At 35.0% G+C, this 57,671-nt stretch carries 57 protein-coding genes, 1 pseudogene and 1 other annotated feature (2 of these 59 running past the window's edge); of the genes and pseudogenes, 5 read left to right on the forward strand and 53 right to left on the reverse strand.

The genetic code is table 11. The features are described 5' to 3' along the window. From carB to CD29_RS00755, 40 genes and pseudogenes are all read right to left on the reverse strand, one after another. Window positions 1–1,287: the beginning of a carbamoyl-phosphate synthase large subunit gene (gene carB / locus CD29_RS00555; RefSeq protein ID WP_036181725.1), read on the reverse strand. It extends 1,914 nt beyond the left edge of the window; 1,287 of the gene's 3,201 nt are visible here — the first part of the coding sequence; it begins with the start codon at window positions 1,285–1,287; its stop codon lies off the left edge, out of view. After that, complete coding sequence (locus CD29_RS00560; RefSeq protein WP_036181727.1) at window positions 1,280–2,380, reverse strand: carbamoyl phosphate synthase small subunit; 1,101 nt, start codon at window positions 2,378–2,380, stop codon at window positions 1,280–1,282. The genes carB and CD29_RS00560 overlap by 8 nt, the downstream gene beginning before the upstream one ends. Beyond that, on the reverse strand, window positions 2,370–3,653 hold the full coding sequence (locus CD29_RS00565; protein WP_036181729.1) for a dihydroorotase: 1,284 nt from the start codon (window positions 3,651–3,653) through the stop codon (window positions 2,370–2,372). Before CD29_RS00565 ends, CD29_RS00560 begins: the two co-directional genes overlap by 11 nt. After that, entirely contained in the window at window positions 3,653–4,531 is an 879-nt protein-coding gene (locus CD29_RS00570) for an aspartate carbamoyltransferase catalytic subunit (RefSeq protein ID WP_036181730.1), read from the reverse strand. Before CD29_RS00570 ends, CD29_RS00565 begins: the two co-directional genes overlap by 1 nt. A gap of 175 nt (window positions 4,532–4,706) precedes the next feature. Further along, a complete protein-coding gene (locus tag CD29_RS00575; RefSeq protein ID WP_036181732.1) occupies window positions 4,707–6,023 on the reverse strand; it encodes a uracil-xanthine permease family protein in 1,317 nt (438 codons plus the stop codon). A 20-nt stretch (window positions 6,024–6,043) separates the two neighbouring features. Beyond that, complete coding sequence (pyrR, locus tag CD29_RS00580) at window positions 6,044–6,592, reverse strand: bifunctional pyr operon transcriptional regulator/uracil phosphoribosyltransferase PyrR (protein WP_036181735.1); 549 nt, start codon at window positions 6,590–6,592, stop codon at window positions 6,044–6,046. Between the two features lie 324 nt (window positions 6,593–6,916). Continuing rightward, a complete protein-coding gene (locus tag CD29_RS00585) occupies window positions 6,917–7,834 on the reverse strand; it encodes an RluA family pseudouridine synthase (protein ID WP_036181738.1) in 918 nt (305 codons plus the stop codon). Beyond that, entirely contained in the window at window positions 7,834–8,310 is a 477-nt protein-coding gene (gene lspA, locus CD29_RS00590; RefSeq protein WP_036181741.1) for a signal peptidase II, read from the reverse strand. The genes CD29_RS00585 and lspA overlap by 1 nt, the downstream gene beginning before the upstream one ends. Before the next feature lie 323 nt (window positions 8,311–8,633). After that, window positions 8,634–10,085: an IS1182 family transposase gene (locus tag CD29_RS00595; RefSeq protein WP_036181743.1), complete on the reverse strand. Its 1,452-nt coding sequence runs from the start codon at window positions 10,083–10,085 to the stop codon at window positions 8,634–8,636. A gap of 281 nt (window positions 10,086–10,366) precedes the next feature. After that, on the reverse strand, window positions 10,367–13,126 hold the full coding sequence (gene ileS / locus CD29_RS00600) for an isoleucine--tRNA ligase (protein ID WP_036181745.1): 2,760 nt from the start codon (window positions 13,124–13,126) through the stop codon (window positions 10,367–10,369). Window positions 13,127–13,189: 63 nt separating this feature from the next. Continuing rightward, window positions 13,190–13,469: a binding site (T-box leader), on the reverse strand. A gap of 204 nt (window positions 13,470–13,673) precedes the next feature. Beyond that, window positions 13,674–14,180: pseudogene (locus tag CD29_RS00605) on the reverse strand (DivIVA domain-containing protein); the annotation flags it as partial. 95 nt (window positions 14,181–14,275) lie between these two features. Further along, window positions 14,276–15,061 carry a YlmH family RNA-binding protein gene (locus CD29_RS00610; RefSeq protein ID WP_036181748.1) on the reverse strand — a complete coding sequence of 262 codons (786 nt, stop codon included), beginning with the start codon at window positions 15,059–15,061 and terminating at the stop codon, window positions 14,276–14,278. A gap of 151 nt (window positions 15,062–15,212) precedes the next feature. Next, window positions 15,213–15,497 carry a YggT family protein gene (locus CD29_RS00615; protein WP_036181750.1) on the reverse strand — a complete coding sequence of 95 codons (285 nt, stop codon included), beginning with the start codon at window positions 15,495–15,497 and terminating at the stop codon, window positions 15,213–15,215. 21 nt (window positions 15,498–15,518) lie between these two features. Next, window positions 15,519–15,977: a cell division protein SepF gene (locus CD29_RS00620; RefSeq protein WP_036181752.1), complete on the reverse strand. Its 459-nt coding sequence runs from the start codon at window positions 15,975–15,977 to the stop codon at window positions 15,519–15,521. Between the two features lie 16 nt (window positions 15,978–15,993). After that, window positions 15,994–16,662 (reverse strand): YggS family pyridoxal phosphate-dependent enzyme, encoded by a 669-nt coding sequence (locus CD29_RS00625; protein ID WP_036181754.1) that lies wholly within the window; start codon window positions 16,660–16,662, stop codon window positions 15,994–15,996. A gap of 72 nt (window positions 16,663–16,734) precedes the next feature. Then, window positions 16,735–16,974 (reverse strand): PRC-barrel domain-containing protein, encoded by a 240-nt coding sequence (locus CD29_RS00630; RefSeq protein WP_036181757.1) that lies wholly within the window; start codon window positions 16,972–16,974, stop codon window positions 16,735–16,737. Between the two features lie 158 nt (window positions 16,975–17,132). Beyond that, window positions 17,133–17,912: an RNA polymerase sporulation sigma factor SigG gene (sigG, locus tag CD29_RS00635; protein ID WP_081976105.1), complete on the reverse strand. Its 780-nt coding sequence runs from the start codon at window positions 17,910–17,912 to the stop codon at window positions 17,133–17,135. Between the two features lie 232 nt (window positions 17,913–18,144). After that, window positions 18,145–18,852, reverse strand: coding sequence for an RNA polymerase sporulation sigma factor SigE (gene sigE, locus CD29_RS00640; RefSeq protein WP_036181762.1), 708 nt, complete (start codon window positions 18,850–18,852; stop codon window positions 18,145–18,147). A 42-nt stretch (window positions 18,853–18,894) separates the two neighbouring features. Next, window positions 18,895–19,719: a sigma-E processing peptidase SpoIIGA gene (locus CD29_RS00645; RefSeq protein ID WP_036181765.1), complete on the reverse strand. Its 825-nt coding sequence runs from the start codon at window positions 19,717–19,719 to the stop codon at window positions 18,895–18,897. Window positions 19,720–20,040: 321 nt separating this feature from the next. Continuing rightward, entirely contained in the window at window positions 20,041–21,192 is a 1,152-nt protein-coding gene (gene ftsZ, locus CD29_RS00650) for a cell division protein FtsZ (RefSeq protein ID WP_036181769.1), read from the reverse strand. A 41-nt stretch (window positions 21,193–21,233) separates the two neighbouring features. After that, window positions 21,234–22,523: a cell division protein FtsA gene (gene ftsA, locus CD29_RS00655; protein ID WP_036181772.1), complete on the reverse strand. Its 1,290-nt coding sequence runs from the start codon at window positions 22,521–22,523 to the stop codon at window positions 21,234–21,236. A gap of 94 nt (window positions 22,524–22,617) precedes the next feature. Beyond that, window positions 22,618–22,989: a small basic family protein gene (locus CD29_RS00660; RefSeq protein ID WP_036181775.1), complete on the reverse strand. Its 372-nt coding sequence runs from the start codon at window positions 22,987–22,989 to the stop codon at window positions 22,618–22,620. A 70-nt stretch (window positions 22,990–23,059) separates the two neighbouring features. Continuing rightward, window positions 23,060–23,779 (reverse strand): DUF881 domain-containing protein, encoded by a 720-nt coding sequence (locus CD29_RS00665; RefSeq protein WP_036181778.1) that lies wholly within the window; start codon window positions 23,777–23,779, stop codon window positions 23,060–23,062. Between the two features lie 25 nt (window positions 23,780–23,804). After that, a complete protein-coding gene (locus tag CD29_RS00670; RefSeq protein ID WP_235801750.1) occupies window positions 23,805–24,518 on the reverse strand; it encodes a DUF881 domain-containing protein in 714 nt (237 codons plus the stop codon). Further along, window positions 24,511–25,380: a cell division protein FtsQ/DivIB gene (locus CD29_RS00675; protein WP_036181782.1), complete on the reverse strand. Its 870-nt coding sequence runs from the start codon at window positions 25,378–25,380 to the stop codon at window positions 24,511–24,513. The genes CD29_RS00670 and CD29_RS00675 overlap by 8 nt, the downstream gene beginning before the upstream one ends. Window positions 25,381–25,460: 80 nt before the next feature. Then, window positions 25,461–26,549, reverse strand: coding sequence for an FtsW/RodA/SpoVE family cell cycle protein (locus CD29_RS00680; protein ID WP_235801755.1), 1,089 nt, complete (start codon window positions 26,547–26,549; stop codon window positions 25,461–25,463). 25 nt (window positions 26,550–26,574) lie between these two features. Beyond that, window positions 26,575–27,927: a UDP-N-acetylmuramoyl-L-alanine--D-glutamate ligase gene (murD, locus tag CD29_RS00685; RefSeq protein WP_036181788.1), complete on the reverse strand. Its 1,353-nt coding sequence runs from the start codon at window positions 27,925–27,927 to the stop codon at window positions 26,575–26,577. After that, window positions 27,924–28,901, reverse strand: a complete 978-nt coding sequence (gene mraY, locus CD29_RS00690) for a phospho-N-acetylmuramoyl-pentapeptide-transferase (protein WP_036181791.1) — start codon at window positions 28,899–28,901, stop codon at window positions 27,924–27,926. Before mraY ends, murD begins: the two co-directional genes overlap by 4 nt. Window positions 28,902–28,970: 69 nt before the next feature. Beyond that, window positions 28,971–30,956 carry a stage V sporulation protein D gene (locus tag CD29_RS00695; protein ID WP_081976095.1) on the reverse strand — a complete coding sequence of 662 codons (1,986 nt, stop codon included), beginning with the start codon at window positions 30,954–30,956 and terminating at the stop codon, window positions 28,971–28,973. 519 nt (window positions 30,957–31,475) lie between these two features. Beyond that, complete coding sequence (locus CD29_RS00705) at window positions 31,476–33,668, reverse strand: penicillin-binding protein (RefSeq protein WP_036182118.1); 2,193 nt, start codon at window positions 33,666–33,668, stop codon at window positions 31,476–31,478. 38 nt (window positions 33,669–33,706) lie between these two features. Further along, window positions 33,707–34,072: a cell division protein FtsL gene (gene ftsL, locus CD29_RS00710; RefSeq protein WP_036181797.1), complete on the reverse strand. Its 366-nt coding sequence runs from the start codon at window positions 34,070–34,072 to the stop codon at window positions 33,707–33,709. 4 nt (window positions 34,073–34,076) lie between these two features. Next, the gene (gene rsmH / locus CD29_RS00715) at window positions 34,077–35,024 is read right to left on the reverse strand and encodes a 16S rRNA (cytosine(1402)-N(4))-methyltransferase RsmH (RefSeq protein WP_036181800.1); all 948 of its coding nucleotides are present in this window, start codon (window positions 35,022–35,024) and stop codon (window positions 34,077–34,079) included. 30 nt (window positions 35,025–35,054) lie between these two features. Further along, window positions 35,055–35,486, reverse strand: a complete 432-nt coding sequence (gene mraZ / locus CD29_RS00720; RefSeq protein WP_036181803.1) for a division/cell wall cluster transcriptional repressor MraZ — start codon at window positions 35,484–35,486, stop codon at window positions 35,055–35,057. Window positions 35,487–35,663: 177 nt separating this feature from the next. Beyond that, on the reverse strand, window positions 35,664–37,280 hold the full coding sequence (bshC, locus tag CD29_RS00725) for a bacillithiol biosynthesis cysteine-adding enzyme BshC (protein WP_036181806.1): 1,617 nt from the start codon (window positions 37,278–37,280) through the stop codon (window positions 35,664–35,666). A gap of 109 nt (window positions 37,281–37,389) precedes the next feature. Continuing rightward, the gene (locus CD29_RS00730; protein ID WP_036181808.1) at window positions 37,390–37,782 is read right to left on the reverse strand and encodes a DUF3397 family protein; all 393 of its coding nucleotides are present in this window, start codon (window positions 37,780–37,782) and stop codon (window positions 37,390–37,392) included. Beyond that, complete coding sequence (locus CD29_RS00735; RefSeq protein WP_036182120.1) at window positions 37,779–38,681, reverse strand: ketopantoate reductase family protein; 903 nt, start codon at window positions 38,679–38,681, stop codon at window positions 37,779–37,781. The genes CD29_RS00730 and CD29_RS00735 overlap by 4 nt, the downstream gene beginning before the upstream one ends. A gap of 301 nt (window positions 38,682–38,982) precedes the next feature. Beyond that, window positions 38,983–39,366 carry a transcriptional regulator gene (locus CD29_RS00740; RefSeq protein ID WP_036181810.1) on the reverse strand — a complete coding sequence of 128 codons (384 nt, stop codon included), beginning with the start codon at window positions 39,364–39,366 and terminating at the stop codon, window positions 38,983–38,985. Window positions 39,367–39,596: 230 nt separating this feature from the next. Next, a complete protein-coding gene (locus CD29_RS00745; RefSeq protein ID WP_036181811.1) occupies window positions 39,597–40,361 on the reverse strand; it encodes an enoyl-CoA hydratase/isomerase family protein in 765 nt (254 codons plus the stop codon). Window positions 40,362–41,042: 681 nt separating this feature from the next. Further along, the gene (gene rpmF / locus CD29_RS00750) at window positions 41,043–41,216 is read right to left on the reverse strand and encodes a 50S ribosomal protein L32 (RefSeq protein WP_036171914.1); all 174 of its coding nucleotides are present in this window, start codon (window positions 41,214–41,216) and stop codon (window positions 41,043–41,045) included. Between the two features lie 23 nt (window positions 41,217–41,239). Then, complete coding sequence (locus tag CD29_RS00755) at window positions 41,240–41,773, reverse strand: YceD family protein (protein WP_036181812.1); 534 nt, start codon at window positions 41,771–41,773, stop codon at window positions 41,240–41,242. 131 nt (window positions 41,774–41,904) lie between these two features. Between CD29_RS00755 and CD29_RS00760 the strand changes: the two genes are divergently transcribed. After that, entirely contained in the window at window positions 41,905–43,113 is a 1,209-nt protein-coding gene (locus CD29_RS00760) for a nucleotidyltransferase (RefSeq protein ID WP_036181813.1), read from the forward strand. A 4-nt stretch (window positions 43,114–43,117) separates the two neighbouring features. On the opposite strand, the gene CD29_RS00765 is transcribed toward CD29_RS00760, so the two are convergent. Further along, window positions 43,118–44,161: a SepM family pheromone-processing serine protease gene (locus CD29_RS00765; protein WP_235801751.1), complete on the reverse strand. Its 1,044-nt coding sequence runs from the start codon at window positions 44,159–44,161 to the stop codon at window positions 43,118–43,120. Between the two features lie 433 nt (window positions 44,162–44,594). Between CD29_RS00765 and CD29_RS00770 the strand changes: the two genes are divergently transcribed. After that, entirely contained in the window at window positions 44,595–45,398 is an 804-nt protein-coding gene (locus CD29_RS00770) for a hypothetical protein (RefSeq protein ID WP_140422880.1), read from the forward strand. A gap of 60 nt (window positions 45,399–45,458) precedes the next feature. Here the strand turns inward: CD29_RS00770 and coaD are convergent, their stop codons facing one another. The 3 genes from coaD to CD29_RS00785 are packed head-to-tail and all read right to left on the reverse strand — an operon-like array spanning window position 45,459 to window position 47,964. Continuing rightward, window positions 45,459–45,947, reverse strand: coding sequence for a pantetheine-phosphate adenylyltransferase (coaD, locus tag CD29_RS00775; protein ID WP_036181816.1), 489 nt, complete (start codon window positions 45,945–45,947; stop codon window positions 45,459–45,461). A 28-nt stretch (window positions 45,948–45,975) separates the two neighbouring features. After that, window positions 45,976–46,524 carry a 16S rRNA (guanine(966)-N(2))-methyltransferase RsmD gene (gene rsmD / locus CD29_RS00780; protein WP_036181817.1) on the reverse strand — a complete coding sequence of 183 codons (549 nt, stop codon included), beginning with the start codon at window positions 46,522–46,524 and terminating at the stop codon, window positions 45,976–45,978. 18 nt (window positions 46,525–46,542) lie between these two features. Further along, complete coding sequence (locus CD29_RS00785; RefSeq protein WP_036181819.1) at window positions 46,543–47,964, reverse strand: hypothetical protein; 1,422 nt, start codon at window positions 47,962–47,964, stop codon at window positions 46,543–46,545. A 54-nt stretch (window positions 47,965–48,018) separates the two neighbouring features. Between CD29_RS00785 and CD29_RS00790 the strand changes: the two genes are divergently transcribed. Beyond that, window positions 48,019–48,408 (forward strand): DUF7147 family protein, encoded by a 390-nt coding sequence (locus tag CD29_RS00790; RefSeq protein WP_036181820.1) that lies wholly within the window; start codon window positions 48,019–48,021, stop codon window positions 48,406–48,408. A gap of 30 nt (window positions 48,409–48,438) precedes the next feature. On the opposite strand, the gene CD29_RS00795 is transcribed toward CD29_RS00790, so the two are convergent. Beyond that, window positions 48,439–48,711, reverse strand: a complete 273-nt coding sequence (locus tag CD29_RS00795; protein WP_036181822.1) for a YlbG family protein — start codon at window positions 48,709–48,711, stop codon at window positions 48,439–48,441. Between the two features lie 197 nt (window positions 48,712–48,908). Here CD29_RS00795 and CD29_RS00800 point away from each other — a divergent pair, with 197 nt between their 5' ends. After that, on the forward strand, window positions 48,909–49,841 hold the full coding sequence (locus CD29_RS00800) for a glycerophosphodiester phosphodiesterase (RefSeq protein ID WP_036181825.1): 933 nt from the start codon (window positions 48,909–48,911) through the stop codon (window positions 49,839–49,841). Window positions 49,842–49,906: 65 nt separating this feature from the next. Here CD29_RS00800 and CD29_RS00805 read toward each other — a convergent pair whose 3' ends face one another. Together CD29_RS00805 and CD29_RS00810 are read right to left on the reverse strand one after the other, a co-directional pair. After that, window positions 49,907–50,353, reverse strand: coding sequence for a YlbF family regulator (locus CD29_RS00805; protein ID WP_036181829.1), 447 nt, complete (start codon window positions 50,351–50,353; stop codon window positions 49,907–49,909). A 104-nt stretch (window positions 50,354–50,457) separates the two neighbouring features. Next, window positions 50,458–51,930, reverse strand: a complete 1,473-nt coding sequence (locus CD29_RS00810) for a UDP-N-acetylmuramoyl-L-alanyl-D-glutamate--2,6-diaminopimelate ligase (RefSeq protein WP_036181832.1) — start codon at window positions 51,928–51,930, stop codon at window positions 50,458–50,460. A gap of 273 nt (window positions 51,931–52,203) precedes the next feature. On the opposite strand from CD29_RS00810, the gene CD29_RS00815 reads away from it, so the two are divergent. After that, window positions 52,204–52,572, forward strand: coding sequence for a YugN family protein (locus tag CD29_RS00815; protein ID WP_036181835.1), 369 nt, complete (start codon window positions 52,204–52,206; stop codon window positions 52,570–52,572). Window positions 52,573–52,924: 352 nt separating this feature from the next. Here the strand turns inward: CD29_RS00815 and CD29_RS00820 are convergent, their stop codons facing one another. The 6 genes from CD29_RS00820 to coxB all read right to left on the reverse strand — a co-directional run. Next, window positions 52,925–53,389, reverse strand: coding sequence for a DUF420 domain-containing protein (locus CD29_RS00820; RefSeq protein ID WP_036181837.1), 465 nt, complete (start codon window positions 53,387–53,389; stop codon window positions 52,925–52,927). 36 nt (window positions 53,390–53,425) lie between these two features. Next, window positions 53,426–54,355 carry a cytochrome c oxidase assembly factor CtaG gene (gene ctaG, locus CD29_RS00825; protein ID WP_036181839.1) on the reverse strand — a complete coding sequence of 310 codons (930 nt, stop codon included), beginning with the start codon at window positions 54,353–54,355 and terminating at the stop codon, window positions 53,426–53,428. 346 nt (window positions 54,356–54,701) lie between these two features. Beyond that, window positions 54,702–55,043, reverse strand: a complete 342-nt coding sequence (locus CD29_RS00830) for a cytochrome C oxidase subunit IV family protein (protein WP_036181841.1) — start codon at window positions 55,041–55,043, stop codon at window positions 54,702–54,704. Window position 55,044: 1 nt separating this feature from the next. Continuing rightward, window positions 55,045–55,674, reverse strand: coding sequence for a cytochrome c oxidase subunit 3 (locus CD29_RS00835; protein ID WP_036181843.1), 630 nt, complete (start codon window positions 55,672–55,674; stop codon window positions 55,045–55,047). Next, the gene (locus CD29_RS00840) at window positions 55,674–57,566 is read right to left on the reverse strand and encodes a cytochrome c oxidase subunit I (RefSeq protein ID WP_036181845.1); all 1,893 of its coding nucleotides are present in this window, start codon (window positions 57,564–57,566) and stop codon (window positions 55,674–55,676) included. The genes CD29_RS00835 and CD29_RS00840 overlap by 1 nt, the downstream gene beginning before the upstream one ends. Before the next feature lie 62 nt (window positions 57,567–57,628). Next, window positions 57,629–57,671 carry the 3' end of a cytochrome c oxidase subunit II gene (coxB, locus tag CD29_RS00845; RefSeq protein WP_036181847.1) on the reverse strand. 1,058 nt of this gene lie beyond the right edge of the window, so only the last 43 of its 1,101 coding nucleotides appear in the window; its start codon lies off the right edge, out of view; it ends in the stop codon at window positions 57,629–57,631.

A 57,671-nucleotide genomic window follows, 5' to 3' on the forward strand; every position in this document is an offset into this window, starting at 1 on the left:
ATCACCAGCTTTACGTATACGTTTTTCAATCCATAAATCCGAATTTTCTTCTGCATTTTTTAACTCAATATGCACATGGCCAGTTTCAAGGGAACGCACTGCTTTTAAAATGGCTTCTTCAAAATTACGTCCTAATGCCATTACTTCCCCAGTTGCTTTCATTTGTGTTCCTAAATTACGCTTTGCAGATTCGAATTTATCGAATGGGAAGCGAGGTATTTTCGCTACTATGTAGTCAAGTGCAGGCTCAAAGTCCGCGTATGTTGAGCCAGTTACTGGGTTTTTGATTTCATCTAACGAAAGTCCAACAGCGATTTTTGCGGCTAGTTTTGCAATTGGATAACCTGTTGCTTTTGATGCTAATGCTGATGAACGTGATACACGAGGATTTACTTCAATTACATAATAATTAAAGCTATTTGGATCAAGTGCTAACTGCACGTTACATCCACCTTCAATTTTTAAGGCGCGAATAATATCAAGGGAAATATTACGTAACATTTGATATTCACGATCCGATAATGTTTGAGATGGTGCTACTACAATTGAATCACCTGTGTGAATGCCAACTGGGTCAAAGTTTTCCATATTACATACAACAATGGCATTATCCTTTGAGTCTCGCATTACCTCGTACTCAATTTCTTTATATCCAGCAATTGATTTTTCAAGTAAACATTGAGTAACTGGGCTATATTTTAATCCACTCTGAACAATTTCCTCTAATTCCTGATCATTGTGACAAATACCGCCACCTGTTCCGCCAAGTGTAAATGCAGGTCGAACAATTACAGGGTAACCAATCTTCTCTACGAAAGCTTTTGCTTCTGCTAAGTTATGAATAATGTCTGATTCTGGTACTGGAGCACCTAATTCATACATTAACTTACGAAATAAATCACGATCTTCCGCTTTATGAATGGCATCCAACTTTGTTCCTAAAATTTCAATGCCTAGTTCATCTAAAATTCCTGAATTTTGAAGTTCTATTGCCATATTCAATCCCGTTTGACCACCAAGTGTTGGTAAAATTGCATCTGGGCGTTCTTTTCTTAAAATTCTTGATACGAATTCTAAGGAAATTGGTTCTATATAAACTTTGTCTGCAATTTCTGTGTCCGTCATAATTGTTGCAGGGTTAGAGTTGATCAGTATGACACGGTAGCCTTCCTCTTTTAATGAAAGACAAGCCTGAGTTCCCGCGTAGTCGAATTCTGCTGCTTGACCAATGATGATTGGTCCAGACCCAATTACTAAAATTGTTTCGATATCTGTACGTTTAGGCATGTTGTTTCTCCTTCCCTGCATGAACTTCCATTAGTTCAATAAATTCATCAAATAAATGATTCGAATCCTCTGGCCCAGGTGATGCTTCAGGGTGATATTGAACTGTGAAAGCTGGATAAATTTTATGACGTAAACCTTCAATTGTTCCATCGTTTAATGCTATGTGAGTTATTTCTAATTCTGTTCCTTTTATTGAATCTTCATCAATGGCATAGCCATGATTTTGAGAAGTTAGCTCTGTACGGCCAGTACGTAAATCTTTTACAGGATGGTTTGCACCTCGGTGTCCAAATGGTAATTTGAAACTTTTCGCACCACTAGCTAATGCAAATAACTGGTGACCTAGACAAATACCGAAAATTGGCACTTTTCCGATTAAATTGCGAATCGTCTCAATTGCTTCTGTCACATCTTGAGGGTCTCCGGGTCCATTGGATAGCATAATGCCATCTGGATACCATGCTAATATTTGATCTACAGGTGTGTTGTATGGAACGACTAACACGTCACAATTACGTTTATTTAATTCTCGTAAAATACCATGTTTCATCCCAAAGTCTATTAAAACAACACGTTTTCCGCGTCCTGGACTTGGATAGGCTGCTTTAGGTGACACTTCACGAACATGATTTGTTAGATGTGGAGTATTTTGTAACTGAACTACAACTTCATCAATATTAATTTCTGCGTTAGCTTCTGTTAATATTGCACGAACAGCACCTTTTGATCGAATAATACGAGTTAGCTTTCTTGTATCAATCCCTTCAATTCCAGGTATGTCCATTGATATTAAATACTCATTTAAACCCATATCCGAGCGGAAATTGGAAGGTTGTTTCGCTAGTTCACGCACAACCATTCCACGAATTGAAGGATTTATCGATTCGAAATCATCACGATTAATACCATAATTTCCGATTAACGGATATGTGAAAGTAACAATTTGTCCATAAAATGAAGGATCTGATAATGTTTCTTGATATCCTGTCATACCTGTTGTGAAAACAACTTCACCTTGGGAAGCTCTATCACTTCCAAACGCAATCCCTTTAAATACTGTACCGTCTTCTAAGACTAACATTCTACTTTTCATTAATGACCTCCTCGTATACGACGTTGCCTCCACAAATAGTCATAATTGGCCAACCTTTTGCTTTCCACCCGTTAAACGGTGTGTTACGACCTTTTGATTCAAACTTTTCAATTTCGATCGTTTGCTCTTTATTTAAGTCAATGATTGTTAAATCTGCTGATCCACCTACTTCAATTTTTCCATATGGTAAGTCAAAAATTTCAGCAGGTTTAACTGACATCCAATCAACCAATTGTTTTAAAGTCCATTTTTTAGTGATAACGAAATTTGTATATAGTAATGGGAATGCTGTTTCAAATCCTACAATTCCAAATGGTGCTCCTACCATTCCACAACATTTTTCTTCTTCTGTGTGTGGTGCATGGTCTGTTGCGATACAATCAATTGTTCCGTCAAGTAATGCTTGATGTAATGAATCTAAATCAGATTTACCACGTAATGGTGGATTCATTTTCCAGTTCGCATCATCTGAAGGGATATCCATTTCTTCAAGTAGTAAATGATGTGGACAAACCTCTGCAGTAACACGAATCCCTGCTGCCTTAGCATCACGAACCGCGCGAACCGATTCTTTTGAAGACACGTGGCATACATGGTATCTAGCACCTGCTGCCTCTGCTAACAGAACATCTCTTGCAATCTGTACTGATTCACAAATTGAAGGAATACCTGGAAGGCCTAGTTCTTTATTTCTTATTCCTTCATGCATTACACCGTCATAGATTAATGAATTATCTTCACAATGGGCAACGACTACCGCATCTATCTTCGCAGCATCTTGCATTTGTTCATACATAGTAGATGATAGTTGAATTCCTATACCATCATCTGAAAATGCAACTGCACCATGTTCTTTTAATTCCGCGATATTTGTACGCTTTTCACCAGCTTCGTTAACAGTTAAAGATCCGTATGGTAATACTCGAACAACTGCACTTTCTTCTATTAAACCCATAATTAAATTTAAGTTTTCAATTGAATCTGGTACTGGTTTTGTATTTGGCATTGCACAAATTGTTGTGAAACCACCTTTTGCAGCTGATTTTGTACCCGTTTCAATCGTTTCTTTATGTTCAAAACCAGGTTCGCGTAAATGTACGTGAAGATCCACAAATCCAGGAGATACGAAACATCCATTTCCATCGATTACCTCAGCTCCATCAGGTTGTTCTCCACCAATATTTGCGATCACCTTATTCTCAATTGTAATACTCGTGCTTACTAATTCACCTTGTTCGTTTAACATTTGAATATTTTGTATGTACTTCATCATTACTCTCTCCCTTTCAGAATCGTTTCAAGAATTGCCATTCTCACATAAACGCCGTTTCGCACTTGACTGAAAATTCTTGAACGCTCGCTCTCCACAAGTTCCGAAGTAATTTCTACATCACGGTTTACTGGAGCTGGATGCATAATTATTGCATTCTTTTTCATTTTTGATGCACGCTCTACTGTTAAACCATATTGTTCATGATAGCTTTCTTTTGAAAAGCCACTGTTCACTGCATGTCTCTCATGTTGAACACGTAGTAACATGACAACGTCACTATCTTCAATCAATCCATCCCATGAATGGTGCGCTTCAAAATCTCCAGCCCATTCTGGTGGACAAAGGTAGCGAACATTTACTCCTAAGTTTCTTAATGCTATTGCGTTTGATTTTGCTACACGACTATGTGATATATCACCTGCAATCGTTACATTTAACCCTTCAAACTGTCCAAATTCTTTATGAATGGTATATAGGTCTAATAAGCTTTGAGACGGATGTTGTCCTGCACCATCACCTGCGTTAATGACAGCAACATTGATTCCTTCGAGTAATTCATTGTAGTACTCGTCTTCTTTTGCTCGAATGACAACAGCATCTAAACCGATCATTTCTAATGTTTTCACTGTGTCGTACATTGTTTCACCCTTTAATGCACTTGAAAAGTTAGCATCGAATGGAATGATCGTACAACCTAATTTTCTTTCTGCCATTTCAAAACTTGTACTTGTACGTGTACTTGGTTCAAAAAATAGATTCGCAATGTTATATGATCGGGCGAGCGTTGGTTGTTCGCCTCTTTCAAACTCTTCAGCTCTTAAAATTATACTTATTAATTCTCTATTTGTTAAATGTTCCATAGATAGTAAGTTTTTCATTCGTATAGCCTCCTAAGTATAAACTTCTTTATAAAAAATGCCTCGCATAACGCGAGGCAACAGGAGGTATAAGCTGAACTTATAATATAGGCTCAAACTCATATATCCCCTTTTTTGCCTCTCTGGACAAATCTTTAAAAGGTTAACTTCGTTTTGTTCTATTAGTTTTTAAAAACTATTTAGTTGTTTCATAGATTTCTTTTTCTTCTTTATCTCGACCAGGTAAAACTAGGTTAAGGATTACACCTACGATTGCTGCTAGTGCCATGCCTTCGATTGCAAATGTTTCTGTAAATCTTAATGCTGCTCCACCAATTCCAATAACTAATATTACTGAAGCGATCACCATGTTACGGTTATTCCCAAAGTCTATGTTATTTTCAACTAACATTCTTAAACCACTAGATGCGATGATCCCAAATAGTAGAATTGAAATTCCGCCAAGGACCGCTGTTGGGATAGTTTGTATTAACGCCATTGCTTTACCTACGAAGGAGAATAAAATCGCTAAGATTGCTGCTCCTAAAATTACATATACTGAGAACACTCGAGTAATTGCGAGAACACCGATATTTTCACCGTATGTCGTTTTTGGTGGTCCACCGATAAATGCACTTACAAATGTCCCTAATCCATCCCCTAACAATGAACGGTGTAAGCCAGGGTCTTTAATATAATTTCGATTTACAACTTTACCTAAAACTAATTGGTGACCGATATGCTCTGCAATCGTTACGATTACAATCGGAACCATTCCTAGCAATATCGTAGATGTAATATTAAATTCGTAGTGAACACCAGGGATTAAGAATTCAGGTAGTGCAAACCAAGCTGCTTCGTGTACTTTTGTAAAGTCTACAATTCCGATAATGCTTGAGTAAATATATCCAATTATTAGTCCTAGCAATATTGGCATTGTGCTTAAAATATTTTTAAAGAAGATTGTGAAGATAATCGCTGCAAACAGTGTTACTAGTGCTGCTGAGAAATGAAGTACACTATATTGTGGTACACCATCAACTGTAATGTTCATCGCCATACCTACTGCTGTTCCAGCTAACCCTAATCCGATAACCATAATTACAGGTGCTACAACGATCGGAGGTAATAGACGCATCAACCATTTATACCCTGTTTTCCAGATGATTAAGGAAACAACTCCGTAAGTAACACCTACTGCCATTGCCCCTATCATCGCATTTCCAGGATTAATACTTGCCCCCGTTGTTTGATCTATTCCTGCCACCACAATAATTGGAGAAATGAAAGCGAAGGAAGAACCTAAGTATGCAGGTACTTTAAATTGAGTAATTATTAGAAAGATAATTGTTGCGATACCACTTGTTAATAATGCAATTGCTGGGCTTAACCCTACTAATTGAGGTACGAGTATAGTTGCACCGAACATCGCAAACATATGTTGAAAACTTAATGTGATCAACTGACCAGCTGAAGGTTTATCATTAATATCTAGAACAGCATTTTTTGTCATTTCATTTCCCCACTCTCTACTTAATCCATTTTGTGTAGCGTAACTTTGTCTTCCCCGTCCACTTCTGAAATGTTAACAACAATTTGCTCAGTGCTTGAAGTTGGGATATTTTTACCTACATAGTCAGCTCTTATTGGTAATTCACGATGTCCTCTGTCGATTAATACTGCTAATTGAATTTGTGATGGTCTACCTAAATCCATAACTGCATCTAATGCTGCACGAATTGTTCTTCCTGTAAAGAGTACATCATCTACCAGAATGATTTTTTGGTTTTCTACCACATAATTAATATCAACATCTTTTACTCTTGGTTCGCCAGTTTCATACTTTTTTGATAAATCATCGCGATACAACGTGATGTCAAGCTCTCCAGTACGAATCGGTTTACCTTCAATCATTTTGATTCGATCTGCTAATCTTTTTGCAAGGTAATCTCCTCTTGTTTTAATACCTACTAAAATACATTCATCAATTCCTTTGTTTCGTTCAATGATTTCATGGGCAATTCGTGTAATTGCTCGATTCATTGAAGGTCCATCTAAAAGTTCTGTAAATTTTTCTGACATGGGAAATCCTCCTTTTAATTTTAAAATTTCAGTCTGAAGTGAAGATGCTTTTACAATTCACCGTAAAAAAACCTCTTAAGCATTCGCTTAAGAGGTTGATAGTTGTGTTTATGGGCATGTTTAAATAAGCTGCTTATCCATATTTATGTACAAGTATACATAAATAGTGAGTTTTCATGCGAGCTTTTCAAACATTTCACAAATACCTTTTCAGCCTCTCTGGACTGCCTTTAAAGGTGAATATTTAATTTTGTTAGCCTTAAGTTTTTTAAAGGCTATTATTTCATTCACTGTAGCAAAGTATAGACCTTATTTTGCTACTCGTCAACCTTCTTTTCTTAAAGTTTCTAATAATTCTACAAAGTCGTCTGGTAATGGCACTTCAAATTCCATATACTCATTTGAAGTTGGATGTACAAATCCAAGGACACCAGCATGTAATACTTGTCCACCAAAGTCGATTGTTTTCTTTGGACCATATTTCGGATCTCCTACAAGTGGATATCCAATATAATTCATATGAACACGTATTTGGTGTGTACGCCCTGTTTCTAAAATACATTCAACAAGTGTATAAATCCCACCAAAGCGCTCTTTCACATGAAAATGGGTTACAGCATGTTTCCCTTTGTCGACAATCGCTTGTTTTTGACGATCTTTTGGATCACGTGCAATTGGTGCATCAATCGTACCCTTATCATGAGCAATATGCCCATGAACAAGTGCAGTATATTTTCTTGTGACAGTTTTATTTACTAGTTGTTCTACTAACGAATGATGTGCATTATCATTTTTTGCAACCATTAGTAAGCCAGATGTATCTTTATCGATCCGGTGTACAATTCCAGGTCTCATGACACCATTAATGCCAGATAAATCTTTACAATGATACATTAATCCATTCACTAATGTTCCTGTTGCATGACCTGGTGCAGGGTGAACGACCATTCCTTTTGGTTTGTTAACCACAAGGACATCTGCATCTTCATAAATAATTTCTAAATCTAAGTCTTCAGGGATGACCTCAAGAGGTTCTGGTTCTGGAACATCAATTTCTATGACATCCCCATTTTTCACTTTATATTTTGATTTTACTTCCTCACCGTTCACCGTAATAACTCCTCCGTCAGTAATCCAACTAGAGATCTGGGAACGAGACCATTCTGCAGATAGAGTCGATAATGCTTTATCGATACGCTCTCCCGCAATTTCTTCATCAATTGTGTATGTAACAATTGTCATTATTTCACCTTTTTCTTTTCTGCGCGTTCTTCTAGTAATAACGTAATAATAATCATAATGATTGATATCGTTAATGCTGCATCTGCAATATTAAATATTGGGAAATTATAATTAACTATTGGAATTACAACTTGCATAAAATCAACAACTTCTCCACGGAATAAACGGTCAATGAAATTACCTAATGTTCCACCTAATAAAATCATTAAACTAACTGCGAAAAAGTGTTTACCTTTAGCATGCTTATGAAAATAATAAATAATACCTATTACTACGACGATTGTGACAATGAAAAAAATCCACATTTGTCCTTGTAGCATTCCCCATGCAGCGCCGCGATTTCGATGTGATAATATTCCAAGCCATGGGTCCCAAATGCTAATCCGCTCTCTTAGTTCCATATTTTGCACAATTAGCCACTTTGTCCATTGGTCAAGTATAACAATAATTAAAGCTATTCCATAATATTTGTACACAGTATACCCCCATCTTCCAATATATCCTCAATATTTTACCATAAAACGCTATTCTCTCCTACTAAAGAAACAAGATGCTAGTCCAAAAGTGAAAAGGTACAGTTCACTTATGAACTGTACCTTTTGGATATATGATCGTTCGTTTCCGATTCAGGCTTCGCTTTCCGCAGGGAAGCCATGAGCCTCCGGGAGCTAAAGCGAGGCCACTGAAAAAGTTAAGGTTTATTTTGTAATCCTCAAAAATTATAAATGGCGAATTCAAAAATAGGCAACTTTTATTCGAATTTGAATAAAAGTTGCCTATTTCTTAGTTTATTTCTTCATTATTTTTCATTTATTAGTTTTAGAATTCTCTTGAGATTGACTGCAAATATCGTTGTTGCTGCTTGAATTTGCATGCCAAATAAACCCGTGGATGCTGCTACATCATACCCGTGTCTATGCTTTAATTCACTATTTTTTGCTTCAATTTTATAGCGAGTACTTGCTAATTCTTTAAATTCTTCCGAATTTTGAAATGCTTGTTGATCTGTATGTTCCGTTGATTTAATTGTTACATGATAAGTTTTTGTTTTTGCCCCTTCTTTATAACATCCCTTGCGGAACGGACAAATCTTGCATTTATTTACATCAAACAAATATTTCATTCTTGGGTTTTTGTCTTTTCTATTTTCGAATTTTTTATTGATTGCCATATGTCCAGCAGGACATACAAACATCCCCGCATCTTTATTAAACTCAAATTCATCCTTTTTATTCCGAGTACCCCTTGAAGTAACTGGATGTAATTTAGAAACTAGAGCCATGTTTTTTTCTTTCGTATAAATAAGATTATCTTTTTCCGAGTACGCTGTATCACCAATAACTACATCAATTTCTATTCCTGCTTGTTCGCTTTTTTCTATTAACTCTTGTAGATATTTCCCGTCATTTTTTTCTCCTGTTGTTATAATAGCAGCTGTAATAATTCGTTCATCATTCATTGCAATATGTGATTTATAGCCGAAAAATGAAGAGTCCTCTGTTTTATGTCCAACGCGTGCGTCTGAATCTGTAGAATAGCTTAGATGTTCCGAAAAATCTTCTACAACTTCTTTTAGTACATTTAATTTTTCCTTAACGGCAGGTATCTTAGCGATTTGTGGTTCTTTTTCAATTACAGTAATAACACCCTTACAATAATTCAATTCATCTTTTACTTCGTTAGAAGTAGTTTTAGGTGGAAATTTCGCTTTCATCGATTCATCTATTCTATAAACTGCTTTCCGAACATTTTTGGATTTTTCCTGTAAGAATTCCTTCGGTGATTTTTGAATATAACGTGCTTTTGTATGAGTAGAATCCACAATAACGCTTTTACTTTTAATGATTTCTTTTTGCAATGCAATCTCAACCGTTTTATTGATAAGCATGTCTAATAAATCCAGGTCTTGGAGACGGAGTTTACGGAATTTTGTTAGTGAGCTTGAATCAATTACGGAATCTTCTGGTGACATTTCGAGGAAATACTTAAAAGACATATCATATTTTGAACGTTCAACTACATCAACATCTGATAAATCAAAAATTGATTTGAGTAATAAATATTTGAACATTCTAATTGGAGGAACTGCGTTCCTTCCGTTATCAAGACAATATTTTGTTTTCAATTCTTCGAGTATGAACGTAAAATCTACTAGTTCATTAATTTGGCGAAGCATGTTATCCTTGGGTACCACAATATCGTATATTGCTAAATATGGACTGAGATTAAGAGTTTTTTGATCTGAAATCATTTGGGATCCACCTACATACATTTAATACTAATATTATAGAGGAAAAGGCAGTTGAAAGCTCGATTAAATCGAACTATCAACTGCCTAAATTAATAATTTTGGACTTTTTCAGTGGCCTCAGCTAAAGCTCTCCGGGGTCTCATGACTGCTTCTACGTCCTGCAGGAGTCTCCACCTGCCTCTCCAACGAACGACTTTCTAATATAGTGTTAGCAGATTTTGATTTTATCCAATACTGTCATCTGGTTGATAATATCTTATGTCTCAGCATCATCAAAAATATTAAACGTAGTACTTTTCAACAACATCTGCACAACGAGCACATAGTGTTGAATGATTCTCATGTTGTCCTACTGTATCTGAGTATGACCAACAACGTTCACATTTTTCTCCGTTTGCTTTTTCGATAACAATCGAAGTCTTTTCAAGAACTAAAGCATTTTCAGGAGCTGATTCTTTAGATCCTACAACTTGTAACTGAGAAACGATGTTAATTTGAGCAAAGTTTACAGCTTCGTCATTAATAATATCTACAACATTGCTATCTGCATAAATTAATACGTTTGCTTCTAATGATTTACCGATTACTTTTGCATTACGTGCTTGTTCTAAAGCTTTTAACACTTCATCACGAAGTGTAATTACTTTCGTCCATTTTTCACGTAATTGTGGGAAGTTACTGCGTTCGTCTACTTCTGGGAAGTCTGTTAACTGAACTGAAGCTTCCTCGGCATTTAAGTAAGACCATAATTCATCCGTCGTATGAGGAATGATAGGTGTTAACACTTTTAGTAAAGTTAATAAAGTATCATACATTACTGTTTGCATTGCACGGCGAGCAGCATTATCTGTACCTTCAATATATACTACATCTTTTGCAATATCTAAGTAGAATGCTGAAAGTTCTACTGCTACAAAGTTATTTACAACGTGATATACATTTGCGAATTCGTAACGATCATAAGCAGCACGCACTTGTTTTAACACGTCTTGTAAGCGCATGTACATATATTGATCCATTTCACGTAAATCTTCGTATGCTACACGATCAGTTTCAGGATTGAAATCAGACACATTACCGTGTAAGAAACGTAGAGTGTTACGGATTTTACGATATACTTCAGAAATTTGTTTTAACATATCCATTGAAATACGTACGTCGCCAGTATAATCTACTGAAGCAACCCATAGGCGTAAAATATCTGCACCGTATTGATCCATAACCTTTTGTGGAATAATTACATTCCCTAATGACTTCGACATTTTACGGCCGTCCCCATCTAGTACAAATCCATGTGTTAATAGACCTTTATATGGTGCGTAGCCGTTAATTGCAACAGATGTGATTAATGATGAGTTAAACCATCCACGGTGTTGGTCAGAGCCTTCTAAGTAAAGGTCTGCTGGATATTTCATGCCACGTTCAACTAGTACACCTTGGTGAGTTGAACCTGAGTCGAACCATACGTCCATAATATCGTTTTCTTTAGTAAACTTGCCATTTGGACTTCCTGGATGAGTGAAGCCTTCTGGTAATAATTCCTTCGCTTCTTTTTGGAACCAAATGTTTGAACCATGTTCACGGAATAGTTTAGATACATGTTCGATTGTTTCAGGCGTAATAATTGGCTCCTCGTTTTCTGCATAGAAAATTGGAATAGGCACACCCCACGCACGTTGACGAGAAATTACCCAGTCACCACGATCACGAATCATATTATATAGACGTGTTTCACCCCATGCAGGTGTGAATTCAGTATCACGTACCGCTTGTAATAATTCTTCACGGAACATTTCAACGGATGCAAACCATTGTGGTGTTGCGCGATAAATTACTGGTTTTTTCGTACGCCAGTCATGTGGGTATGAGTGAACGAATTTTGAAACTTTTAATAATGCACCTAACTCTTGTAATTTTTCAACCATTACAGGATTTGCTTTTTCATAGAATAATCCTTCAAAACCAGGTGCTTCATCAGTATAACATCCACGATTATCAACTGGGCTTAATACAGGTAAGTCATAACGTTTACCAACTTGATAGTCATCATCACCATGGCCAGGTGCTGTGTGTACACAGCCAGTACCCGCTTCAGTTGTTACATGATCGCCAAGCATTACTAAGGAATCGCGTTTATAAATTGGATGTTCTGCTACTAATCGATCTAAATTCGCACCTTCGACTTCTTGAACGATTTCATAAGATTCCCAGCCTAATTCAGTTGCAACTTTTTCAACTAAATCTTTTGCTACGATATATTTATCATTATTTGCAGCTACTACCGCATATTTAAATTCTGGGTTAACTGAGATTCCTAAGTTTGCTGGAATAGTCCAAGGTGTTGTCGTCCAGATGATGAATTTTGCGTCTTCAGGTACTACACCCTTTGCATCCTTTAATCCGAATGCAACATAAATAGAATACGATTCAACATCTTTATATTCAATTTCAGCTTCAGCTAATGCAGATTCAGAAGATGGTGACCAGTACACAGGCTTTAATCCTTTGTAAATGTAGCCTTTCTCAGCCATTTTTCCGAATACTTCAATTTGTCTTGCTTCGAACTCTGGTTTTAATGTGATATAAGGGTTTTCCCAGTCCCCACGAACACCTAAACGACGGAACTGACCTTTTTGGTTTTCGATTTGTTCATATGCGTATTCTTCGCAAAGCTTACGGAATTCAGCAACAGTCATTTCTTTACGATTTACACCTTTGTTCGTTAAAGCTTGCTCGATTGGTAAACCATGAGTATCCCAACCAGGAACATAAGGTACGTGATAACCAGTCATTGAACGATGACGGTTAATCATATCTTTAATTACTTTGTTTAGGGCATGTCCGATGTGGATATCACCATTAGCATATGGAGGTCCATCATGTAATACGAAGTGAGGGCGTCCTTCTGTACGCTTATTCACTAACGCATTAATATCCATCTCATCCCATTTTTCTTGGACTTTTGGTTCATTTGCAGGTAAATTTCCGCGCATTGGGAAATCAGTTTTAGGCATTAATAATGTATCTTTATACTCTACCACTACGTTTTCCTCCTATTTTGTTACTTAGTTAATTTTTGACAAATAAAAAAGCCTCTCATCCCATAAAGGGACGAAAAGCTTAGCAATCCGTGGTACCACCCTAATTTGCGAAAATTAAGCAAAGCTTAATATTCACCTCTTAGACACTGTAACGTCGTGTGTAGACGAAATCACTTACTGTTACCAAACTATTAGTTGCACATATTGTGCATCATAGCATAATGGATTTCAGTGATTTAGTTCAGGAGTGATTTTCTTTTTTGAATACTATGTTCGAGCTTCCACCAACCTCGAATCGCTTTTGTCAGCCTTCAAAAAGTACTGTCTCCATCAACACTATATAACATATCAAATTTCACATATGTGAATCAGTATATGAAAAAGAATTATTTCAGTCAACTAAAAAGTGTAATTTTTCAAATTACAATTGTTTTTATTATAATAAATGATTTAATTCATCATTTGTAACTTCTCTTTTATTTGAATCTTCATCTTCGTCATAAAAAGAGTTATTTTTGTAATTATCCGCTTGATATGAATTGAATTCATCATCGTTTCTATTATGATCTTGAATTTCTGTTAACCCTACATCATATTCCATAAGCGTATTCCAATCATCCGATTTTAACATGTCTAATTGAGCTTCTACTAGCATTTTAAAACGGTTACGGAAAACTTTAGATTGTTTTTTCAAATCATTAATTTCAATTGCAATTTTACGTGATTTTGTTAATGACTCATTTATAATACGGTCAGCATTTTTTTCTGCTTCTTTAATGATTAACTTTGCTTCTTGTTGTGCATTGCGTCGAACTTCTTCGGCTGCTTCTTGGGCAACAACAATAGACTTTTGTAGTGTTTCTTCAAGTGTATTATAATGTGACATACGCTCTGTCATCGTTTTAATTTTTTCTTCAAGTTCTTTTTTCTCACGTAAAATAATCTCGTAATCTTTTATTACTTGATCTAGAAATTCATTTACTTCGTCTTCTACATAACCGCGAAAGCCACGAGTAAATTCTTTGTTATGTATATCAAGAGGTGATAATGGCATTTAACTACACTCCTTCTAAACGTGTCATTTTATTCTATTATACAGATGAAAAAGTAAATTCGCATCATAATTTGATAAAATTTAACAAAGAAGGTTCATTTTTGTTCCAAATAGCCTATTACTAGACGGATTTTTTCCTTCTTTGTGCGTCCTTCTATCTTCAAAATTTTTATTCTTCCAAACCCACTAATCGACAAAACGTCCCCATCATGTACTTCAAAAGAAACTGATTCTCTAACTGTCCAGTTTACTTTTACTTTTCCTGATTGAATGTATAACTTTGATTTTTCACGAGATATTTTTAATGCTAATGATAGTATGGAGTCTAGTCGCATAGATGATACGGTTAACGTTTTTTCAACCCACTTTTCGTTGCTTTCAATAAGTTGGTCGACGTCTGTTAACGCACTTATTTGGATTTTTGCTTTGCCAATACTCACTAAGTTTGTTTGCACATAGTCTGCAATTTCCTCAGATAATGCAAATTGTATAGTACTATCTATCATTTTTATATCTCCAAATTTGGATCGGCTCATCCCTAGCGAAAGCATAGCACCTAACACATCTCGATGTTGTAACGTTAAAAATTTTGAAGGATAGTCTATTGTGAAAATAGAAATTTGAAAATCATCTGTAGTAAATTCCATATATGAAGGCGCGATAATCATTCTCTTTCTTTCTGCTTCTTCAAAAACTCCATATGAATGAAGTTGAAGCTCATCGTTTTGACTAATAATGGATGTAACAATAAATTGTTCCCTTGGATCTAAAAAATCCGTTAATCGCATTACATGACGATACTCGACATCACGTTTCCATTCCATCACACGTTCTATGAATGGTTGCTCATCTTTTCTGAAATGTTGGATAAGGTGTTCCATAATAACTCCTTTGAAATTTATATAATATATATTCTACACAAAATTTTATTAGGAAAGCACAACTCGCCTATAATCTGATTTCTTAAATAAAATGAAAAATAAAAAACCCTACAATCGTAGGGATTTTACTTTTTGAAAGAATACATACACATTAATATAGGAATGCAATATATAATCTTTCTACAACGATATAAACACCATTTTGAATGAAGTTAAGTAATAACAATGCAACAATTGGTGAAATATCAATCATTCCAATAGGTGGAATGAACTTTCTAAAGAATCCTAAATATGGTTCTACAACTTTTGCAAGTAATCGACCAATACTTGAATCTTGTGCAGATGGTATCCATGACATTAGTATGTAACCAATAATCATAAATTGATAAATAGTAAATAAAAACGATATAAATCTTAGTATTTCATACAAACCCATAAATTTTTTTACCTCGCTAATTTATTGTATATCATCGTATAGATAGTTAGATACTTCGCCACTAACCTCAACATTTTCAGGTGTACATAAGAAGATATCTGTACCGATTCTTTGTATATCTCCTGCTAAGGCATAAACTGTTCCACTTAGAAAGTCAATGATTCGAACACCTTGGTCACGGTCGATTCGTTGTAAATTGACAATAATGGCACGTTTGTTTTTTAAATGCTCTGCAATATCTTGTGCTTCGGCATAAACTCGTGGTTCTACGATGACAACTTTTGAATTTTTTAATGAATTGGCAGCTTGAATACTTACAACATTAAATGGTGTCTCTTGTTCAGTTTTACGCTCTTTTTTCACACGGGTTTTAATTGGTTGCTCTTGTTGTTGTTGTTTTACTGGAGGTTGACTAGGTTGTACATCTTCTTCATCTTCTTCTAAGTAAAAGAAATTTTTGATTTTATTTTTCATACTCATTTAGTTTCCCTTCTTTCTATCCAACAAGCGCTGTCCCAATTCTTACAAATGTTGCACCTTCTTCTACTGCGATTTCGTAATCATTGGACATTCCCATCGATAGTTCATTGCATGGTGCGTATGGTAGATGTAAATTGACAACTTCTTGTTGCAATTGTTTTAAATCTGAAAATACTTTTCTAATAACAGACTCATCTTCCGTATTTGGTGCCATAGTCATTAATCCAACAACTTGTATCTTTGTAAATTGGGCTAAGGATTGAATGAACGGGATGACATCTTCCTTATCTAACCCATGTTTCGATTGTTCTCCAGAAACATTTGCTTGTACAAAGCATTTGACAGGGTTTTCAGCTCTTTTTTCTATTTCCTCTGCTAAACTTAGTCTGTCAAGGGAATGTAGATAGTCAATTTCATTAATTACTAGTTTAACTTTTCTAGTTTGTAAAGATCCGATATAATGCCAAATAGCTTTATCTTTTATTTCTTCTTTTTTAGCCAATAATCCTTCTGGTCGGTTTTCACCAAGATGAAAAAGATTATTTTCTAAAGCTTCACTTGCTCTTTCTGAAGATACTTCTTTTGTTACGGCAATAATTGAAACTTGGCCGTCATATTTTCGTTTCTTTTGTGCTTCATCTATTTTATTTTGTATATAAGATAAATTTTCACTAATTTTAGCCATAAATTACCCAACTTTACTTCTTTTTTACTTATTGTATCAATGTGTATAGTAATTTTCAATGATTAGCGCGTCCTAATCGTAAGCTGACTTTACTAAAATCACATCTTTTCCTATTACTAATATATCACTGATCATAACTTTCATCACAGCTTCTTCACCTTGTAAAAAAGATAAGAACTTTTTAGGTTCAGAAACGAGAAAAGAAACGATTTTCCCTGTCTGTTCATCGACTTCCGCATCGACAATAAAACCAATAAATCTTCCACTAGATGCTTCTATAATTTCCTTTTGCTGTACCGTTGAAAATCTCACTACCTAATTCTCCTCTCCGGTTAATAGTAAGGAATGCGACTAAAAATTTTACGCTGTCCCATTACACAAATAAAAAATAAAAACGCACTAAGCCTAACCTAGTGCGTCATTGTTTTGATGATTTCATATATTATTTTTTAAGTGAAAATATGCAGTAATTAGTTAACTTTATAATCTTTTTGCATTGTCTCAATCGCATTTTTTTCTAGCCTTGAAATTTGAGCTTGTGAAATTCCTAATGACTTTGCAATTTCTGTTTGTGTTTCGCCATAGTAGAATCGTTTTGCTAAGATCATCTGTTGTCTTTCATCAAGTTTTTGTATACTCTCTTTCACACTAACATATGCCACCCACTGGTCTTCTGATACATCATCATCACGGAGCTGGTCCATAATAAATACTGCATCTCCCCCATCAGAATAGATTGGTTCTTGTAAAGATAATGGGTCTTGTATAGCATCTAGTGCATAGAGCACATCTTCTTTTTTCATTTCAATCATCTCAGCTAATTGTTCAATAGTTGGTTCATATAAGTTTTCTGAAATGAACTTCTCCTTTGCCTGCATTGCTTTATAAGCAATGTCCCTTAAAGACCTAGAAACTCTTAATGCATGGTGATCTCTAAGATGTCTTCTAATTTCACCAATTATCATTGGTACAGCATATGTTGAAAATCGAACATTATGCTTTAAATCAAAATGATCAATTGCTTTTAGTAGTCCAATACAGCCTACTTGGAACAGGTCATCAGCTTGTTCGCCACGATATGAAAATCTACCTACGATACTAAGAACGAGTCGTAAATTACATATAACAAGCTCATCTCTAACCCATTCCTCTCCACTTTGTAACCGAACAAACAACTCTCTCATTTCTTCATGTTTTAGTACTGGCAAAGAAGCTGTATCAACACCACAAAGCTCTACTTTTGTTCGCACCATCTTCTTTTCCTCCGAACTATTTTTATTTCTCTGAACTGTTTTTTAAGTTTGTCCGGAATAAAAAAGAATATGCACGAATCATTCGTCCAATTTCATCCAATGAACTCAACTTAACTTTCAAGTTCAAACAATGGTAATTTGAGAATGTGTGCATATAATGATTGATGGAATCGATATTTATTTAGTCTCATTTGCTAGTAGAAAGAATTTTCAGTTAATAATTTACGCACTAAGAAATCGGCTGATTTAAATGTTCACGTAAATCTAAAATGATTTTTTTCTCAAGTCGAGAGATGTAAGATTGCGAAATTCCTAAATGATCAGCAACTTCTTTTTGCGTCATTTCTTGTTTTCCATTTAACCCAAAACGACACTCCATGATATATCTTTCTCTTTCGCTCAAGCCATTAATAGCTTGGAACATAGTTGCTCTTTCAATCTTTTTCTCAACATCATTCATGATGATTTCTTCTTCTGTCCCTAATATATCTGATAATAATAACTCATTTCCATCTGGATCCGAATTTAATGGCTCATCTAAAGAGACTTCACCTTTCATTCGACTTGTTTTTCTTAAATGCATTAATATTTCATTTTCAATACAGCGGGATGCATAAGTAGCAAGTTTTATATTTTTTTCTGTGTTAAATGTTTCGATTGCCTTTATAAGTCCAATAGAGCCGATACTTATTAAATCTTCGATTGGTGTGCCTGTATTATCGAATCTTCTAGCAATATAAACAACTAGTCTTAAATTTCTTTCGATTAAAGTATCGCGAGCTCGTAAATCCCCATTCATAAAGGCTTCAATAACTGTCATTTCTTCTTCTCTAGTTAATGGTACTGGCAATGAATCGTGCCCCCCTATATAGTACGTTCCCTTAGTACGAAACTTACTGAATATTTTTTGAAAAAAAGCTATTACCGTTTTAAACAATCATTTTCCCCCTTTATGAAACAATTCAATAAACATATGAAGTTAAAGCGCTAAAACGTGTAATATCATTTGTGCATCTTGTGGGTACTTCGCATCATGGCGAGTAAATACAACGTATTCATCATAAATTTCTTTATTTGTAGTTCCACTTATTTTCAGTCGATCAAATCGAAATGCTAGTACTGTGGACTTCTCTTTTTGCACAGTGGAGAGTGTCAAAATTCGAATTTTAGGGTAAACATTTGATGGAAACATTCCTAACTGATATGGGTTTTTTTCATCCCAATTTAGCAAAGCATCGTGGAATTCACTCGGTAAATTTTTCGATACTGCAGAATACGAGAGGAAATGCACTGGTTTTTGACTCATCGGCTCCAAGCATTCATTACCTGTATCTATAAAACCCTTTAATTGATATTCTTTTTGTAAAAGTTGTAATTCACAATCTACAACAAACGAATGCTGAATTTTCTCCTGTTTCATACTTCTCCACTTTAGATGAATCGCAGATAAACTTATGAATGCAATAGACGTACAGAAGATAAAAAACAGAAAATCAGATTGTTTGAGTAAGAAAGGCAATAAACTTGTTAATAAGCCGCCAAGAAAAAATGTTGCAATGAATAGTACAGTTCCTTGTTTTAATAGTGTTTGAATGTTAAATGAAAACGCTACCCCAATTAGAATGACGAAACTAAGCACAGCTCCAAGTAAAGAATGATGCAAAATACTTGCGATAAGTCCGCTACAAAATGCACTAATGATCAACCTACTTCGTTTAACATACAACCCCGTTATTTCTTGTGTGAATTTTAATAAAAAGTAATTGAATAACGTATTGTATAGTACGAGTAATTCTCCAATCATTTTAGCGTCCTCCTATTGATAGATTATCATTAGAAAGATGTAGAAAATGTCAAACGGTCGTACATAATCTAAAAATAATTTTGACAAAGCGTTTCATAAAGCTTAGAAAATCGACATATTACTCAAAAATAACGAAATTATTAATGCAGATTCGCATGATTTCCTCCATAGAATTCGTTAATAAATATTGAAAAACTTGGAAGTTTATCGAATTTCCAAATTCCTTGTATGGCAGCTGAGAAAATAGATTGTAAAAAAAAAACAGGGACGCACCTTGAAAGAATAGCTATCCTTTCAAGGTGCGTCCCTGCTTTTATATAATTAACGATTTCGATTACGGTTTCTTAAAAATGTTGGAATATCTAAAATTTCTTCTTGAGCTTGGTTCGCTTGATTGTTGTTATTATTGCTTCTAATCGGCTCAGTTTGAGGTTGCTCCAAGCGTTCTCGACTAGTAGTAGTTTGTGTATTTCTTGTTGCACCATTAATAGAGCGTGCTTTTGGTTGTTGATGAACTGTTTCTTCAGTAAATCCTGTTGCAATAACAGTAACGATAATTTCGTCATTTAAGTTTTCATTAATAACAGAACCAAAGATCATATTCACTTCTTCATCTGATGCAGATGCAACAATATCCGCAGCTTCTTGCACTTCAAATAAACTTAAATTTGAGCCACCTGTAATGTTCATTATCACACCTTTTGCACCATCGATTGATGTTTCTAAAAGTGGACTTGAAATTGCTTTTTTCGCAGCTTCTGTAGCGCGATTTTCACCAGTTGCAATACCGATACCCATTAGCGCAGAACCTTTGTCTGACATAATTGTTTTTACGTCAGCAAAATCCAAGTTAATTAAACCTGGTGTTGCGATTAAATCTGAAATACCTTGAACACCTTGGCGTAAAACGTTATCAGCTTCACGGAAAGCTTCTAGCATTGGAGTGTTCTTATCTACAATTTGTAATAATTTATCGTTCGGAATGACAATAAGTGTATCTACTGCATCTTTCATCGCAGAAATACCACCGATTGCTTGAGTTTGGCGTTTCTTCCCTTCAAATGAAAACGGACGAGTGACTACCCCAACAGTTAGTGCACCTAAGTCACGAGCAATGGAAGCAATTACAGGTGCAGCACCTGTTCCTGTACCGCCTCCCATTCCTGCAGTAACAAAGACCATATCAGCACCACGAAGTACTTCTTCGATTTGTTCACGGCTTTCTTCAGCCGCTTTCTTACCAACCTCTGGATTTGCACCTGCACCTAATCCACGCGTTAACTTGTTACCAATCTGTAATTTATATTCAGCTTTTGATAGATTTAAAGCTTGAGCATCAGTATTAACCGCAATAAAGTCAACACCCTGTACTCCATGTTCAATCATTCTATTTACCGCATTATTACCGCCGCCACCAACGCCAATTACCTTGATGTTAGCTAGCTGGTCGATAGATGTATCAAATTCCAACATTGTTCTTCCTCCTACCACACTAGTCGTAAAATTTACAGTTTCTATTCAAAGAACTTATCAAATAGTCTCTTTGCTTTGTTGATGACACTTGTTTTATTACTATTATCGGCTTTTTCGACAGAATTTGAATGCTTTTTAGTAGGAGTAGTACTTGCTCCAACTGTTGCATAAGATGCTTGGGAAGTATTACTTCTACCATAAAACTCATCGTCCATACTAGCATATTTTATTAATCCAACAGCTGTTGTATATGCTGGTTCTCTAACACCAATATAATCCGGTGTATAGACTCTTACACGTGTTTGCATTACTTGACGAGCTAATTGAGCTACACCTTCTACCTGAGCTACACCGCCAGATATTACAATCCCACCAGGAAGGTCACGGACTCCTAATCTAGCAAGCTCATCTAATACCAGTTCAAACAATTCTTCTAATCGTACACCGATAATTTCAGAGATATATTTTTGATTGTACTGATCAACCATATCTGTACCTGATACAGGCACTTCAAATATTTCATCTTCTGAAGCATCATCGTAATAAGCATGTCCAAATTGTTTTTTTATCTTCTCTGCTTGCTCAGTTGTTGTTTTTAAGATGATGGATAAATCTTTAGTTATATGTTCTCCCCCAACAGGAATGACTCCTGCATGAGTTAAGAGTCCATCTTCAAAAACTGAAATAGTCGTTGAACCACCACCTAAATCAATGTAGGCAGTCCCCTGATTTTTTTCGTCTTCTGTTAAAGCAAAGAAACCAGCTGCTAAAGGTTGTAAATAAATCTCTCTAATTTTCAACCCTGAACGCTCCACACATCGCAGTAGGTTATGTAATAAAGTCTTTGATGTCGTGATCATAGTAGCATCCATTTCTAGACGTATGCCGATCATTCCACGTGGATCTTTAATTTCATCTAAATTATCAACTATAAATTGTTTGGGTAATAAGTTTACTACTTCTCGTTCAGGTGGAATCGACATGACTTGTGCGGATTCAATCACTCTTTCTAAATCATCATCCGTAATTTCACGATTATCACTATTAACCGCAACAACCCCTTTTACAGATTGTAATGCAGTCTGATTTGATGGAATTCCTAACACTACTTCATTTATAGCAATGCCTGTCATTCGCTCAGCTTCATCAATGGCTTTACGAATGGATTGCACCGTTGCATCGATATCAACAATAGCTCCTTTTCGTACTCCGCTGGATTTTACATTTCCGACCCCGATGACATGCAATTGCTCATTATTCACTTCACCGATCAACACTTTTATTGAAGATGAGCCTATATCAAGTGAAATATAAATATCTTGGTTTTTCAACTTCACCGCACCTCCTTCGATTACTCTTACATTCATTCTATTGTAAATTAATCATATTGTCTAAGTAATTACTACTTACTATAAGATTTTACCGCTAATCTATAGTTTTTTCACTCTTTTTTATATGTCTTTCATCCCATTTTTGTATCAAAATTCGTCGAATGACAGCGATATTTTGGAAGAGTCGGACACCAAATGCAAAAATGGCAGCTAAATACAAATCAACACCTAGATGTACCCCTAAAAAAGCGAGCCCAGCTGCTAACACAATATTAAAGAAAAACCCGGAAATGAATACCTTATCATCATAAACTTGTTGCAAATATGCACGTATACCTCCAAATAATGTATCTAGTGCAGCAAGTACTGCGATGGAAAGATAGTTTTCATACATAGAAGGGATTTGGATATCGGTTAACAATCCTAAGGCAAGTCCTAATATTAATCCTAAAAATGGCAACCACATGTTTTATTCCCCTTTATGTTGTTCAATTAAACTTACTGTTTTGTTAACCATTTAAATTTATAACATTTTGCTAAGAAACTCTATCTAAATATAGTAAGTATTCATTTGATAAAGTTCCATCAAATTCTGAAATGGTAATACTTTTTACAGGTTTACCTATACTTAAATTCAAATTATCAATATAAAAAGCATCTTTAAAAGAAGAAGCATTTAAATAGTTATTTAATTTCTCCGCTTTTTCAAAGCTTTCAGTAATTACTTTAATTTCCACTAATGTTTCTCGAATGGGAATACCATTCACTGTCGTTGCGCCATTAATATCTCTAATTGCCGTAGTATGTACTACTCGTTGACCATCTATTTCTACATAGAGTCCATCAAAGCGGTTAATTTCGTTTACTAAGCGATATAGTAATTCAGGGGATATTGGTTTTATAGAGAATCCAGATTGTACTAACTCCATTGCTGGACTAATTGATAATATAATACCAGGTCCAGTTACTTCCAAAAGTCCTGCTCTTTGCTTTAAAGACTCCACTGTATTTGAAAGAATATCTCCTTGGTCTTCAGTCTCAGTATTTTTATATTTATTGACTGTATCGTTTAATGTTAATATCTCTGAAAGCAATTGGGAGTGTCTTTTCTTTTCTTCTGATAATGCTTGTCTTAACTCCCATGAATCTCGTGTATCTCTTGCAGAAGGTTCTTTCACGGTATTATATTGTATTGCAATCATTAAACCTACAATAAACGACACAATTGTGATTCGGGTCACTACCTTCTTGTTCATCCTGTTCCCCTCCTCAAAAGTCTAGTTAACTTTGATTTTCGTTTACAGAAGGAATTGACACTTGTGCACTTCTTTCAATTGTTACCACGATTTGGTCATTAATGAGTTGGTCGAAAACTCCACCAACAATTTGTAATGATGATATTAATACTTCAGGATTCCCAACCGCTTCAATTACAAAAGGAGCAGGATATTGTTTTCCGTCAATTGTAATGACAGGGCCTGTACAATTTATATAAGAGTTTGCTTTAAGCCTTTGCCCATTAATAGTTATAGCTTCAGCACCGGAAATCTTTAGTTCATTTATCACTTTAAAAATGTGGCTTTCATGAACGATATACTCATTTGGATTTGAATTGTTTGGATTGTACTCAGAATCATTTAAGGTGATTCGAATACCTTGTCCAACTGCAGGAATATCACCAAGCATTAATCGCAATTTTTCAGCTTCTTGTAGTAGCACATCATATTCATCTTGATTTGAAGCAAAGGATTTTTCATAATCTCTAATCCTCTGATTGAGCTCATTTAATTCTTCAGAAAGTTCCTTATTTCTCTCTTGTTGCTTGATCAATTCCTCACGGTACGATTCATCTTTTTCTACATAAGGACTCGACAATTGTCGATTATCTTTTGTTAAATTGTAAGAATAACCGATAATAAATCCTGTGATGATGCATACAATGAGAATAATCATACTTTTTCTAGAAGGCGGCTTCATATACTTACTTCTACTCATTTGCTAACACTTCCTGTTCATCTGTATTAGCATTGTTATCATTTGTAGGTAAATCTAAATCTAATGGTTGTTCAGAATTATCTTGTGTGTCTTCTGAATTTTTAAATGAATATTCTTCTGTATAGGATCTATAGAATGTCCCAACTTCAATATCAATAATGCCTTTTTCATATTCTGCAGCATTTTCAATCTGTGCAACAATTGATGGATAATAGTTTAGTTTTTCTGACAATGAAGTGATTTCTGCCCTCACCTCATACCCATCATTCATAAATAACGTGATGGCATAAGGATCAGATTCTGTAGGGGTTGAATTGATTTGAGAAATCATTGCTAAAACAGTTGGCTCAAGATCTGCAAGTTCCTTCAACAGTCGTTGTCGTTTGTCATTATCATCAAATGCTAAAAAAATTGGAGCGTCTATAGGCGCATTTGTGCTGGATTCTTTAAATATGACTCCATTTTCCAATATTGGATAAAAGATATTGTTTTCAGAAATGTAAGCTACCTTTTGCCATTCCTCAATTTTAATGTCTACTGTAGTAAGCCACTGTTTACTTACATCTACTTCTTTCACCCAGTCTAACTTTTTTATATATTCCTCAATTTCTTTCTCCTTAAAACTCCACATTGATTGTCCCATTTGTAAACCGGATTGTTTTATGTATACATCCTCACCAACAATGGCTGAACCCTTCACATTGATGGTATTTATGTCACTATACGGAGATTGGAAATAAAGGAGTAAAAATAAGGTGATAAAAAATAATGTAATTAAACTTATAAATTTTTTATTCGTTCTTCTTCTTCTTTTTTCCCGCAGCGTTGGAATACGATCTTCTATATCGATTATTTTTTCCATTTTTACTCCTCCTCCCAAACAACTATCCCTCGCGCAACTACCATCAGTGGTGGAATAACCCCACTGATAGAAGTGTCACTTTATGATTTTGTTTCAACTCGATTTGAAAAACTAATTACAATTGCAACTATAAACCAAATAATCATTAGTGATGTTCCACCATAACTAATGAATGGTAAAGTCACTCCTGTAACTGGTATAAGACCAATAACTACTCCAATATTTAAACAAGCTTGGAAACCAATCATACTAACTAACGATACTACTGCATAGAAATGAGAACTTTGCGTCGCTTGCATAGCTAGTCCTACGCCCGAATATATAAACAGTCCAAAAAGTAGTAGTACTACGCAGCCACCAAAAAAACCAATTTCCTCCAAAATAATAGAGAAGATAAAATCATTTTGCGGTTCCGGTAAGTACAAGAATTTTTGACGACTATCTCCAAATCCATGACCTAATAATCCAGCAGGTCCAATTGCAAGCATCGATTGAACTCCTTGGAACCCAGCACCTAAAGGGTCACCCCACGGATCAATAAAGGCAAAAATTCGCTGCAGTCGATAAGGTGCAGACATGATTAATGCCGCTAACCCTACTACACCAAGTGCAATAATTCCAACATATAATTTAACTGGATATCGAGCGACAAAAAATAACATAAATGCTGAAACAATTAAGATAAAAACTGAACCAAAGTCTGGCTGTAACATGATTAATGCACAAGGAATGATTAAAATTAGAAAATGCTTTACTTGAACAACTCGTTCACTATTTCTTACTTTGCTAAGTAAAAAGCTTAAATACATTAAAGTAGTAATCTTCACCAATTCTGCTGGTTGCATTGTTAGTGGACCTAAACCAATCCAACTTTGTGAACCATTACGAGAAAGGCCAATTCCCGGAACTAAAACAAGTACTAATAAAATTAATGAAATGATATATAAAGTAATCCACGTTTTTTCCTCAGTGAATAATGACATTTTTATCACTGTAAAGAAAACGATCAGTGCTATAACTAAGTATATCGATTGTCTTATATAGAAAGGCGTATCTCCTTCATAATGAACCTGACTCCAATATGTTCCAGCAGAAAAAATAAACAGCACTCCAACTACTGATAACAATATGCTCGAGATGATGAAAAGCCTCTTATAAGTAAATTTCAGTTATGGCATCCTTTCTTAACAGTACTTAATTTAGTTTCATAACAGCTTCTATAAAGACATCTCCGCGCACTTCGAAATTCGGATATTGGTCCCAACTTGCACATGCAGGAGATAATAAAATAATATTTCCTTGATTTGAAATCGTTGCAGCTTTCTGAACAGCATCCTCTACATCTTCTGCTTCTATCGCAACTTTCACACCACAAGAACGAGCAAATTCTATGAAACGCTCCTTTGTTTCTCCAAAAGCAACAACACCTTCGACATTTTTCATGGAGTCACGTAATTCTTCGAAGGAATGACCGCGATCGAGACCTCCAGCCAATAATATTGTTGGTGCAGTAAATGCATCGAGAGCAACTTTTGTAGCTAAGCAATTAGTCGCTTTAGAATCGTTATAAATTTTTCTTCCTTGCCACTCGCGAACAAATTGAGTACGATGACGAACGCCAGTAAATGTTTTAAGTACTTCTTCCATTTTCTCTTTATCACATCCATAAAGTATGGATGCTGCAAGTGCTGCTAATATATTTTCTAGATTATGTTTACCAGGAAGGGCGATAATTGATCTGTCAATAAATGGTTCCCCTTGCCAGTAAATTGTTGTTTCGTCAGCACTAATTCCTTCTTCTGTTCTATGATCTGAATTAAATGGTACTTTTTTAGCTTTTGAATCCTTTACTGACTCCCTAAGAACCTCTTGATTTGTATTAAAAATTAACCAATCAGATTCATCTTGATTTTTAGTAATATTCAACTTTGCATTTCTGTATTCATCAAAAGTTCCATGATAGTCCAGATGAGCATCATATAAATTAGTTAAAATTGCAATTTTTGGTTTGAACTTTTGAATCCCCATTAATTGAAATGAAGATAATTCAATTACAATACAGTCATCTTTCGTTGCTTCTTTAGCCACACTGCAAGCAACAGTTCCAATGTTTCCTGCAATACGAGGATTTCTGTGCCCGTTATTTAACATTTCGTAAATTAACGTTGTTGTAGTCGTTTTTCCATTTGTTCCAGTAATCCCTATGAATGGTGCTTCACTTATTAAATAAGCTAGCTCAACTTCAGTAATAACTGGCAACTTTCGCTCAATAGCATTTTTTATAATTGGATTACTATATGGTATCCCTGGGTTTTTAACTATCAATTCAAAGCCTTCATCAAGTAAATCTTCCGGATGTCTACCACAAATAACAGTTATCCCTTTTTGTAATAGACTTTGAGCTTGTGGGTTTTCCTCAAAAGGCTTCGAATCGTTGACTGTAACAAACGCACCTAATTCATGCAGCAGTTCTGCAGCAGCAACCCCACTTTTCGCAAGCCCTAAAACCAGTACTTTTTTAAATTGTAATTGTGCATATTGAATCATACGATGGCCTCCGATAACACTCCTATTAATGCGACGATTAATGCTGTAAACCAAAAGACAAGTACTATTTTTCTTTCTGACCAACCAGATAATTCAAAGTGATGATGAATCGGTGTCATTTTAAAAATTCGTTTACCACCAGTTAACTTAAAATAAGCCACTTGAAGAATAACTGATAAGGTTTCTATAACAAAAACTATTCCGATGATAAGTAACAATAGTTCTTGGTTTACTAAAATGGATACTAATGCTAGGGCTCCACCGAGTGCAAGAGACCCGGTATCACCCATAAATACTTTTGCAGGATTTGCATTGAAAAGTAAGAAACCTAGTAGGGCTCCAGTTATAGCAAATGTGAAGATTGCAACATCAACCTGGTTATTAAATAATGCAATAACACCGAATGCAGTGAATGCAATCGAAGCAGTTCCAGCAACAAGACCATCTAATCCATCTGTTAAGTTCACTGCATTTGAAAATCCTACTAACCAGAAAATTAAGAACCCTACATAGAAGATTCCTAAATTAATTGACCATTCAACAAATGGAACCGTTACCGTTGTATCAAAAGTTCCCTGTCGTAAAAGAAGAAACGCTAAGACAGAAATAATAATTTGCCCTACAAGCTTTTGTAAAGAAGTTAAACCTAAATTTCGTTTAAAGATTACTTTAATACCATCGTCTAAGAAGCCTATTAAACCAAATCCACACAAAACAAGTAAAAGTACGACTGTTTGTGTTGTAAATACATTGTATAAATTACCAACAATGACCGTAGTAGCAATAATTGATATTAAAAAAATGATACCGCCCATCGTCGGGGTTCCCGCTTTTTTCATGTGAGATTTAGGACCCTCTTCGCGAATGCTTTGCCCAAACTTTAACCTACGAAGAATAGGTATTAAAATAGGTGCAAGAATCACTGAAATCAAGAATGAAATTGCTAAAATGGTAATTGTTGTTGCGATTGTCATGTTAAATCTCCTTTAAATCATGTTCTTCATACTGACTTTTAATTGTAATACACAAACTAATTCGATTCATTAATTCGTATTCTGTTCAGTATTGGAATCTTCTCCACTATTTGTATTATTTTTTGCTTTATTTGAATCATTTCCCAAATAAAGATGAATAGTATCATCAACTTCAAGAATATTTTCTGGTTCCGGTAACTGAGAAACAACAAGTTCACCTTCACCATGTATTTCAATACGATAAGGGTATTGTAATTTTTTAATTTCATCAACTTTTAACCCTACTAAATTCGGCACTCTGTCCGTAATTGGGTCTCCCCAACGGTATTGTTTTTCCAATTGTCCTTCCCGGTCCACTGCTAAGCCAATTGTTGGTGCTATATCTTCTATAATTTGACCAACGATTGGTGCTGCAATTGTACTACCGAATACTGTTGCACTTTTCGGATTATCTACTGCGACATACACGATAATTTCTGGATCATCAGCAGGAGCAAAGCCTATAAACGAAACGATGTAATTTCCATCCATATAGTGACCATCTTGTACTTTTTGAGCTGTCCCTGTTTTCCCACCAATACGTAAACCATCACGGAAAGCTTGTCGACCTGATCCATTTGCTACAACTGACTCAAGGGCATTTCTAACTTGAGCAGAAGTATCTTCGCTAATTACTTGTTGTTTTAGTTGCGGTGTATTTTCATGTATAACTTTTCCTGTTTCGGAATCCACAATTTTAGAAACTACGTATGGAGTAAATAATTTCCCACCATTAACTGCTGCTGCAACAGCTGTAATTTGTTGAATTGGTGTAACTGATATCCCTTGACCAAAGGAGGTTGTGGCATGTTCAACTGGTCCAAATCGTTCTTTAGAAAATAGTATTCCTTTCGCTTCACCCGGAATGTTAGATCCTGTTGCTTCACCAAATCCAAAATTATGGATATAATCCATTAATTTATCTGGGCCAACTCGCTGTCCTAATTCAATAAAGCCTGGGTTACAAGAATTCTCAACTACTTGTAAAAATGTCTCGTCCTTATGTCCTTCACGTTTCCAACAGCGAAGTCTAGCACCCTCAACCATCGTATACCCAGGATCATAAAATCTATCTTTTTCTAAATTAACGACTCCTTCTTCTAAAGCAGCACTTAATGTAATGATTTTAAACGTTGAACCTGGCTCGTAGGTCATCCAAACTGGTAAATTACGATTATAAATGGACTGGTCTACCTCAGTAAAGTTCGATGGATCATAAGTTGGAAAAGATGCAAGTCCTAATATCTCCCCGGTTTTCGGGTTCATTGCAATAGCCAACGCTTGGTCAGCGTCATATTTCTCCATTGCTTGTGATAATTCTCTCTCGACTACTTGCTGTACTTCCAAATCAATTGTTAACTCTACCGTTGCACCTTGCTCCCCATCTCTCCACTCATCATCAACATGAGGTAAGGCATTTCCCGCGGCGTCTGTAAACAATCGGATCGCAGCAGATTTAGAAGTTAATAGCTTGTCATACTGATATTCAATACCTGCAAGTCCTTGAGTATCATATCCTGTAAACCCTAGGAATCGGGATAGTAGAGTACCATATGGATAATGTCTCACATAGTCTACACCACTATATAGCCCGTCTATTTTTAAACCTTGAATTTGTACAGCTTGTTCATATGAAATATTTTTAGCCTCAGGTGCTAGTTTTACTAAATAAGCTCTCTTGTTCATTTTCTCAAATAGCTTTTTTTCATCTAGATTTAAAACACTCGCTATTTGTCTTGCGGCTTCTTCAATATTATCGTTTTGTGCAGGCATAAAATAAAGGGTAGGAGATAGTTTATTTGTTACAATAATTTCTCCATTACGATCGGTAATTTCTCCACGCTCAGAAGCAAAAGGTACTTCTCTATCCCAATTCTCTTTTGCAAGTTCTGTTAATTCATCATGTTTGAGAACTTGTACATAAAACAATCGAATGACGACAGCAAGCCCGAATATCATAAAGGCATATACTATTAGTCTTAATCGTTTTTTGGATACGCTCGAAATCCACTTCATTCGACATTCACACCTCGTTTTTAACAAGGTATGAAAAAAGTTGGACTTGTATTCGGAAAAGCGGAAAACGTTCGCTCAGCTCCGAAAAAAACTGGAAGAACTGTCATCAAGGACGCGCTCTTTGTCCTTGGTGGCAGTTCTGAAGTTTTCGAGGAGCTAACTTTTGGAGCTAGACATCAAGAAATGCGGAAAACGCTCGCCCAGCTCCGAAAGTAACTGGCCGTCCGTAAACGCGACGTCCTGTCGCACTCCCGGCACTCGTACATCCGTGTAATTCGGAGAAACCGACAAAAGGACACGCTCTTTGTCCTTGCAGGCGGTTTTGAAGTTACCGAGGAGCTAGCGTTTGAAGCTAGACACCACGAAATGCGAAAGATGCTCGCACAGCTCTTGAAGACTCTGCAGACTTCTGACAAGTGTGCTTGCACACGCAGGAAGAAGTTGAAGATTCAAAAGAGCTAGCATCTGGAGCTAGACAATAGAAAAGCGAAAAACGTTCCGCCTAGCTCCTATAGTAATTTAATCTTGAGGTAAATCATCAACTTCTAAATTTTCTTCTATAGGAGGTAAAAATGTTTCTTCTGGTGTTTTTAAGTTTAGTACAATTAGTGATGAGTCATTTACAGTTAAACCTTTAGATACACTTTGACTTTCAACATAGCCTTCACCAGCAATCTCAATATTTAGTCCAGACATTGTTTTATAAATTAGAACATTTCTAAGTGACCAATTTGTAAAATCAGGGATTGTTATTGCTCCGTCAGTTTTTAAATAAACGAGACTTCCTTTTGTTACTTCCAATCCTTCACTAGGATATTGTTCAACAATCTTTCCTCCATCACCAATGATAATAGGATTTAGCCCTGATTCTATTAAACTTTGTTCTATATCATAGGCATTTTTAGATACATAGTCACCCATTTTAATCGTATCTACTTTCGCAACATTTTCCGGGTTAATATTTAAATATTTTAGACTGTTTTCCATAACCGATGTAAACACTTTTGATACAGGGTCTGATCCGTATTCACCTGCTTCTAACTGAGGTCTCTTAACGGCAACATACATAATTAGCTGAGGATCATCTGCAGGCGCTAATCCTAAAAATGAATACAAATAATTATTTTGACCTGTTAAATATTGACCAGAGCCATCAGTATCTGCAATATAAGCTGTTCCTGTTTTACCTGCTACCTCATATCCATCAATGGCAAATTTCTTTGCAGTACCTACTTCCGATGTAAGTGTTGAAGCTAAAACTTCCCGAACTTGTTTTGCAGTTTCTTCAGAGATAGGATTACCTTTAACGGTAGGTTCATGATTTTGTACGATCTTACCCTCTGAGTCTACTACTTTTTCTATCACATAAGGTTGCATCATTTTCCCATCATTGGCTATAGCTGTCATAGCCTGTATAAGTTGGATAGGAGTAACAGTTGACCCTTGACCATATGAAGTCGTTACATAGTCTATAGCCCAATCTGTCTTAATCTTCCCACTCACTTCACCAGGTAAATCAATCCCTGTCGGTTTTCCAAATCCGAATTTATCCAAGTATTCTACAAAAGTATCATTTCCTATATCCTCTAGCATATATGCCATAGCTGTATTCGACGAACGCTGAATTCCTTCTAAATAAGTAATAGGACCCCAACCGACATAGTTATGATCTCGAATCGTTCTATCAAATACAGTATACGAACCTGATTGGAAAAAAGCATTTGGATGCCAATTTCCTGTATCAATCGCTGACGCTAATGTAAATATTTTCATAGTCGAGCCTGGTTCTAGTATTTTTTGTGTGGATGTATTCAACCAATCTTCTAAACCAATTCTATTTTCAGGATTAAACGTAGGACGTTGACTCATTGCAAGTATTTCGCCAGTGTCTGGATCTGCAATTACTGCAATCATCGATTCTGCTTCATACTCTTTAAAAACTTCAGTCATCGTTTCTTCCAAAAAGTTTTGAATAGATTTGTCAATCGTTAAATAAATATCGCTACCGTGTTTAGCGGGAGTAACCATTTGCTCACTATTAGGTAGAAGATAGTGAAAGGCATCACTTTTATATTGCATTGAACCATTTACACCAGTTAACTGTTCATTATAGAAAAGTTCTAAGCCCATCTTACCAACAGTTTTAAACGTTTTATCATCTTGTTCTTCTTTTAATGCAAAGCCCACTAAATGCGATGCAAATGGACCGTTTGGATAGTATCTTTTTGAATCGCTTGAAAAAACGATTCCAGGCAATTTTTCAGCTTCAATTGCAGTTTTCACTTCATGACTGATGCTTCTACCAGCTACACCAAACTCAACTTGATATGGCTGCTTTAACTCACCTGTTTTACTATCAGTTATTTTTTTTGTTAAATTTTTATAAATATCTGCTTCATCCATCTGAATATATTTTGCTAGTATTTTCGCGGTTGTTTGTGGATCAGTAACGTGTCTTGGTTCACCTTTTTTAGAATCTTTCGAAGCTTTTGGGTCAACTACTGCTATTAGTCGATAGCTTAATGTATCTTCTGCAATGATATTTCCACTTCGGTCTAGTATTTTTCCACGCTCAGCTGTTAGCACCGCTTCTTTTTCGTACAATGCTGCAGCTCTTGCTTCTAAAACTTGTCCATTCACAACTCCTGTCGCTTGAATGTGAACGATTTTCACAAATAATGCAAAAAAGAGCCCTCCATAAATAAATAACATTAGAAAGGCTCCCCATTGGAATCGAAATTTTTTCTTTTTCATTCTCCCGGCACTACCTTTACATTTTTCTCATTAAGAGTGAAACCGAGTGCTTTTGCTTTTTCCATAATTCGATCGTACGTTGAGAGTTCAGCAACTTTAACTTTTAGATCGACATTTTGATTCGATAGTTCTTTAATTTCACTTTGAATTGTTTGTATCTCTATCGTGGATTGTTGTATTGAACTTTGCTTATGTAATATCGTAACTGAAAGTAACGCTACTACTACAATAAAAGCAATATAGAGTACTTTTTCTTTCGCTGTAATTCGTTTCTTTTTCACTTGCTGCTTTATCTTAGGTTTAGGCTGTTCTATAATCGGTTGCTCTACGTACGTTTGAAATTGCCTTGCTCTAACGGCCATTTAATCACTTCCCTTTTTCATTTATTTTTTCAGCTACGCGAAGCTTTGCTGATCTTGACCTGTTATTATTTTGTAATTCATCTTCAGTAGGGAGGATTGGTTTTCTTGAAATTAATTTAAGTGTTGGTTTAAATTCATCTGGTACTATTGGCAACCCCGGTGGTAAATCTGGCATTTGAGATGCTTCCTTAAAAATCGTTTTTGTTAATCTATCTTCTAATGAATGGAATGTGATAACGCTTATACGTCCGCCAATTTTTAATAGATTAATCGCATCTACTAGTGAATCCTCCGCTGCTCCAAGCTCATCGTTGACTGCAATTCTTATCGCTTGGAATATTCTTTTTGCTGGGTGCCCACCTGTTCTACGTGCTGGGGCAGGGATGCCCTCTTTGATCAAATCAACTAATTGACCTGTCGTTTCAATTTTCCCGTGCTTTCTTGCTTCTTCAATTTTCCGAGCAACTTGTTTTGAGAATTTTTCCTCACCATATCGGAAGAAGATTCGAACTAAATCTTCATACGGCCATTCATTAACTACATGGTAAGCGCTTAATTCAGCATGTTGATCCATACGCATATCTAGTGGTGCATCATGATGATAACTAAAGCCACGCTCTGGTGTGTCAAGTTGCGGAGAAGAAACTCCTAAATCATATAAAATGCCATCAACCTTATAAATATCGAGTTTTTCAAGTTCCTCTTTGATATAACGGAAATTAGAGTGTACAAAGGTAACACGATCTAGGTAATCTGCTAATCGCAATTTTGCATGCTCGATAGCTGTCATATCTTGATCAAAACATATTAGTCGACCACTTTCTGAAAGCTGTTTCACTAAATATTCGCTGTGTCCAGCTCCACCTAAAGTACAATCCACATAAACTCCATCCGGTTTGATGTTCAACCCATCAACAGTTTCTCTAAGTAATACAGTTGTATGATCGAACATAATAAATACTCCTTTTTGGCGCTAGTTTAACTAGAAGTCAAAGCCAATTAAATTTTCTGCAATTTCATTGAAAGATTCCTCTGCTTCTTCAGCATATGATTCCCAAGCTTCTTTCGCCCAGATCTCAATTTTGCTCGAAACTCCTATAACTACACACTCTTTCTCTATCTTTGCGTATGTAGCTAATGTTGCTGGGATATTAATACGCCCCTGTTTATCTATTTCAACTTCGGTTGCACCAGAGAAAAAGAATCTAGTAAATGCTCTCGCATCCTTTTTCGTCATTGGCAACTGTTTTAACTTTTCTTCGAGTTTTCGCCATTCATCCATAGGATATCCAAATAGACAGTTATCAAGTCCGCGCGTAATAACAAAAGTATTTCCTAAATCCTCCCGAAATTTAGAGGGAACTATTAGTCGTCCTTTTGTATCAACGGAATGTTGATATTCTCCCATGAACATGCTACTCACCCCACTTTAGTAAATAATGTACCACATTCCCCCACTTTCCTCCACATTTTTAAGTAAATTATTGACTTCTTTTCACAATTAATGCGAATAGTCCATTCGTTAACCAGCAGCTATATGAGAAAAGACATAAAAAAGAGTTATCTCATACGAGATAACTCTTTAAAACCACTACATTCGAACTATGTAATGAGTATTAGTAAATTCAAATGGTAAATCTAATAAATCAGAAATAAATGACGGACCATAAATATTTACATATTGGTATGGGTTAAATACTCTTTCTTGATAGTTATTCATTGGATTTATTTCTGATGAGATTGTATTAAACTGACGGATCATTTTTTCATGTTTCATAACAATTTGTTGTTCAATTTTACTTTGTAAAAAATCAAACTGTTGCTGATGATAATTTTTGTTTTTCTCTACAATATTATCTAAGTGAATCTGTTGGCCATGCAAATGTTCTAGAAGTTTACCATAATGCACTTCAACAAGCTCGTGTAGTTGGTTTATTTGTTCTTTTGCTTGATAGTCTTGAACACTTTCTAAAAACTTGTTCTTTAATTCATTAACATTACCATCAAACACATTTTCAACTTTTAACTCGAAGTCCTTCAATAATTGCTCTACCTGTCTAGTGACTAGTGTCACGTTTAAGCGAGGTACGATGATTGGCATTTGTAAATTTAATACTTCAAAAGCATCTTTTAATGTTGCCCAATAGGCTAACTCGCCAGGACCACCAACAAAAGCAAGTACTGGAAGTGTCATTTCCTGCATTAATGGGCGCGTAACAACGTTATTACTTAGGTTCTCGGGATTTTTATTAGCAATTTCCTGGAGTTCTTCCTTCGAAAATTTAACATTTGCTTGTTTATTGATATAAAAATTTTCATTTCTTTCTAGTAAAAATCGTTCTCCATCACGAACAAAAAACAAATTTGCATTTTCAATTGTCGCTACAATAGGTGTACCAAATCCAGAATCGCTTAATATACGCTCTTTTAGTACCACTACCTCAGCAATTTTTTCATTTTCCTCAATGATTTGATTGAAAAAATTGGATTCAAACTTACGAAATGGCACATATGCTGCATCAATCATTAATAGCCCTTCATCTTTAAAGAATGAATGCATACATCTTACGAAGAAATCAGTAAATGTATTACTCTCATCTATTGAATGAATAATGAATTGATATAAATTTTGTGTATACTCTGTTTCTCCAAAGTCTTTAAAGATGTCGTCAATTGTATTTTTCAATTCAATTTTATTAATATCAGTTGTTGAAGCCATTGTTTTACGATTTTTTCGTACACTATAAACTCGCTTCTTTGGTTCTGCTTTTAGTATTGTATATGTGTGGTTTATTTCTTCTATATCATGGTCTTCACCGGCTATCCAAAATAACGGAAGTACTTTAATACCGAGCTTTTGAGTTTGTTCTTTCGCAAGTAATATGACGGTAATTGCTTTATATACAGAATATAATGGCCCTGTTAATATGCCAGCCTGTTGCCCACCTACAATCACCGGAGATCCATCGGCTAGGTACGAAAGATTTTCTTTTATTTTATCTGTTAATCCATAAGGCTCCATAAACGAACGTATTATTTCGCTTAATTGCTTCGTTTGATAATTTCTGTTCTTCAAATACTTAGCGCGCTCTAAGTATGATTCATCTTGTAACGGGTATTGAAAAAAAGTATGTAATTTTTCGCTACCTGACCAATATTCAGATAACAATGTATTGTTAACTGGCAATGAAATCTGTTCCAGCTTCATTCTTAAAATCCCCTCTACTATCGGCTAATATCTATTCACTTATTATAGGTTTTATTTCGAATTCATAATATATTGTAAACGTTTATTGGTCGTCTGCAAATGAAAATGCTTAAGTTAGAAAAACATATGTCACTATTTTATAAAGCATGCCAACAATCCAAATAAGTATGTAAACAACTATAAATACTACAAATAAGAATCTCCATATTTTTTTCATCAACGGAAGTATTTCAATCTCTTTTTTTGTTTTCCAATCGAAAAATGTAAATATGATTGCAATAAGTATGGCACTGCAAATGACGTATGCACTTACATTTATATTCCACAAACTACTTATAAAAAGAGGTATTGAAAAGAATAGCACAAAAGTAGTCGCATCAGCTGCTAACCCGAAAGATTTAACCTTACTAACCTTTCTGCTTCTACAAATTGAGTATACTCCGATTAAAAGCAATATGGGAAATAGAATAATAAAGCTAACTAGATAAAGTAAAATACTCACATTTTCTCAACTCTTTTCCCCTCTTCAGCTTTTAATAAATAATATAAGTTAGTAAGTGTAGGTAACTTGATTTCTTTTTTAGATGCTTTCCTAATGATGGCTCCTGCAATTGTCTCTATTTCAGTTGGCCTCTCATTTAAAATATCCGCTAACATTGAAGATGTATTTGTTGCAGTTTTTTCACACAAGGATTTCACATCATCAAATGAGAACTTGGCCATTTCTTTCGGGAAAGCATTTTTTAATTCGACATACATTTGTTTTAGTATTTGTAAAGTAGCTTCTTGTTCAATTAAATATCCGTTCTTCACCTTTAAAATGGCCGTTAGTGGGTTGATAAAACAATTTAACAATGCTTTTTCAAAGAGCATTTGTTCAGCATTAGGGGCATACTCTAGTTCAAATTTCGGGTTTTTATTTTTTAAAAGTGTTGAAAACTGTTCTTTACTGCCGCGTTCAACTGCAATTTTAAGTACTCCCGCACCTCTATGGATGACTGTATGATCATTTTCTTTTTGCGCTCCAAACTGGCAAGACCCAAATGCGATAGTGTTTTGCGGCAATGTTAATGCTTCTTCAAAGTGTGCTAACCCATTTTGCAAAAATAATAAAGGTATTTGTTTTGGCAACGAGTTTAATAGCGGATAAATGGATTGTAATTGTCCGTATTTTACAGCTACAATTACGATTGTATTAGCGTTCATAAGAGGAAGTTTTAGACTAGCAGTAATCGTTGAATGATGAATTGTCTGATCTAGATTAACGCGTTTAAGTCCATGACGATTCAATTGTTCTGCTTGTTGTGATCTTCTCGTAACTAATGTCACTTGATGATCCATAGACAAGAAACTTGCCACTAACATTCCAATAGCCCCAGCTCCGATGACTACAACTTTCACAATATTACCTCCATTTACCACATGAAAAGGCCCACCTATTTGGTAGACCTTATAACTTTTAACAATATTATACTGGATAAATAGCATGTTTACGAGCAGGTTATGCATTTTGTTTTGGTAGAATGAAGCTGCAACCTCTTAGACTAATTAACTCTCATTTGACTCGGCTCGATAATATCATCAATGACCAATTCTAATTCAAGTTTGTAAAAGGTTAAAAAGGCTATTTAACTTTTTAATTCTTTAATTTTTCTTATCGATTATTGCATTAAAATGTGTTTGATAGTTCAATTATTTGATATTACTTTTGATGTTCAAGGAAATTTACACCTTGATTTAGCCATTTGATGAGTTTGTCATGTTCTGACTGTAACTCTCTATATTTAATTTCTAATTCGTTATATGCTTCAGTTAATTCATCAAAACTACTCAATGCTAGTTTTAGATGGCTTCGCATTAGTTGTTTTGGTCGTTTTCTAACACTGTTTAACATTTGACCATATTGAGTACGCAATGTTTTATTCCAACGGAAACCACATGCTTGTTTTGTACGATTTAGTACATTGGCTGCCTCAGCAAATGCCTCTAATTGTGTCTTACCATTTTGCACTGCTTGAATAACGATTTCTGCTAATTTCTCATCATCATCAGCAGTCCATTGATCTTTTCTTCTTTTCCCTTCCACTTTCTATCACCTCACATTTTTTACTACTATATGCACATAATGAGATTAAATAGAATAGAAGTATTTATAAAAAATAGGTAGTAACATTTTTTACGTAAAAAATGTTTATATTATGAGATATATACGCAAATAAAAAGACGGCAACTTGAACTATCGTGTTCCGAATAGCATCTTTCTAATGTTATTACTAAACTTTTCATCTAGAAAGGGCACAAAAACCATTTACAAAGCTATTTATTAGATTTATTTAAAAAGTTATTTACTGCTTCGTTATGAGCATCACTTTCCCATAGCTTTGCACAAAGTTTAATTTCTTCCATCACACGCTCAAACATATTTTTCTCTTTCCAGCTTCGAAGTTTCATTTCTTTATAGGCATGGTGTACGGAAGGATGTATCTTTTTCATATTAACTATGAAATCTTCAAGAGCTTGTTCTTGCGAATGCTCGAATACTCTTGTTGCCCAACCGATTTCAAGTAATTTATCTGAATCATACGTACTTGAATCTACTAACATTTTTAAAGCAAAATCTTGTTTTATCCCGCTTTCGATTAAGTATGTACCACCACCCCAACCGCTCGTAATTCCTAATGTGCCTTGGATGAACCCACATTTCACACCACGTTTGACTAAACGGAAATCACAGGCTGTTGCAATCTCACAACCACCTCCTACAGCAGCACCATTAACTAAAGCAATGGTCGGTACAGGCAACGTTGCAATATCATATAATATTTTTCCCATCTTACTTAACATTCCAAAGGCTTCTTGTTCGGTTTGTAACTTATGAAACTCTGATAAGTCTCCACCAGAACAAAAAGCCTTTTCACCTGTACCTGTTATTATTAAAAATCGAACATCGTTATGCTCGTTAATATAAGTAACAATTTCTTTAAATCCGTTCATAACTTCATCATTTATAGCATTTCTTTTATCTTCACGATCAATTGTAAAAGTTAAAACCCCATCTGTAAGATCAATTTTATATGTCAAAAGATCCAACCCCTTTTCTATTTTCATTTTCATAGTAAAACAGTCAAAATGTTTTGACAAGTATGGTTGGTGAAGATTGAACGCTGAGGACTAGTTTTAGTCGTACTAATTAGAAGGGGTTATTAGGTAGAGGTTCATAGAAAGAAATAAGTGGAATGGGATTTTTAGTGATTTGATTTGGGAAGGATTGGTTACATGCTTGTTTCGGGATATCTTAGGATGATTTATCCGTTTTAGCGTCACGTAAGATCTGCTTTTGTGACAACTCAGGGTGATTTCTTCACCCTATTGTCACGTAAACTTGTTTTACTAGACATTTCAGGCTCGGATCTTCCCTTTACTGTCGCGTAAACTTGCTTTTCGTGACAACTCAGGCTCGTTTCTCCCCTTTACTGTCACGTAAACTTGCTTTTCGTGACAACTCAGGCTCGTTTCTTCCCTTTACTGTCACGTAAACTTGCTTTTCGTGACAACTCAGGCTCGTTTCTTCCCTTTACTGTCACGTAAACTTACTTTTCGTGACAACTCAGGCTCGTTTCTTCTTTGAGATGTCTTATAACTCCCAGGTTTTGAACATCAAGTGTTTCAAAACTACTCTTATAAATAGAAAAAAAGGCTAATAGAGAGCCATGGCCTCTCTATTAGCCTTTTTGTTTTTAGAGCTTTTTCGTACAAGCTCGATTATTTGCTAACTACTTCTTTACCTTTGTAATGTCCGCAAGATTTGCAAACGTGGTGAGATAAAGTTGCTTCACCACAGTTTGGGCAAGCTACCATACCAGGTACAGATAATTTGAAATGCGTACGACGCTTTCTTTTAGCAGTTTTAGAAGTTCTTCTAAATGGTACAGCCATTATTGGCACCTCCTTACAGATAGTTATTCATCTGTTTGATCAAAATACTTAGCTAAATCAGCTAGTCTCGGATCTACTTTTGGTTCGTCACTTTCCTTTTGACGAGCAACATCTTCATCTGTTGAATAACTCCAGTTTTTACCACCGTGCACTTGTCCTTCAGAACCTTCTTTAAACACTTGCATAGGTATTTCGAGAAGAACTAACTCCTCTAAAACTGGTTTTAAATCGATAACTTCTCCATCAACATAATGGATATCTTCATCGTCACTTCCTCGGAGTTCCGGGTCAATCCAACTAAAGACTTCAACCGTATCAACGTTTATAGGAAATTCAACATCCTCCCACGTTCTAGAACAGGGTAATGTTAATGTTGCAGTCATGGTAAACTGACAAGTCATTTGCGATGCACCGAATGTACAGTGCCCTTTTACATGTACAGGTGAAATATGGCGAATCTCACTGTTTCGCTTTTTTACTTCCTCTAACTGTACGTTTGTATCAATAGGCATCCCTTTTTGGCGATACTTTGATAATTCATGAATAGACCATTTCATTCATTCATCACCTCGAGACAACAATGTTGATTATATAATGTGAAAATATAGATGTCAAGTTATTTTCTTGTCACCACTATAAAACCTATACTATAATTTGGATAATCCAAAAGCTAGGAGTGCAAATACTTATGAAAGCAGTCGGCGTAGTCGTAGAATATAACCCTTTTCACAACGGTCATCACTATCATATCAAACAATCTAAAAAGAAAACAGATGCAGATGTTGTTGTTGCAGTAATGAGCGGACATTTTCTTCAAAGAGGAGAACCAGCTCTTGTAGACAAATGGCACCGGGCAAGAATGGCGCTTCTATCAGGAGTTGATATCGTCATTGAATTACCATATGCATTTGCTACAAGTAAAGCTGAACAGTTTGCAAAAGGTGCAATTCAACTACTAACTGCCATGAAATGTGAAACATTTGCTTTTGGTAGCGAAGATGGAAATATCGAACCTTTTAACAATACTTACTCTCTACTTCACGACTATCGAACGGAATATGAAGAACTTATTAAATATTTTGTTACAAAAGGCAATAGCTATCCAAAAAGTTTATTTGAAGCATATGAACAACTTAAACAAAAAAGACCTCAATTATACATTGATTTATCACAACCAAATAATATTTTAGGCTATCATTATATTGAAGCGGTTCATAAAATAAATAGCTCTATAAAACCTGTCACTATTCAAAGAATACAAGCAGGTTTCCATGATGACATTAGCTTGGATTCCACTATTGCAAGTGCAACAGGTATAAGAAAAGCCTTATTTGAAGATGGTGAATTAAAAAGGATCAACGACTATGTACCAAATACTTCTTTTGAACAATTAATACAATGGGAAAAATCACATCGTCAATTTGTCCATTGGGAAGCTTTTTGGCCACTTCTGCGTTATACGATTTCCAGGTACTTGCCGAAAGATTTAACCCAATTTGCAGATGTTTCAGAAGGTATTGAGTTTGCTCTAGTGAAATATGCAAAAGTTAGTAACTCATTTACAGAATTTATGAATCATATTAAATCGAAACGCTACACATGGACAAGACTTCAGCGTATGTTAACTCATATTTTTACTGGAGTCACAAAAGAACAATTACACAAATTCGATTCGCCCACTTATATTCGTTTATTAGGGATGACAGGAATAGGACAACAATATCTAGGGGAAAAGAAAAAAGAGTTTGACTTACCACTTATTAGTCGTGTTGCTCAAACAAAAGATGAATTACTACAAATTGATCTACGTACAACCGAGATTTACGCGCAAGGAATTCAATTATTTTCAAACAAAAAAATAGACGGAGATTTTCAAACTCCGCCTATCCGAATTTAACAACTTATTTTTCAGGAAGATCTTCTAAAAATTTTAGTGCATCATCAATTGTTTTTACAGGTACGATTTTCATAGTCGTACCTATTTTTTCTGCGGTGATGACTGCAGCTTCATAATTTGATTTAATATCTGGGTTAAGTTCTCTCATGGAATCAGTAATCTCATCATCTGGAGCGAAGAAAATTTCAATGCCATCTTCGTGAGCTGCAACTACTTTTTTCTCAACGCCACCAATTCGTCCTACCGTACCATCTTCATTCATTTCCCCTGTTCCTGCGACTAAGTGCCCTTTTGTTAAATCTTCGTCTAACAACTGGTTTAGTACTTCTAAAGTGAACATGAGACCTGCTGATGGCCCACCAATCTCCTGTGCATCAACATTTACAAAGGGTTCTGTTTTAATGGATTTACTTTGTGAATAGGTAATGCCAATCCCAATTCGTTTTGGATCGCTTTTGGGAATTTCTTTTAATGTTAGTGTTCGATCTATTAATTCACCATCTCGATTGAGCACTAAATGAACTTGTTCATTTTCTTTCTTAGCTTTTAGTAATTCTGTTAATTCCTCAGCTTTATGAATAAATTGACCATCTATTTCTACAATCTCATCTCCTGGTTCAATTTCCCCATCAGCAGCACCCCCCGATAGGACATTCAATACAGTAATCCCATTGTAGGTCACCGTAAAAGGTAGCTGTGCTCTTTGAAATGCAATAAATAGGGCATTAAATTGTGAATCAGTCATAAGCTTTAATTGACGAACATTGTACTCATTCTCATCTTCTTCTTCGTGTCTAACATCATTTATTTTCATAATATCTTGATATTCGTTGAAATAAGCAAGAGCATATGTAAGTGGTGTCGCTTGGAACATCGCTACCGTCATTAAGTGAAAGGTTCCCTGATCATCAATATCTCCATCTTGCACAGTAACAAATCTACTTACATCATAGGCGCTTCCTGGTTTCATAACATAATACTCTAATCGATAAAAGCATAAGATTAACACGATAACAAAAATTATTATAGAACTAATAATCTTTTTCAAATTCCAAAGCACCTCCTAGTTCCGATGCAAGACTAAAAAATTTAGCTAATGCATATATTAGTTTATCATTCCTTTTAACTTCATTCAGTTCAAGTCCCCACACTAATTTCGGGACAAACTCCATACATTTTTTAAGTAGTTGAATGAAGAAAAACCACCTGGCAGAAATCTGTTGTTTTTTAAATATATGAGTTTAGCTGAAGATATACGAACCTTACCTAACCAGACTATTATCACTATTGTTATGTACAGGCTAAGCAATAAACAATCAGGTATTCTAATACGCTTTGGTGTTTTTGATTTGGACAAAATATGAAAAGAGTTGGTGTATATTCCTCTAGTATATTTATTTATTTGTATTACCCTAATTATTTTACTATTATTATTTCCTGGTGTGGCACATGAAGGTACTGATTTAGGTGTAAATTTATTTATGGAAGCTTTGTTTCCTTACCTTCTACCATACTTAATACTAACACAATGGTTTATTCGTTTAACGCCGAATCGCAGGCATACATCTTCAAGATTACAATTATATTTAAAAACTTATGGCATCAGTGCTTTAGGTGGATTTCCTACAGGTGCAGCAACAATTGCCTTTTTAAAAAAAAGCAAACAAATATCCGCTAAAGAAGCAAACGGCCTTTTAAGTATTTGTCATAGTCCAAGCCCCTTATTCGTCATTGGGTTCGTAGGGTATGACCTATTAAATGATACCATGTTTAGTTGGCGCTTTTTAATTTTATACCATGTTGTATCATTAATTATATTGTTTTTTTTCTATCGAAGTTCAAAAAAAGAACATTTCGACTTTACTATGGTTACATCTGAAAAAATACCAAAACCACAAAATCCATTTATCAGTAGTATAAAAGATAGTGTACCAACAGTCTTAGTCGTCGGATCAACATTAGTATTTTTTACGACAATCTATACCGTTGTCATGCATACGATTTCGACATTTATACCTACTATACATAATAGCTTAATACTTTTAACCGCAGCATCTCTTGAGATGACGAACGGTCTTCAAATTGCTTCACAGCTTTTCACAAGCGAATCTACGATACTATATTTACTTCTTGCGGCATTTTTAACGTCACAAAGTCTTAGCATTCATATGCAAGTCGCAGTTCTCGCAAAAACGGAAAGGATTTCATTAAGACCTTACGTTGCACTTCGATTCCTGTTAACATTATTAATTCCTGCATTATATTATGTTTTATTTTTATTATAAAAATTGACAAAGAGAAAAGAAATCGGCGAAAGTCTAAATATCTTCGTCGATTTCTTTTTTTTATTTTAAATTAAATTTTTCTACTAATGCCAACTCAACGTGAGGTGGTACTAACCCCTCAACTTTACCACCGTATTTAGCTACTTCTTTCACGATACTAGAACTTAGGAATGAGTATTGGTTTTTCGTCATTATAAAAAATGTTTCGATGGATTCATCTAAATAACGGTTCATCGATGTAATTTGCATTTCATATTCAAAATCTGATACTGCTCGAAGTCCCCTTACAATTGCAATTGCTTTTTTTGATCTTGCATACTCAATTAACAACCCAGAAGAAGAATCAATACGTACATTTGGCATCGTTTTTGTTACTTCTTCAATTAGAGCCATTCTTTCTTCTAGAGTAAATAAAGGACTTTTTGATGAATTATTTAATACTGCAACATAAACAACATCAAATACATCTGCTGCACGTTTAATAATATCTAGATGTCCATTAGTAATAGGATCGAAACTACCTGGTACGACTGCAACTTTCTCAGACAATAAATTCTCCCTCTTCCCCAATAATTTGCTAATTAGAATAGATTGAAATAATCGAGCTTCCATAGGTTTCTTTTCTCTTTAATGTATAAGTTCCATAGGAATTAGGTAACTCGACATCTGTTGCGTGTTCACATACAATAATTGCATCTTTAGTTAATTTATTGTGTTCGACTAATGTTTCTATTAAATCGTAGTACATGACTTTACTATAGGGAGGATCAACAAACAAATAGTCAATTTGGATATCACGTTTACATAATCCTTTTACAGCTCTAGTGGCATCCGTGCGAAACAATTCTGTCTGTTCCTCATAACGACATTTTTTAATATTTTCTTGTAATAGCTGAAAAGCTTTGCCATCTTTTTCAACAAAGATAGCATGAGAAGCACCTCTACTTAATGTTTCGATGCCTAAACCTCCACTTCCAGCAAACAAATCTAATGCTGTTCCACCATCAAAATAGGGCCCAATAATATTGAAGATGGATTCTTTTACTTTATCGGTAGTTGGTCTAGTTGTAGTTCCTGTAACTGCTTTTAAAGGCATTCCTTTTCTTTCACCAGCAACAACTCGCATATCTTTCACCACTTTTCGTTATTGTAGTGTTGTAATAGGTGAAACAATAATTTCATTATTAGTTTTTTCTATTTCAACTAAAAATAATCGTTGAAGCCAAGATTCTTCAATATATCTCTTTCCTTCAAGATTTATAATAGGATCTGATATTGTATCGTATCGTCTTTGATTAAAGACATAGAAATTATGATCATTTGGAAAACGGAATTGTCTAAGTTCATTATTCACATAATAACCATTTTCTCCATCCGATACTTTATAGCCTAACATCGTTAAAATTTCATCTGATGAGTAGTAAAGTAATCCATTTTGATAAACAAGCCTAACATCTTCTGCATTGTAATTATCAACCATAAGTTGACGCTCATCAGAGAATAATAGTGGATAAACATCTTCTACAGTTTCATTTAGAGAGAAGAAATTTGTATGCTGACCAAATACTTCGGAAAGTTTTTCGTCTAATAACTTCGTGCTAATTTTTGCGCTCTCTATTTCTTTTAAACTTTGAATCCATTTTTCTAATTGTTTATCAGACATTTTTTCAATTAATCCATTAACAACTTTTGAAGATTTGCCATCACCAGTTACAGAACCAGTCAAAAATGCAGCTACTACTTCTTTAACCCAAGATGGATTATCTGTAAAATCGTATAACGAATCTATTTGAGATAATAAAACACTTTGATTTAGAGCTTCAATGGTTAAATCTTTTAAAAATATAATTCTTTCGCCTTGTTGCGAAGTCAAGTTTTCTCCATGGACAATAGCAACATGTTCGTCATTTAAAAATTGAATATCTTGTAATGACTGGTTAAACTGGTCACCCAGTGCTTCTTTTGAATATATCGATATTACATCTGTCGATTTTTGCAATTGAAGATTGTCCGATTGGTAGTAAATTTCTTTAACATTACCCTCTCCACTAAACATTGAATAATTTACTAATGAAAGAGATTGCTGACCTATTAAAGGCAAACCAGTAATCCATTGTCCAGTAATTGCGCTATCTGTTGATATATGTATTGTAGAATAGGTAACATTGCCATTTTCTAAAGAAACAAATAAATCTTTCAATAATTGTTTCGGTTGTAACGCTCCATCTAAGGGAATCACGTAAGATAGTGACTGTGATCTTGAATCGCCAATTTCAAACTTCGTTTTATCTTCACTTAATCTTTCACAAGTTTGTTCACTTTCTAAAAAACAATCTGGATTTGTTGCATGATTTGGCCATCTAATTGCAATTTTTTGTTTTGGAAGATTTTTAAAATGCTGTCTAATATCCAGACTTTCGTTACGATAATCTATTTCAATTTCTTGCGTGTATGTAAATTCACCCTGACCTGCCTCTAGCTTGTCCGAATATACTTGATATTGGAAAAATAACAACCCACTAACAATGAATAACAAAACTATAAAAAAGCTAACTGCATATTTCATGTGCTCAAACCTCCTCCTTCATGGTACTATGGGTACTGGAAAGGATGTGTAAAAATGATTCAACAATTTATAGAATTAGGACAAGGTTATGGAGATGTTTACGAACTTTGCGAATTAATCCAAACAAATGAAAAAAGAATTCATAATGCAATTATCATTATTTCAAATAACGGCGAAAAAAAAGTAGCTTCACCAGCTGTAGCCTTTAAACCTGTTGGTGAAAGTAAATTTATGCCAATATATATTTGTCGGGAAGGTATACCTTATAATCCTGAAAAACCTTCAAAACGAATTGAGTTATTTGAACAAGCATTAGAACGAATAGGAAAAAAAGCCATCCAAATGGATGTCAAACATTCATCATATTATTCAGAAACCGCATTATTTTACAATCATTTAATAGGAATATTAAGATTGAATCATTTAATTCCACCAATGCAATAGAAAAAGACTGCGCTATTGGTGTGATTAAATTTACAATCCAATTTTATAATCATATTCCTTCGCTTTATCTGGTTTTGCATTTTCAAATTCAGTCTTCAAAAATGGACGATATGACGGAGCAACGTCTTTCACAAAAGGAAGACGTTGTATTTTATTTATTGCCATTTCGATTTCATCTCGATTACAATAGAGTACAACATATTTTAACTTGCGGGAAATATAGTGGACATTTCCATATTTCCTTAAAGTTTTTGCATGTTTTAGTTGATTAACATATACGACCAGGCCTTGTCTTTCCTTCATTTCAATTCCCTCATTTCTTAAATAAAGCATACCATATTGTTATTTCTTATACCAACAGAGTTTAGCTGACAGGGTGATAGATTTTCCGTTATAATCATCATAAAAGATTATATTTAATATATTATAAAATGTGGAAATTGGAAAATGATAAACTGGTGAAAAAGACGAAATTTAATTCTAACCTGAGGAGGGCTTATATGGGAAAAAAGACAAAATTAGCACTTGCGATCGCAGCAGCTAGTGCAGCTGCATGGGCAGGAAGTAAGGCTGTGTTAAAACCACAGAAGCGTGAAAGAAAAGATGTTTTACAATTCGATCGTCCAATTGTACTTGCGCATAGAGGAGGATCCCATTTAGCTCCAGAACATACGAAACCTGCATTCGAGAAAGCAGTTGAATTAGGCGTTGATGGTTTTGAAGTGGATATCCGTTTAACGAAAGATGAAGAAATTATAGTTTTCCACGATGACACGGTCGATCGTACAACAGACGGTACAGGATTTGTGAAAGATTACACTTTACAAGAATTGAGTCAATTAAACCATGGCTTTCATTTTATAGATTTAGAGGGCAATGCTCCTTATAAAGAAGAAAAGTTATCTGTTTTAACATTAAGAGAATTACTAGTAGAGTTTCCTGACATATACATCAACATAGATATTAAAGATTCTCCAGACACTTATGAAGGAAGTTTAATGCCGTCAAAATTATGGAGATTAATCGAAGAATTACAAGCTCAGAATCGAGTAGTTGTAACAAGCTTTTATAGTGAACAAATAGACCGTTTCAATCTATATGCTCAAAATCGGGTCGCTTTAGGTGCTGGTGAAACTGACATTCGAAAAGCATTTGCAGCATTCACTAGTCAGTTTGGCCATTTCTATCATCCAAAGGTTGACGTATTTCAAATTCCACCAAAACACGGGGTCATTTCACTTGACATGCCAAAATTCATTGCCTATTTGGGTAATTTAAATATTCCAGTACATTATTGGACAATTAATGAACCAGATATGATGGAGCGTCTTATAAAACGTGGCGCAAAAGGAATTGTTACTGACCGTCCTGATCTTGCAGTTCCATTAGTACAAAAACTACATGACAAGAGTAATTCAGATAGTGAACAATAAACTTAAATTTTATAAAAAACAAAGTCTCCCTAGATTTATTCTAATGGAGACTTTTATTTATATAATTAAGCTGAGCAAGAACAACCTCCGCCAGTACCGCAACCGCTACCACAAGATGAACTTGTTGCAAAAAACGGATTGCTTACAGGCACTTTAACAGATTCTGAAACCGATTTCCCTATTATTAGACTAATCTCGTCTAACAAATCTTGATAATCGTTTTCAGCAAGCTTTAAATTCGCTACACGTTCATCGAAATCTAATTCGCGTTTAATTTTACGAATTTCTTTCATAATAATATTGTAATCAGGATGGTATTTGCCAAATCTTTGTACATCTTCATATTGCTCTTTCATCTTTGTAAAAGTAGTAATTTTTTGTACAAGTAATTGGTCGCTATATACATTTTGATACGCTTCACGTAGTTTTTGAGCTTGTTCAGAGGAAAGTATCATGGAACTTAATTTGTCTGTTTCATCAAGTACAGTTACCCATTCAGAAGTTATTAACATCTTTCATCCTCCATTCAACTATATGATAGCAGATTATTAGACTACGTGGTAGTTAGAAAACTTACCAACGTATCCTTTAGTCCGTTAGTTGAATGGAGGAAATTTTACCCCATATTTAGTTTCGTTTCAAGTACAGATTGAACACATTCTATATCAGAAAAATGGATTTGGGTCTTACCAATCGTTTGTGTATTTTCATGTCCTTTTCCTGCAATCAATATCGTATCGCCTTCTTTAGCTGACAGAATTGCTTTAGTAATAGCATCTCCGCGATTTAATATCGTTTCGTATTTTTGAGTTGATAAAAAACCAGCAGCAATTTGAGAATTGATTACTTCTGGATCTTCACTTCGAGGATTATCAGTTGTTAAGTAAATCATATCTGCATACTTTGAAGCGACTGCACCCATTTTAATACGTTTAGCTTTATCTCTGTCACCACCACAGCTAAAGACGACAATCAATTGTCCCTTCACCGTTTTCTTTAATGTTTGGAGTACTGCTCTTAAAGCTGCTTCTGTATGGGCATAGTCAATATATATATCTAAATTTAAATTATTACTAATGTATTGTAGTCTTCCTTTTGGCAAGCTTAAGCTTTCTGCAGCTTGACATACTTCTTCAATATCAAAACCAAGCTCACTAACAGTTGTTATTGCAGCAATCGAATTTTGTAGGTGATGGTCACCGACAAATGGTAAAGTAAACACTTTTTGTCCTTTTTTACTTTGTAAACAACATGTAGAGGAATTACTTCCATCTGCAAGTAACTGCAATTGATAATCAACACGATTTCCTAATCCAAAATAGACTTTAGGTTTCTTTGCCTGTAAACCTACAGTTCGACAAAATGAATCATCACCATTCAAAACAAGTCGTTCCGAAAGTGTAGCTAAAATTTGTTTGGCGGCTTTGTATTTTTCATAGGATCCATGGTCTTCGATATGATCTTCTGCTAAATTTAAAAATACGCCTATATTTATTGAACAATCGTCCAATCTATGTTTTGACAGTCCCATCGATGAAGCTTCTAATACCGCATACTGAACACCTTTTGAAACCCCATGTTGGAAAATTTTGTGAAGATGCTTTGGCTGAAGTGTAGTTAAATGTTCATAGTCTAAATCAATTTCTTTTCCATTGATAAATACTCCGTTTGTTCCGATAACCATTACTTTTTTATGTAGCGTATTTAAAATTTGACCAATGAAATGACTAACTGTTGTTTTACCATTTGTACCTGTAATGGCAATAACCTGTAATGCCTCTGCAGGAAATCGGTTTAGTTTAGCCGCACTGTAAGACAAAAATTTCAAACTATTTGGGACCCAAATGATAGGAACTGGTAGGCTTAATTTATCTAATAGTTTTTCGTCTTCAATGACAACACCAATTGCACCATTTTGTATAGCTATTTCAATATATTTGAATCCGTCATCATTCGTCCCCTTTCGGACAACGAACAAATCCCCTTCTTTTACTTTTTGTGCATAATCTTCTATACCAAGAACTTCTATTCGAATGGATCCACCTTTTACTGTACACGGCCAGTCTTTTAAAAGCTCTGCTAGTTGCAATGTGTCACTCCTTCTTTTCCATATAGTATGCCTAAGCCAAAAACATGACACAAATATTTGAAGAATAGGAATGAATTAAGCCAATGTTTTTTTACAAAAAAAACATTCAATTGGACATAGTAAGCTATATAAGTTTTCAATCTAGTAATTTGTAATATTTATCTAATTTACTTATTTCTTGACACAATGTTGTCATTGCCAGGATTAATATTTTAATCTATTATTAATAATGAGCGTATACTATGTACGATTTGCTAAAGGAGGAAATATATAATGTATTTTGAAAACAAAACTCTTGAAAATATAACTTCTGAACAAGAACTACTTGTTAGTGTTATGAAAAAAAATGGCTTAGAATGTCACGGCGGATGGGATTGGGATCGTATGGCATTTGACAAACGCTTCGACTTAAAAGAAGGTCGTTTCTATTTACGCGTGTTCGCAACTACTGTTTCAGGTGACGTTGGAAACAATACAGCAATCTTAAAACTTTTAAAACCTGCACTTGGTAAATACTACTATCCACATGGAGTAGAATATGATGAAAAAGAAGAAGTTTTCCCAACTCATTTAGTAAAAGAATGTGAAGGTATTTTAGCGAACATTAAAAAACAATTCGCCGCTCATGGAATTGAAGCGTAATTCTAACTATATAAGAAAATGGAGAATCTGATAATTTGATCAATTCTTCATTTTTTTTATTTTTAAAATAGTCTGGGACAAAAGATTAGCTTTTAACCAAAAGTCAGTATTACGTATAATAAAAATCTGCTAACGCTATATTAGAAAGTGGTTCGTTGGAGAGGCATGCGAAGACTCCTGCAGGACGTAGAAGCAGTCATGAGACCCCGGAGAGCTTTAGCTCCCGGAGGCTCATGGCTTCCCTGCGGAAAGCGAAGCATGCATCGGAAACGAACATTGTTATATCAAAAAGGTACAATCCAAATTGAATGATGGATTGTACCTTTTCACTTATGTCCCAGCCTGTTTTTGTTTAAAACCCGAATATTGCTTTAATAACTGATGTTGTTTCACCTGGTTCAAATAGAATATAAAGAAGTAAATAAACCATAACACCAGTAATTGCGACGAAGAACCAAATAACACTAGTAATTGGACCTAATCTTTTATGAACTTTAAGTTTATTTTTAAACCCTGTAACTAAACTAACAATTCCAAATACAGCCCCTGATGTAGCTAATATAATATGGAAGATTAAAAAGAATGTGTAATAACCTTTTAAGTCTTCAGGTCCACCAAATGCCGTGTTGCCAATAAATACGGTTCTTGAAGCATAAATTAAGAAGAAAATTAAAGCTGAAATACCTGCAGCAGTCATAACTTTTTTATGAGCCTCAATATTTCTTTTGGCAATTAATACCCATCCGATTGCAACTAACACAGCACTTAGAACAATAAATGTAGTACTAATAGTTGGAAGTAAATAAAATAGTGACATTCAAAACATTCTCCTAACATCGGTTTCTATCTCTTTTTAATGTTGTTGACTTTGCTTTAACGCTTGGAAATCCTTTAAAGCTTTTTCATTTATTTCTTCTTCAGTAGTGCTATGTTCATCTTTCCACCATTGTCTGAACACTTTCCAAAGAATAATCCCAAATATAATTTCTTGTATAATTTTCATTAATACTCCACCAGTTTGTTGATCGCCTAGTGTTGTCATATTTCCTGGGAAAAACAATTCTGGACCCGACAAACTTAATCCTGATAAAGTACCTAAAGGAACACATAATTCCATTGCTTTTAACCAAGCTTCTCCATCATAATATGTAGCAAATAATGGTTGTCCTGCAAATATAATTAAGGCACAAGCTGGAGTAATTAAAACAGCATTTGAAATTATATAAGCAATTTTATATAAGCTTTTCATCTTCGGCATATCTTTTACTGGGTTCATTAATGGCCAGCTCATGAAAAAGCCTGATAAAAATAGGATAAATGTAAAAATACCATGGAAAGTTTCATCCAACTTTATCGTATCGAAAATAGCTGGTAGATGATAAAGTGAAAACATAAAAGCAAATCCAAATGCAGCAACCACCGGCTGAGTAAATATTTTGAATATAGTACGAACTACTGGCGCATTCACAACAACTCTCCATACCCACCATGGAATCCCTTTTATCAATAAAATCGGGAGAAGTAGGAGGAGAAACGCCATTTGCACCATATGCATTGTAAATAAAATGTGTGATAGTAAATCAATTGGTGAACCCTTAATAATATAAAGAGTTACCATTGCTAATAAGAAAAAGATCGCTTCACTTTTTTTAAGAGGTTCATTTACCTTAAAGTCATTTCTCCATTTTACTGTTATCAAGAAGTAAACAACCGTTAAAAATACAATGACTCCTATTAAATATGGACTCCACAACGCTTGCCAACCAAATATACTTAACGGCATTTTAAGCTCTCCTTTAACTAGATTTAGCATAAAACATTGAAATCAAATGTGATTATCAAAATGCTAAATAATTTTTCTTTTGCAGATATAGTTTTTGATCGTTCGATTTTAAAACTTTAGTTGGATACAGCAGATTTTAAATGATGAATTTTTGATTTCGCACAAAAGAATCTGGGCGTACATAAAAATAAGCCATCGAATTTATATTTCTATAATATCATTATTATAGAACGCTTACATCTTAACATCAATGAACGAACTATGACAATTATATCTTGCTTCTCCAAAAAAATAGGTGTAGATAAGTTGCAAAACAACCTATCTACACCTATTTAATATCCCGTTCTTACCACCAAATGATTGTTAAGAAACATAGGAAGAATGTAAATGCAATTACCGCACCTAACCATACAAATGTGTTAATTACACCAATAAATGGTGCTTTTTTCTCACCCATATGCATAAATGCATATAATTGTAGTGCAACTTGTACACCTGCTAGTAAAAGAATTACTGGCTTAATGAAGTATGGCGAAAAGTCTGCTACCACTACTGCGAATGCAATAAAGGTAAACAAAATCATGATCGCAAAGTTTACAACTTGTTTACGCATTTCAACCGCATTTTTTTTACGGTTAAATTCGTATTGTGCAACAGATTTCTCTTGAACATGTGTATCGTGTCCCATATTATCCTAGCACCCCCATTAAGTAAACTACTGTGAAGATGAATACCCAAACCACGTCGATAAAGTGCCAATAAATTGACGCTGCGAAGAATTTAGGCGCGTTGTATAAGTTTAATCCGCGTTTCATGTTGCGGATAATTAAACCCGTAATCCATACTAAACCAATGATAACGTGTAATCCGTGTGTTCCTACAAGTACATAGAACGAAGATGAGAATGCTGAATGTGTAAATCCAAAACCTTCATGAACTGTATACTCATAGAACTCGTAAATTTCAAGACCTAAGAATCCAAGTCCTAATAGAACTGTGATTCCCATCCAAATTAATACACCTTTAGAATTAAAGTTTTTCATATGATACATTGCATAAACACTTGTTAAAGATGAAGTTAAAAGTAACATAGTCATAACAAATGCTAACTCTAATCCAAATAATTCAGCAGCTGAGATATCCATTCCAGCTGGTCCTTTATCTTTTAATGAAAGGTAAGTAGCAAATACGCTGGCAAATAATACGATATCACTACAGATAAAAATCCAAATTCCAACGAATTTATTTTTTCCTTCCAATGTTGCTTGTTCAGCATGATCTGGCCAAGATTTTGGGGTGAATTTAGTATTAAGATCCATTATTTGTTACCCCCTTTTCCATATAATTCTTCTTCAAGAGCAATAATTTCTTCTTTATGAACATGATAACCTAAGTCATCTTTGAATGAACGAAGAATCATACATGCTACTGTAATACCAATACCTAAAATAATTACTGGTACTGACCAAGATACACCATCTGGATGATATAGTGCACCAAATGCAGCAATAAACATACCAATAGACATAATTAGCGGTAAAATCGAGCCGTGTGGCATATGGATGTCCCCAAGAGGTTCAGCATATGTCATACCTTCTTTATTACCTTCATGTTTTTCAATCCAATAAGGATCGTATCCACGAATAAGTGGAGTTTGTTTAAAGTTATAGAATGGAACTGGAGTTACAAGAGCCCATTCAAGTGAGCGTCCATCTCCCCAGTAATCGCGTTGATTTACTGGTTTACCTTTAATAGATAACAGCATGTTTACTACTAATAATATTACCCCAATACCCATCATAATAGCACCGATAGATGAGATGAAGTTATATAGATCCCAACCTTGATCTGCTTGGTAAGTGAACACACGACGTGGCATACCCATTAAACCAAGGAAATGTTGTAGGAAGAATGTTAAATGGAATCCGATAAAGAATACCCAGAATACGATATAACCTAATTTTTCATTTAACACACGGTTAAACATAATTGGCCAATAGAAATGTGTTGCACCAAAGATCGCCGTTACGATACCACCAACGATTACATAGTGGAAGTGAGCAACGATGAAGTATGAATCGTGTAATTGGTAGTCAAGTGGAGCAGTTGCCTGCATAACACCTGTAACCCCACCAGCAACGAATGATGGTATAAATCCTAAAGCATAAATCATTGGAACTGTTACTTTAATCGAACCGCCCCAAATTGTAAGAATCCAGTTAAATACTTTCATACCTGTTGGTACTGCGATCGCCATTGTTGCAACAGCGAAAATTGCGTTAGCTGTTGGCCCAAGACCAGTTGTAAACATGTGGTGAGCCCAAACCATGAATCCTAAGAAACCAATTAAGATTGTAGCGAATACCATTGAAGAATATCCGAATAAACGTTTACGAGCAAATACTGGAATAATTTCAGAGAATAAACCAAATGCAGGTAAAACTAAGATATAAACTTCTGGGTGTCCGAAGATCCAGAATAAGTGTTCCCAAATAATTGTGTTACCACCCATAGTATGATCGAAGAAGTTCGCTCCAAACATACGGTCAACTAACATGAAGAATAAACCTACAGTTAGTGGAGGGAAAGCAAATAAAATTAATGCACTTGAAATTAGTGTTGTCCAAGTGAATAATGGCATACGCATAAACGTCATACCAGGTGCACGCATAGTAATGATCGTAACGATAAAGTTAATACCTGAGATCAATGTACCAGCACCAGAAATTTGTAAACCTAAAACATAGAAGTCAATACCATGTCCTGGTGAATATAAAGATAAAGATGCATAAGATGTCCATCCAGCATCAGGTGCTCCACCCATAAAGAATGATAAGTGTAAAAACAAAGCACCTAGAAAGAATAACCAAAATCCTAAAGAGTTTAGGAATGGGAATGCTACGTCACGTGCACCAATTTGTAAAGGTACGATCGCGTTCATAAATCCAAATAGCAATGGTGTCGCAGCTAAGAATAGCATTGTCGTACCATGCATTGTTAGTAATTCGTTGAAAAGACCTGCGGAAACAAAATCATTGTTTGGTACCATTAACTGAATACGTATTAATAAAGCTTCAAAACCAGCAATTGCAAAGAATAATAACCCTGCAAAGAAATACATATTACCTAATTTTTTATGGTCAACAGTTGTTAAATAGTCCCAAAGAGTTGCTCCAAAGCCCGTTTTCTTACTAATTGCAACAGAGCTCACAACTTTAACCTCCTCTATGTTTCAATCAATCGAGTATAAATCAAATTCGCCTTTGAATGATGTTATTTTTCTACAGATAAACTCATGATATAGTCAGCAACTGCG

This window comes from Ureibacillus manganicus DSM 26584 (genome assembly GCF_000772945.1).
Classification (GTDB): Bacteria; Bacillota; Bacilli; order Bacillales_A; family Planococcaceae; genus Ureibacillus; species Ureibacillus manganicus.

Excerpts from the sequence above, each read along its gene's own strand:
- CD29_RS00560 (WP_036181727.1), bottom strand. The coding sequence starts at position 2,380 with ATGAAAAGTAGAATGTTAGTCTTAGAAGACGGTACAGTATTTAAAGGG.
- CD29_RS00565 (WP_036181729.1), bottom strand. The coding sequence starts at position 3,653 with ATGATGAAGTACATACAAAATATTCAAATGTTAAACGAACAAGGTGAA.
- CD29_RS00570 (WP_036181730.1), bottom strand. The coding sequence starts at position 4,531 with ATGAAAAACTTACTATCTATGGAACATTTAACAAATAGAGAATTAATA.
- CD29_RS00575 (WP_036181732.1), bottom strand. The coding sequence starts at position 6,023 with ATGACAAAAAATGCTGTTCTAGATATTAATGATAAACCTTCAGCTGGT.
- pyrR (WP_036181735.1), bottom strand. The coding sequence starts at position 6,592 with ATGTCAGAAAAATTTACAGAACTTTTAGATGGACCTTCAATGAATCGA.
- CD29_RS00585 (WP_036181738.1), bottom strand. The coding sequence starts at position 7,834 with ATGACAATTGTTACATACACAATTGATGAAGAAATTGCGGGAGAGCGT.
- CD29_RS00595 (WP_036181743.1), bottom strand. The coding sequence starts at position 10,085 with ATGATTTCAGATCAAAAAACTCTTAATCTCAGTCCATATTTAGCAATA.
- CD29_RS00610 (WP_036181748.1), bottom strand. The coding sequence starts at position 15,061 with ATGGAACACCTTATCCAACATTTCAGAAAAGATGAGCAACCATTCATA.
- CD29_RS00615 (WP_036181750.1), bottom strand. The coding sequence starts at position 15,497 with ATGGGTTTGTATGAAATACTAAGATTTATATCGTTTTTATTTACTATT.
- CD29_RS00620 (WP_036181752.1), bottom strand. The coding sequence starts at position 15,977 with ATGAGTATGAAAAATAAAATCAAAAATTTCTTTTACTTAGAAGAAGAT.
- CD29_RS00625 (WP_036181754.1), bottom strand. The coding sequence starts at position 16,662 with ATGGCTAAAATTAGTGAAAATTTATCTTATATACAAAATAAAATAGAT.
- CD29_RS00645 (WP_036181765.1), bottom strand. The coding sequence starts at position 19,719 with ATGATTGGAGAATTACTCGTACTATACAATACGTTATTCAATTACTTT.
- ftsZ (WP_036181769.1), bottom strand. The coding sequence starts at position 21,192 with ATGTTGGAATTTGATACATCTATCGACCAGCTAGCTAACATCAAGGTA.
- CD29_RS00660 (WP_036181775.1), bottom strand. The coding sequence starts at position 22,989 with ATGTGGTTGCCATTTTTAGGATTAATATTAGGACTTGCCTTAGGATTG.
- CD29_RS00665 (WP_036181778.1), bottom strand. The coding sequence starts at position 23,779 with ATGAACAAGAAGGTAGTGACCCGAATCACAATTGTGTCGTTTATTGTA.
- CD29_RS00670 (WP_235801750.1), bottom strand. The coding sequence starts at position 24,518 with ATGAGTAGAAGTAAGTATATGAAGCCGCCTTCTAGAAAAAGTATGATT.
- CD29_RS00675 (WP_036181782.1), bottom strand. The coding sequence starts at position 25,380 with ATGGAAAAAATAATCGATATAGAAGATCGTATTCCAACGCTGCGGGAA.
- murD (WP_036181788.1), bottom strand. The coding sequence starts at position 27,927 with ATGATTCAATATGCACAATTACAATTTAAAAAAGTACTGGTTTTAGGG.
- mraY (WP_036181791.1), bottom strand. The coding sequence starts at position 28,901 with ATGACAATCGCAACAACAATTACCATTTTAGCAATTTCATTCTTGATT.
- CD29_RS00695 (WP_081976095.1), bottom strand. The coding sequence starts at position 30,956 with ATGAAGTGGATTTCGAGCGTATCCAAAAAACGATTAAGACTAATAGTA.
- CD29_RS00705 (WP_036182118.1), bottom strand. The coding sequence starts at position 33,668 with ATGTTATTTATTTATGGAGGGCTCTTTTTTGCATTATTTGTGAAAATC.
- ftsL (WP_036181797.1), bottom strand. The coding sequence starts at position 34,072 with ATGGCCGTTAGAGCAAGGCAATTTCAAACGTACGTAGAGCAACCGATT.
- rsmH (WP_036181800.1), bottom strand. The coding sequence starts at position 35,024 with ATGTTCGATCATACAACTGTATTACTTAGAGAAACTGTTGATGGGTTG.
- mraZ (WP_036181803.1), bottom strand. The coding sequence starts at position 35,486 with ATGTTCATGGGAGAATATCAACATTCCGTTGATACAAAAGGACGACTA.
- bshC (WP_036181806.1), bottom strand. The coding sequence starts at position 37,280 with ATGAAGCTGGAACAGATTTCATTGCCAGTTAACAATACATTGTTATCT.
- rpmF (WP_036171914.1), bottom strand. The coding sequence starts at position 41,216 with ATGGCTGTACCATTTAGAAGAACTTCTAAAACTGCTAAAAGAAAGCGT.
- CD29_RS00755 (WP_036181812.1), bottom strand. The coding sequence starts at position 41,773 with ATGAAATGGTCTATTCATGAATTATCAAAGTATCGCCAAAAAGGGATG.
- CD29_RS00760 (WP_036181813.1), top strand. The coding sequence starts at position 41,905 with ATGAAAGCAGTCGGCGTAGTCGTAGAATATAACCCTTTTCACAACGGT.
- CD29_RS00770 (WP_140422880.1), top strand. The coding sequence starts at position 44,595 with ATGGAAGCTTTGTTTCCTTACCTTCTACCATACTTAATACTAACACAA.
- rsmD (WP_036181817.1), bottom strand. The coding sequence starts at position 46,524 with ATGCGAGTTGTTGCTGGTGAAAGAAAAGGAATGCCTTTAAAAGCAGTT.
- CD29_RS00785 (WP_036181819.1), bottom strand. The coding sequence starts at position 47,964 with ATGAAATATGCAGTTAGCTTTTTTATAGTTTTGTTATTCATTGTTAGT.
- CD29_RS00790 (WP_036181820.1), top strand. The coding sequence starts at position 48,019 with ATGATTCAACAATTTATAGAATTAGGACAAGGTTATGGAGATGTTTAC.
- CD29_RS00795 (WP_036181822.1), bottom strand. The coding sequence starts at position 48,711 with ATGAAGGAAAGACAAGGCCTGGTCGTATATGTTAATCAACTAAAACAT.
- CD29_RS00800 (WP_036181825.1), top strand. The coding sequence starts at position 48,909 with ATGGGAAAAAAGACAAAATTAGCACTTGCGATCGCAGCAGCTAGTGCA.
- CD29_RS00805 (WP_036181829.1), bottom strand. The coding sequence starts at position 50,353 with ATGTTAATAACTTCTGAATGGGTAACTGTACTTGATGAAACAGACAAA.
- CD29_RS00815 (WP_036181835.1), top strand. The coding sequence starts at position 52,204 with ATGTATTTTGAAAACAAAACTCTTGAAAATATAACTTCTGAACAAGAA.
- CD29_RS00820 (WP_036181837.1), bottom strand. The coding sequence starts at position 53,389 with ATGTCACTATTTTATTTACTTCCAACTATTAGTACTACATTTATTGTT.
- ctaG (WP_036181839.1), bottom strand. The coding sequence starts at position 54,355 with ATGCCGTTAAGTATATTTGGTTGGCAAGCGTTGTGGAGTCCATATTTA.
- CD29_RS00830 (WP_036181841.1), bottom strand. The coding sequence starts at position 55,043 with ATGGGACACGATACACATGTTCAAGAGAAATCTGTTGCACAATACGAA.
- CD29_RS00835 (WP_036181843.1), bottom strand. The coding sequence starts at position 55,674 with ATGGATCTTAATACTAAATTCACCCCAAAATCTTGGCCAGATCATGCT.